Origin of the sequence: Amycolatopsis thailandensis, assembly GCF_002234405.1 — a bacterium.
Lineage (GTDB): Bacteria > Actinomycetota > Actinomycetes > Mycobacteriales > Pseudonocardiaceae > Amycolatopsis > Amycolatopsis thailandensis.
This window is the reverse complement of sequence record NZ_NMQT01000043.1, coordinates 57,672-110,438: the sequence shown is the minus strand read 5'-3', so window position 1 is coordinate 110,438 and position 52,767 is coordinate 57,672. Positions and strand designations below refer to the sequence as shown.

Below are 52,767 nucleotides of genomic sequence, written 5' to 3'. Positions count from 1 at the left end.
CGGCCGGGGTGTCGTGCTCGGCCGTCCGGGTGGGATCGCGCGGTAGCGCGACCGAGCGCAGCGAGGCCCTGTCTCACCCGGACGGCCGGGCGAACGGCACTTCGGGCGCAGCCACGACCGTCGATCAGCGTCGGTGAGCCCTCAACACGGGAGCGGCAGCCGCAGCGTGCTCGTGACGACGCCTCGACACGGGCATCTCACGATTCAGGACCGGAACTGACGTCCGCAGGTGCGCCCGAGGTCGGCGCAGCCCGGCAGTGAAGTGGCGTCTGCGGCAACTCTGGAGCGGATCAGGGTCACAGCCTCACCAGGTTGATCTGGTTCAACCGCACGGCACGTTCACGCGTGCTGACGCCAGTGGCTGGCGTCTGCTGGCGGTCGCGTCGCGGCCAGGTTGCTGCCGATCGAGGCCGGCGTGCGCATTCATCGTGGCGATCGGCATGCTCGATGCGGGACCGCCAGGCGTCGTAACCGGGCTATTCGACGGGCGTCGACATCGCGACCTGCGGTCCAGTCTGGCCACGGGCCAGAGGGGGCATCATCGCGTGTCGCACGAGCGCGTCGCCGCATCCAGACGTGGCAACTTGCTCGGTCAGTCCGGGTCGATCACCCGCAGAGAGAGTGGTCGGCTCGCTGTAGCGGCGTCTCCCGCTCGGAAGCCGGCGCGAGCGCAGGTGCGAGCTCCTGTCGACGCAGTGCGGAATCGAAGACGCTGCTGCACAGACGATAAAGGCACGACAGGCCGGCCGAGACATACGAACGGGCGATCTTGTCCAGGTAGTCCCTGGCTATCAGAGATTTCCACGGTGTCTGACGACGTCAACCTCCGGGCGGCTGGCTGAGTATCGCGTTCGGGTGCTGTCTTCGGTTTTTCTCAGTCCCGATGAGACGGCGATACGTCTCCGCCCGAACTACGTGTAGCGCTCGCAGGGCTCGCGTCGCGTCGATCTGCCGGTCGAGGTTGTCGATGTGCTGGAGCTCGACGTCGAGTTGGAGCGGGGCACGACAGCGAGCGTTGACTTCCAGAGCCGCATCAAGTCGGCCGGGCACGCCAGTATTGGAGACCTGTCCGTGTGACGGCAGGTAGCAGCCCTTGGGCTGGCTCCGGCAGCCGTTCCAGGTCGGGAGCGCGATGTGGGTCGGCGCGGAACGTGTCAGTGTCGAGCTGTGCCTGGGATGCGGTCACGGCGGTCATCACGGTGGTGTTGTCGACGATGAGTGGACGTCAGTGCACAGCAGTCCATTCGGTGGAGTAGCCGTCGTGGATAGGATCGCGGCGGAGCACGTCGTCGAACTTGACAACGATCAAACGCTCGATGCGAGCCGGGTCAGCATAGACGTACGGATGGAGCGTGATGGTCTCCGCGACGTGCGGAGCCACGATCTCGTACGGCGTGCGCGCGAAGTCCCAGCTGGTGACTAACGCCGTGCCGAACGACTCTCCCAGAGGGAGCGTGTCGCTTCTGTCGACGCGATTGTCTGCCTCGCGGCTGGCAGAAGTGGACTCCTCAGAATTGTGGACGGGCTGTGCCTGGGGCGCGTCTCGATTGCGGGCCGCCCAGCGTTGTGTGCTTGGCGGCCCGCAATCGAGGTCGCAGCCACGTGACACTCCCGTCCGCTGCCGCCTCCGCGGGACTGGCATGGAGACATGGGTCGTCTGGGTCAGCCAGACATGCTCGCCGCCCAGGCGCGAATCTGGTCGAGATGGCTGTCCAGCAGGCCGGTCCGCGGGTCACAGTGGCAGAGCAGCGTCGGTGTGTCCGCTCGGTCGTGGTCGAAGGACGTTCGCGGCCGCAGGTAGTGGCTCGCACCGTGTTCGTCATCGAGCCACGCCAGCGGACGTCCAGCGGCGAATCGACTCGCCGCCGCCCACTTCCAGCTGCCGTCTCGCCGCCAGTGGTGCCCACCGGCGCCGTCGGGTTCAAGATCCTGGTGCGGGAACTCGATCACCGGCAGCTCCGGCAGGCCGATGGCCGGGCCGATGCGGGTGTTGGCTTCGTGTAGCCACGTGGTGCACCAGATCAGCTGGAGACCGGTGTCCGCGGCGAGGTCGAGCAGCGCCCGTCCGTGTGCGGGGTTGAGCCACACGCGGAGTCCTTTGCGTTTTCTGGCCTGGCGTCCGGAAAGCCAGGAGCCGCCGGGGGTGCGCCGGAAGGTCTCGTAGCCCGGAGGCCGGCGATGCGGCTTGGCCGCGTAGGGGTTGAGTGGTCCGTCGACGTCGATCAGTAGCAGTCCATTGTGGCTCATGGGTTTCTCCGGTTTGGTGAGGTGATGAGCTCGAAGTGGCTGGCGGGAGGCCATGACGTCATGTGGCGTCATGGCCTCCCGCCAGGACCGCTGCTGGTGGCTACGCGCCTTTGCGGCACTTCAGGACGGCCGTGTAGCAGTTGCTTTTGTGCTTGTGCCGGTACTTCGGGCAGTCCTGGGGTACGCACCGCGAGGTGTGCGTGTGCGACGACAACGTGCAGGTCAGGCTCGGCTGATAACACTTCTCGACGTGCGTGTGGCTCACTGTCTCTGTCCACTTCGGTCGCGCTGGAGATGGAACGAGCGCGCCGGAGCACGGTGGGCGGGGACCGCAGGGCGGGCAAGCGCCGCCCGCTCGGCCGTCCGGGTGGGATCGCCGCAGGCGACCGAGCGCAGCGAGGCCTGTCTCACCTGGACGGCGCGGGTTGGCGGCGCTTGCCGCGAATCCCCGTCCTCTGTGCTGGTGTCACCCGTTCCGCCTCTGCGCTGAAGTGAGCGGGGTGGGGCCGCGGTACCTGCGAAGTAGGTAAGCCGCGCCGGGAGGCCGAAGGGCTGCGATCGATCGATCAACTCGGGTACGAGACCAGCACGCGACCTAAGGTCAGGCGGGGGCTACGGGAGGTCGTAGATGGTGGTGGTGATCGCGCGAGTGGTGAGCTGTCGGTCGAGAAGTGCGGCGATCTGGTCCCAGCTGCCGCCGGCAAGACCGGTCCCGATCCGCGGAAGGTGCACCGTCGCGTCGAGTTCGACGGCGTGGTCGGCGAGAGTGGCCAGGCAGGTGTCGAGAGCGTCGTAGCGCAGCGGAACCGGGTTCGCTCGGGTGCGGTAGCCGTGCTGGGCGACGAGGTTCGCGACCCAGGTGTCCGTCTCGACCTGCACCAGCTGCACCGCGCCGAGCGCGAAGCCGGGCGTGTGGCTCCACTTGCGGTAGCTGTGTTCGGGCTGCGGCCATCGTCGTGACACCGCGAGGACGAAGCCCCGTCCCCATCCGCCGCGGTCGTTGCAGACGTGCCCGATCACCTTGTTACCCGGTGTGCCAGGGCGGGTCGCGTCGCCGGTCGCGTACTGCAAGGGCATGAGCCGATCCTTTCAGAATTCAGGGGTCCCGCGCTTCTGCGGGCGGGTGCCACGGGTGTCCTGCCTGGTAAATCCCGCTCGGCGCGGAATAGGAGATGCGAGGGTGGTGGCCGCTCCCGTCTAGAGGGCAGAGGCCAACCCAGCAGCCGGCAGGAGAGCGTCCGAGTCGAGGTCGAACGGCTTCCCGTCCATCGTGAAGGGCATCACGCCTTGGCGGGCGAGCCGGCGGGCCTCCTCGTCGTCGTCGGCGTAGTCCCAGCGTTCGCGGTGGCGAACTTCGGCGTAGATGTGGGAGTGACCGAACTCGCAGGTAGTACCGCGGCCATCGGCCAGGTGCCAGGACAAACCGCCGCATTCCACGGTGTAGGTCTCAGCGTCTTCGGGATGGGTGCGGGCCAGGAGCCAGTCGCAGGCCCAGGTAAGTCCGGCGGTGCAGCAGGCACGGACGGCATCGATCGTGGCGTGGATGGCGGGTTGCCCATCGCTGTGGCCGGCGCGGTTTCCGCAGGTGATCGACACGGGTTCTCCTGTTCGGGTTGATGCTCGGGGACGAGCGTGGCCCGAGCGGAGCCACGGGTGGCGCGGAAAGGGTGGGCCGGAGGCCCATCGCGTGCGACGCCGAAGGCGCCCTTGAAGCACCACCCGTGGCTCCGCTGGCATCGGCTTGTCCTCCGGCTCAGCACCGCCGCAGCAGGGACCGGGCCACCGCCCGACCGCCGGCTCCAGCTCGGCTGCCGCGCGCACCACGAGACGACATCCCCAAGTGGATCCGTCCCCTGACGCCCCGCGGCCGTGGCCGAGATGACGCCTCACGCCGGGTGGGAGGACGGTGTGCCCGCGACGCGTCCCGGCTGTCGTAGAGTGGTCAACGCTCGTTCCCCGCGGTGGCGGGGTTGGTTCGACGCCACCAGTACGCGTGAGGAACGAGATGAATTCCGAGAATCGACAGTCATTCGACGCCTTCATGGCGTCCGTGGGCGCCCAGGCACAGACCTACCTCGAGGCCTTCGCCACAGCCCAGCGCGAAGGTCATCCCCGGTTCGGCGACTACCTGACACCGGGCGCCGGAGCGGCTGAAACGCCCGCCACCTACCGCACTAGTCATCTGACGACGTTCTGGGACGATCAGAGCTGCGGGCGTCTCGGCGAGTTCCTCGCCGGCTGGCTGGAGTCTCCAGTCTCCTCCGACGACGCCGCAAGTAGGTGGGGCATGCTGCACCGCAGGTTGAACGATCCACTCCATCTGGCGGCTTTCGTGGAACGGATCCACCGGTCTCCCCCGCACCGGGGAGCGAGCTTCGATGCGGCACTGGACAACGCCCTGGCACAGCTGCGCAGCAGTCGCGCCCAGGAGGGCGCCGAGTTCCTGGCGCCAGTGATCACGAGGCTCTACGCGAGGGCAGGCACTCTCGGTCTGCTGGGGTGAGCCGAATGGTCGTTGCGGAAGGACGGCAGCTGCCACAGCGGAGCAGACATCGGGGGCGAGGCCCGTCCGGGAGTCGAACCCGGTAGAACGACGGTTTGCAGGCCGCCTCACGACCGTCGCGGCACGCGCCGAGCTAGTGCGGGGCTGCCAGACAACGCCTGGCAGCCCCTATCCACACGAGACCGCGGCCTTCGTTGATCGAACCGGGTTGCGGGAGGGGGGTACCGCGCACCGGTCCGTCTCCGCCGGCCTTCCTTGTCGGTGGTCTGGCGTGTGGACGGGCGCAGCCCAGCAGGCCGAGGGTCAGGTCCGCGCTTGCGCGGATCGGCGGGGGTTCCGGCTCGGCCACCTGGTGTGTGATCGCCGGAGGCGACCCCGCAGGGGCGTGTCTCACCCAGGTGGCCGGGCCGGGTTCATCGTCGACGTGCCTGGCCCCGGTCTGCTGCCGTCCGGCGTCCACATCCCAGATCGCCGCGAGGAGAGCCGCGCGACGGGCCGGTGCGCAGTACCAGCCTCCTACCGGTCATCGACGGCAGGAGGACTGATGTCGGCTCCCCTGCCAGGGCTCGAACCTGGTCCAACCCGGTAACAGCGGGCCGTGCAGCCAGTCACACCTCAGGGGAATGCACTGCGTGCCCTCGGCAGGAGTCGAACCCGCTTCTCCGGCTTCGGACGCCGGTGTCGTGTCCGGTGGACCACGAGGACGTGATCGTGTGAGTGGGCCGCCAGGGACTCGAACCCTGAACCCGCCGGGTAAAAGCCGGCTGCTCTGCCCGATTGAGCTAACGGCCCTTCAGCATCGGAGGATGCTGGTGGAGTAGGTCGCCGGGGACTCGAACCCCGTACCCGCCGAGTAAGAGTCGGCTGCTCTGGCCTGGTGAGCTAGCGACCTGCAGCACCCGCGTTGCGGGTGCTGGTGCGGAGGATGCAGGATTTGAACCCGCGCGGCGCTCATCACGCCGACCACCGTTTTCGAGACGGCTGCCTTACCAGACTCGGCCAATCCTCCCCTTCACAGCAACGACTCTCCGGGCTGCTGTGGTAGTCGAGGTGCCTGGAGTCGAACCTGAGCCAAGCGCTTCATCAGAGCGCCGGACGAACCATCGTCACCTCGGTGGTGCTGTGCGGAGGGCGCGCGACTCGAACGCGCGCCGGAACGCGATGTTCCGGACCTCGGATTAGCAATCCGGTGCCTTGCCCGGCTCGGCCAGCCCTCCAAGCTTTCGTGTGCCCCTGGCAGGAGTCGAACCTGCATGCCCTCTCGGGCGCGCGGGTTTGAGCCGCGTGCGTCTGCCGTTCCGCCACAGGGGCCGCGGATTGCCCGCCGAAGCCTCGAACCGCCGGCGTCGCGGACAGAACGCGATGCCCTCCGTTCCAGCCTGGCTGAATGGCATCGCCGCGAGTTCCTGCTCCCGGTCCAGGGATCGAACCTGAGCCTGCGGATCCAAAGTCCGCTGTGCTGCCGATTACACCAACCGGGATCGTGTGTGGTGCCCCTGCCAGGATTCGAACCTGGACTGAACGCGACCTGAGCGCGTTGCCTCTTCCGTTGGGCTACAGGGGCGTCGGCCGCCGCGACATATCACGGCGCCGGGGGTGAGCCTCTCCTGGGAATCGAACCCAGTCCTCCCGTTTACGAAACGGGTGCTCGGGCCGATCGAGCTAAGAGGATGCCTTAGCCGCTCGGCCACGTGAGCTTGCGCAGTCGGCATCGGTGAGGACGCCGACCAGTGCCCCTACCAGGATTCGAACCTGGGACATCCGCATCCGTAGTGCGGCGCTCTGGGTCCGGCTGAGCTACAGGGACATGATGACGAACAACGGCGCACTGACCGAGTGCTCGTCTGGTAGCGCGCACGGGACTCGAACCCGTACCAGCCGGAGTGAAAGTCCGGTGTCCTGCCATTAGACCAGCGCGCCGCAGACAAATAGGAGCGGTTGGCGGGAGTCCATTACGACCGCATGTCGCCGTCGGCCTTGTGGCCGGATGACGAGCGTGCCCCCAGCAGGATTCGAACCTGCGACCGTCGGCTTAGAAGGCCGCTGCTCTTCGTTCCGCTGAGCTATAGGGGCGAGGTGGTGGAGGTGGGAGTCGAACCCACTGCGCCGCAAGGACGTCCGGTTTACAGCCAGCTGGGGCTCCGCAGCCCCGTCTCCACCCGGAGGGTCCGGCCGCTGTCGAGGACGGCCGGACCCCGTTGCTCAACTTTCACCCCGCGGCAGGCGGGGTGAAAGTTGAGCATGGGAAATGTCTGCTCCGCTGTGTAGATATCAATGAGCCACGCCACCGCAAATGGGCGGTGTTACGCACCGGCGGAGGGAGTCGAGCCCCCGGCAAACGGTTTTGGAGACCGCAGCGCTACCCAAGCTCGCCGGCAAGAATTAAGGGATTCAGGGTGTACGAAATAGAGAAAGCCGCCCGGATCGGTTTCCCGATGGGCGGCTCCCTGGTGTCACGCGGTACACGTCACAGTAGGGAGCTCAGCTTGCTCAGCAGGCGCTTTTCCTGCGAGGAGGCCGGTTTGAGGCAATCGCGCAACGAGGACAGGGCGACGATCGCGACGACCGGATACCGGCGCAGCGTCCCTTGCTCCCACTCGTTCCTCACGACAACTCCCTTAATTGGTTCCTGTGTGAGTATCTTCGCTGATCTTCCCCTTTGCCGTCAATCGTATTTCGCACAAGGTTGGGCGATTTCAGAGTTCGCGGTGCTGTTGTCACCCGGGAGCCGGGTCGTCCTGGCTTCGCCACGTTAGGTGTCAGGACGACCCGGCTGGTGTCAGTACCCGGCTCCGGGTTCGTAGTTCGGGTCGTCGGTGCTGCCCGCGGCGACGTAGCCCCAGAAGGCTGAAATCGGGAAGGCTGTGCGTAGCGGCGCGACGAGGGCTTGTTCAGTGGGGTTCGCGCCGGGATACGCGGTCGCCCAGGCGTGGTAGGCGCTCAGCGGGAAGCGGCGGCGGAGTTCATCCCAGGTGTGGTCGCTGGCGAGGATGCCGTCCTGGTTGATGCCGTTCTCGGGGTCCTCGGCATCGTCGGGGGCCAGAAATCCGGAGACAACGGCGTGTGCGGCCGCGGAAAGGGTGACCGTCGTGACGGGGTCTCCTGCCGGCCCCGCGTTCTCGGGGATCACTGCCTGCCGTTGTTTGGTGGAGGCGACAAGGTAGGCGATGACGGCGGCCTGGTCGCGTGTGAGGGTCAGGTCCAGTGGCTGTGAGGACCGGTTGGAGACCGCGAGTGCGGTTCGGTAGGCCTGGGCGATCGACCAGGGTGGTGCGTTGAAGCAGCGGCGGCACAGCTTGCTGGGTGCGATGTTGAGGCGCAGGAGTTCGGTGACGATGTCGACGTTGGCGGTGACCTCGACACGCGCGACGATGGAGTCGACCGTCTTGGCGAAGGAGGTGGTGCAGTGCAGCATCCGTGCCAGTTCGAGATCTTTGGAGGGGTAGCTGCGATGCAAGGTCTTGTTGTGCTGCAGCCTGCCCTTCTTCTGTGGGCCGCTGGTGTATCCGAGCTGAATCGGGATGGCTGGCGGATGGGCGATGAGGTCAGGTGTCATTGCGGTGTCCTTGGCTGTGGGCGGGCAGGGACCCGGCACCTGTCGAGTGCGCCCGACAGCGGAATCTGTCGTCGGCGCGGGGGCCGGGTTCGCGTCCTTGCGCGGCCCCAGCGCGGTGTCCCCCTGTGCCGCTCGCCGCAGGCCCTGATCGTGGTGTGCGCGGGACACCGCATTGGGCCGCGAGGCTGGCGCGTGCCCGGCCCCGCGTCGCGCCAGACGCGGCCACAGGCGTGACGGCTCTGTGTTCCGCGACCGGGCGTGGTGTGTCAGGCGGCGTGAGTGGTGTGACGTTCCGACACTCGTTCGTGCCACTCCTCCGCGTAGATAAGGCAGCTGTTGCAGACGCGATGCCACGCCGTGCAGTTCGGGTGTTTGGCGCGCCGGACCCGTGCAGCCTTGCTCCAGCTCATCGAGTCGACATGATCGAAGAGCGGGACAGCGTCAGCATGGACGCCGAATCCGTGTAGCTGGGTCTGCGTGCGCTCGCGCAGTGCGGCGACGATGTCGACGACCTTCGGCAGGTCGGTCTTCTCGAGCTTGCAGATGGATCCGACTCCGACGAGGTCAGCTGCCGCGAGGTCGACGCCTTGTTCACCGAACATTTCCCAGCACCGCAGGTACGCCTCGACGGTGTCGCCCTGCACGACCGGCCGGAACGGAGAGGGGCGGTTCGGTGCGAGTCGCTGCCACCAGGCGGTGACGTCCATGTAGGACTGGACGGAAAGGACCTGGTGATCCGGTACGGTCAGTCCCGTCTTCGCGAGCGCTTCGGGTTCACAGGGATAGTCCTGTGTGGACGCCCAGGCAAGGTTGCGGATCTGCATGTCGTAGGTCCGGACCGCGCGAACGTAGGTCTGCGCGTCATCGGGGAAGCCGCCGTGGCGGGTGACGACGTCATAAGCTCCGGAGTCGAGAATCCACGCTGCACGGTCAGCGATGGGCAGGTTGTAGGCGTTCTTGATGCGGCGCAACCTGTTGTGCGACACCATCAGCGGCCGGTCTGTGATGCCGATCCATTGCGGTTCAGGGGTGCTTAAGTGAGCGCGCGACATGTTCAGCGGGTTCGTGTCGCTGCGAACCTGCGCGCTGGCCTGCAGAGGGCTCTACTGGTGTTCGGCGCCGGGTGTCGCGAATGAAACGTCCCAATTGTGATGGAGGTCGCAGAGTCCTCGTGGTCATCAAGGCGAGGACTTTGGTGCGGCCGGCAGCGCAGCGAGTGGGTTTGTCGGTCGGATGCGACCACGTTTCTCGGCGACAACCGACCGCACCCGGTTCGGTACGGAGGCTTTTGCTCGTGGGGTCTGACCGCACTCGATCTCAGACTTTGCTAGGCCAGCACACTCCACCCTTCCTTGATCCGCACCGCCACCCTTGGCCGTAGCGAAGGCGCAGATCCATGTGGTGCCGTTGCCACCTGTTGCGAGATCACCACGTTGCCAGTCGGTGGACCACCAATGGCAGCTGATCCACCGAGAGAACGTGTTCCAGGGTCTGCCGTGGAGGCCGATCACGACGACGGCTATCGAACGCGCGCCTCATGCCGACGAGCGGTCATGGACTGTTCGCATCGGAAATGATTCGTAGAGCGGTTCTCTACTTCCTCACTTCGTGGTTAGAACAATCACGTCCCATCCTGCCCGGAAGGCGAGCGTGGATCCTGGTCCTAGGCACAGGTCGCTGGTCGGGTATCCGGAGTAGTCGATGACTTCAATTTCAGCGTTGCTGAGCAAGTCCCACACCCGCACCGTCTCATCGTCGCTGGTGGTGAGGGCGACCGGCTGGCCGTCGACCTCGGCTACCGCCACCGCGGTCACTGAGTTGGTGTGGCCGGTGAGGGTGGCGCGGAGCGACCCGTCACGCAGGTCCCACACCCGCACTGTGTTGTCGTAGCTGGTGGTGACGGCGACCGGCCGGCCGTCGACCTCGGCTACCGCCACCGCATTTACCCAGCTGGTGTGGCCGGTGAGGGTGGCGCGTTCCGTGCCGTCGCCCAGATTCCACACCCGCACTGTGTTGTCGTGGCTGGTGGTGACGGCGACCGGCCGGCCGTCGACCTCGGCTACCGCCACCGCATTTACCCAGCTGGTGTGGCCGATGAGGGTGGCGCGTTCCGTGCCGTCGCCCACGTTCCACACCCGCACTGTGATGTCGTGGCCGGTGGTGACGGCGACCGGCTGGCCGTCGACCTCGGCTACCGCCACCGCATTTATCCAGTTGGTGTGGCCGGTGAGGGTGGCGCGTTCCGTGCCGTCACGCAGGTCCCACACCCGCGCCGTCTCATCGTCGCTGGTGGTGACGGCGACCGGCCGGCCGTCGACCTCGGCTACCGCCACCGCATTCACTGAGTTGGTGTGGCCGGTGAGGGTGGCGCGGAGCGACCCGTCGCCCAGGTTCCACACCCGAGCCGTCTCATCGTCGCTGGTGGTGACGGCGACCGGCTGGCCGTCGACCTCGGCTACCGCCACCGCGGTCACTGAGTTGGTGTGGCCGATGAGGGTGGCGCGGAGCGACCCGTCACGCAGGTCCCACACCCGAGCCGTATGATCCTCGCTAGCAGTAATTAGAACTGCCAGGTTTGGCTTCGATATAGCGATGATCTGCTTAATGTCGGCTGTATGACCTTTCCGCTCGCGTTCTTCGGCCAAAATAGCTAAGTCCCACACCCGCACTGTGTTGTCGTGGCTGGTGGTGAGGGCGACCGGCTGGCCGTCGACCTCGGCTACCGCCACCGCGGTCACTGAGTTGGTGTGGCCGGTGAGGGTGGCGCGGAGCGACCCGTCACGCAGGTCCCACACCCGCACCGTCTTATCGTCGTTGGTGGTGACGGCGACCGGCTGGCCGTCGACCTCGGCTACCGCCACCGCATTTATCCAGCTGGTGTGGCCGGTGAGGGTGGCGCGTTCCGTGCCGTCACGCAGGTCCCACACCCGCACTGTGTTGTCGTAGCTGATGGTGACGGCGACCGGCTGGCCGTCGACCTCGGCTACCGCCACCGCGGTCACTGAGTTGGTGTGGCCGGTGAGGGTGGCGCGGAGCGACCCGTCGCCCAGGTTCCACACCCGAGCCGTATGATCCTCGCTGGTGGTGACGGCGACCGGCTGGCCGTCGACCTCGGCTACCGCCACCGCGGTCACTGAGTTGGTGTGGCCGGTGAGGGTGGCGCGTTCCGTGCCGTCGCCCAGGTTCCACACCCGAGCCGTCTCATCGTCGCTGGTGGTGACGGCGACCGGCTGGCCGTCGACCTCGGCTACCGCCACCGCGGTCACTGAGTTGGTGTGGCCGATGAGAGTGGCGCGGAGCGACCCGTCACGCAGGTCCCACACCCGCACCGTCTCATCGCGGCTGGTGGTGAGGGCGACCAGCTGGCCGTCGACCTCGGCTACCGCCACCGCATTTACCCAGCTGGTGTGGCCGGTGAGGGTGGCGCGGAGTGCGATAGCGGTTTGTTGGCCAGTTGCCCAGCGGGGGACCCAGGTGAGGCCCTGGCTGAGCACGGTCTGGTGGTGGGGTGCGTTGAATCGGGCGGCGTCGATGGCGAGCAGTCGTTGTCGGCGACGGGTGGTGAGGTGGCGGTGGGTGGTGGCGGAATGCCGGTAGATCGCTGCGGTGATCCTGCCCTGGTTGGTGGTCACCGTGTGGAGGGCGACGAGGAGCTGGTCGGGGTTGGCGTGGACGAGGTAGAGAAGGTCGGTGATGAGGTCGTCGAGTTGTGATGCTGCGGCGGCGTGGGTGGCGAGGTGGTCGCGGATGTAGGGGTGGGCGTTGGCCCAGTCGCGGCGGCTGGTGACCGGGTCGATGGGGACTTGGCCGAGGAGCGCTGTGGTGATGGAGTGATGCGCTTGGCGGTCGTGGCCGGAGGAGCGGAGGTGTTCGGCCATGGTTTCGTGGAAGAGCCGGAACACCGAGTCGTGGTGTGCGGTGTTTTCCAGCAGATAGGCGCCAGCGTGTTCCTGTAGCCAGCGTAGGTCGTCGCGGGGGCAGGGGATGCCGGAGAGGGCTTCAGCGAGCGGGCCCCATAGTGTCGACCAAGGTAAGCCCGCGCCTTGGGCGTAGGCGAGAGGGCGAAGCAGCCGTTCAACTTTCGGGCGGTTGGGGCCGAACCGGGCGAGGTAGGCGGCGAAGGCTTCCGTGGCGTCTCTGGGGAGCGTGTTACGCCAGCCTGGTGTGGTGGTGTCGATGGTGATCTGGCCGTGGACCAGGGCGGTCGCGGTCATGCGGGCGACCAGGAACGATGTTCCGGCTCGGTCGGCGATCGCGTGCCCGATGGTGGCGGCCAGCGAAGCGTTGCCGCGGTAAGGGGAACGACTGTCGGGGTCGTGGACGTCCAGCAGGACGTCGCGGGCGTAGGCCGCTACATCACCCCTGTCGATGTAGGTAGGGTCGTCGAGGTCCAGAACCTCGATGGCGCGGCCAAAGGTGCGGATAAGGGGGGCCCGGGTGCCGATGATCAACCGCACTGTGGGCATGGAGGTCATCGGGCGCAGTAGTTCACGACCGATCCGCATGCCCTCGTTCGGGTCGCCGGCGGTGCCGGCTTCGTCGAGGGCGTCCACAACGATCACGAGCGGCGCCGGACGTTCGGCGAGGATCTGCAGGAGCTCGTCCAGGTCAGCCTCGGGAGCGCCGAGCGTGGTGGCTAGGTCTCGGGTGAGCGAATCACGGGTAGCGCGGCGGGCGTGCAGCGGCACGATCTGCAGCCCTGCCGGGGGCAACGCGTCTGGGTCGGTGCGGGCACGGGCGGGTTCGTCCGGTTCGGTCAGCAGTATCAGCCTCCCTAGCAACGCCGACTTACCCGACCCCGGCTGGCCAGTCACAACCCGGGCCCGGCGATCGTGCCGCTCGGCGTGTAGCCATGCGGCCAGTTCACGCAATGCGGTGGTGCGGGCAGTGAAGTAGTCGCCGACGTCACCGGCGTGCTCGACGCCCCGCGCGCGAGGCACGAAATGCCTATCGACACGCTTGCGCAGCAAGGCCAGCGTCGCGACGTCAAGATCCCCCGCGGGCAGGTCGGGGATGTGGGCAGGGTTGGAGAAGAAGGGAACCTGCCCGTCACTGTCCACTACCGAGTGCGACGCCCGCTGTGGTATTTCCTTGTCTTTGAAGTAGGCGTTGATTCTGGTGGTGACCTCACGCACCGACAGGAACTCCTGGCGAGCACCAGCCTGGGGATGGGCCAGCGTGTCGGCCAGCGCGTCGACGAAAGCGTTGTCGCGGGCCGTCTGCTTACCGCGAGCCGCAGCCAACGTCCATCGCCCCGCTGCCTTGGGCTGGCTGCGGATCAGCTCGCCGGCAAGACGGGCAATATCGTTGGTTCCCGCTCCGGCGTAGCACGTGTCCAATATGACCAGCAAGTGTCCCAACTGCACCTGACCGCCCATGAACGGCCGGGCCAGATCCTCACTCGCCAACGCCGTGGCGGTCAGGGCAGCCTCAGCGTCACTGAGCTGCAGATAGTGACGATCTACCTCCGCCACGCCGTGACCGGCGAAGTACACCACCACCACATCCTGAGCGCCCAGCTTCTCCCTTACCGCCCATCGCTGCACCTCAACCGGTACATCCCGGGCCGACATTGCCGCCAGACCGGGCAGTACAACCTCGTACCCCATCGGCGCCAGCAAGCGCCGCACCCGCTCCGCGTCCTCAACCGCGCCGGGCAGATCCGGGATCTGGTCATCTCGGTACGCACTCACACCGACCGTGATCAAGAACTTGCGCTGGGCACTAGCCGACCTCTGCTCATCAATCACGTCGGTGCCCCGTCTCACCGGCATCGTTCGCCTCAGGTAATCCACGGGCGACCGCAGTGCCCACACTCGGCGCGGTCAGATATCTGAGCAGGTCATGCATCCGTGCACCGTTCGTGATCGGCACATCCACCACCCGATCGCCGAATCGGTCCGCCAGCACCCCGGCCAACGCTACGACGTCGCCCGGATCTGCGATATTCGTCCACCGCCGCACACCCGCAGGCCACACCCCAGCCCCGTCCACCGGTGCAGGGTCGAGACGGTCGAAGATCACCGACCGCAAACCCAGCGGCGACCCCACCGTCACGAAATCCGTCACCGGCCACCGCGGGTTCGCGCACAACGCTTCGTACGCCACCACCGACCCCAGCGAATGTGCCACCACCACCCGTGTCTCCGCACCGACCGCCGCAGCAACACGTTCCCGCGCGGCCACCCGCACACTCGGCTCCGTCATATACCGGCGGACCTGCTTCAACGCGAAGACCAGCATCCGGTCTGACACTTTCTCGAAGAACGGTAACCCGGTCAGCGCGTTCAACGCCGCCCGCACCCGACGAATCAGCAACGGGCGCGACAGCGCATACCCCACTGCCCCGCGAGTCCCCTGCTCATCAGGCCCTGCCACCGCAGGGTCAACCGACGCGGCGTATTCCCACCACGCTTCAAGCAGCTCGGCCTCGAAACCGGTTTCTACATCGAACTCATCCCACGGCGGCACATCTCCCGTTCGAGAACCCGGCTCGAAAAACACGTCACCGTAAAACACGCATGCCACATCGCCGGCACTCAACGCAGGCCCGCCGGACAGGCGAACCCCATCACGCAATGCTGGCCCCACCGACTGACACATCAGCTCTGGTCCGCGAAACTCCTGCCCCACCCCATGGACCACCATCACACGCCCAAACACAGCTCTCCCCAAGTCCAGCACAGGCACCCGACGCCGACGCCCACAAGTCGTCACAGCCAGCATCCGTGTTACCTCAACACACGCTCATGCCGCATGTCGGGTGTTCGAGTACGCAGCCCTCGCCAAACGCCCGCGCGATAACAGGTGCCACTTCTGATGCTGTCTGTGACCCCGCACCTGGCAACGTGGGGTCCAGTAACGGGCAAGCGGCATGTGGAGCGCCCGGTGCTAAGCGGAGGGCGAACGACCTGGAGGCGCGTCGAGTAGCGGCCCGACTTGATCATGGGGAACGCCATGGTGCGGTCGAAACTCAGCGACATTGCTCACGGCAGGTGATCAACATGTGCGTTCAGAATTCACGAACAAGTGCGGTCGAAATTCGCGGACATACTCACGTGACGGAGTCGGAGCAGTTCCTCGTGCTGTGCGGCGAGTTGAGAGATCGCGCTGGTCTGTCCAGCTTTGAGCTCGCCGACCTGCTGTGTCAGCTCGCTGAGACGGGCCTTGAGGCGGACGTTCTCGTCTTTGAGCCGGGTGATCTGGGCTTCGCGCGGGTCTGGTTGGTGGTTGTTGTCGCGCAGCCGGTTCATGCGCTGGTCGAACTCGACCTTGAGGTGGAGGTAGGTGCGGTAGAGCGCGGCGCGGGAGACCCGTGCTTCGCGGGCGAGCGTCTTGATGTCGCATCGGCCGCCTGGAGGGATGTCGCCGCTGAGCAGCCGGTCTATGGCTGCTCGGATGCGTGCTTCGGTCTGCGTGCGTTGGGCGTCGTTGATCGTCATGGGCGGTTGTCCCTGGTTGCGTTCGCGTCGATCGCGTCGACGACCTGTCGTGCGCGCTCGTGTTCAGCGGTAAGCCGGAGCTTCTCCCCGTTGGGGATGCGCGGATTGCCGAGGAAGGTCTTGGTGGTGCGGGCGTTGCTGGCCCAGACGTCGCGGTGGTGCTGGTGGAAGGTCGCTTGTGGGCATCGAGCGGCATCGCAGAGGCCGGCGAGTGGCTGTGTGGCGTCGGGTGTGCCTGCGAGCCGGAGGCAGAGCGCTTTTCGTGGATCGGTGAACCAGCAGTAGTTCGCGGCCTGAATGTGCAGGGCGTTGGCGAGCTTCTTCAGTAGCATTTCGACGTGCCGGTCGGAGGCGACCACGGTGGGTTGGGCGGCCTGATCCTTGCGCAGCTGCGCGTCGACGTGGTCGAACGCCGAGATCAGGGAACGCGCGCCGGGCCCGGTGGGCATGGCGCCGGCCTGGTAGTCGCGGAAAGCCGCGACGGTGAGGTTCTCCCGATGCTTGCGCTCCTCGATGACCGTCTCCGCCCGGAACCGTGCCTGGGACCCACCTGGGCGTGCGGCGTATCCCTCCGTTGTGGCGACGGAGATGTGCTTGAGGTGCAGTTTCGCCGCGAAGAGGCCATTGGGTCGGTGCGCGAGCTCCAAGGACAGGGTCCGGCGCAGCATGGGGGCCGTGACGCGACCGTCTGGGATGGCGGCGAAGCCGAGTCTGGCGCCCTCGGAGCTGTTGACCCAGTTGCGGAAGGTGTTGAACCGGGAAGTGAAGGTGAAGCGTCCGAAGACGGACTCGCCGGGTTCGGTGCCGGCGAGGCGGGCTGCCAGCTTGACGGCTCGATGGGCGGCTTCGATGACGACCCATTCGTCGTCAACCCCGCCGAACTGTTCGCCCTTGATTCGCGTGCTACCCAGGGCGAAGCGGAATAGGTCCGCGGCGAGCTCGCGCGGTGGCAGCGGGGATGCTGCGGTGATCTCCATCAGTTCGCCGGACCGCATGCCGCTGACCGCGGTGGTGACCATCAGGCAGGCGTTGAACACGTGGTTTCGCAGGTAGTGCAGGCGCATCGGTGTCAGCGGGAGCGTCCATGGCACGCGTCCTTGTCCGTCGGCGCGTTCGATCAGTATGGCGTCACGTGCGATGGCCGGTGCGATGCCGAGCTGGGCGACGGCGTCTTCGAGCAGGTTCCGGTGGCGTTCGACTGCTGGTCGACTGAACTCGACGCCGAGGTCGTGGGCCATGTCCCCGAACGCCAGCCAGAGCAGTGGATCGGTGTGGCGCCAGCCGTTCTTCAGCCTGGCCGCGACCCTGTGTTCGTCGGCCTGAGGAAGTGCCTTCGCCCCTGCGATGCGCCGAGCGAGATAGGTCGCGACCTCGTCCGGCCGGGAGCTCGCCGCGGTCTGCGGTTGCTGTTTGCCGGAGCGTCGTTGCTCAATGAGGACGGCCAGGTGAGGAGCGACCGTCTCGACGACGTGCAGTGCGGCCTGGAGTGCCGGGTGCAGGATCTCCGGCGGAACCGGCTGAGTGACGTTCTCGCCGCTGCGCTGATAGCCGCTCACCTCGGCCAGCGACTTGCCATTCCAAGGGACCAACGCGTCTGGATATCGGTCCGTGGTGAACAGGGCGCCGTATCGGGCGACGTCCTTGATCACCACCGCGGCGGCCAGAATGGTCGAGTCGGCGAGCCCGCGTTCCCGTTCGTGCTGGAGGAAACGGTCGCAGTGCAGTTGGGTGACGTCGCCGAGGTCGGTCACGTCCTGTTCGGACAACCAGTTGAACCACCGGGTCAGGAAGTCGAGCCGGTTGCCGCAGGTGATCGGGTGCAGCGCGCGGCGGTGGGCCAGCGGCAGCGCCGCGACCTGGTCGTGGCCAGGGGCAAGCAGCGCCAGGAGGAGTTCGCGCGCGACCCATTGCCAGCGCGGGTGGGTGATCGAGGTGAAGTCCCAGATCAGGACGGTGCCTGACAGCTGCACCGGCTTGCCTGCCAAGTCGTTGAGGTCCCAGATCGTGTCCTCGAAGCAGGGCCCCGTGGACCCGGAAGAAAGGGCGAGCCCTGCGATCTCGCAGACCCTCTGGCCCGCGAACGGCGACTGCGCCGGATCGCCCGGCAGGTGCGTGACCGGGGTGGTCATGAGGTCGTCTCCTCGGGTCGTAGCGGTAGTTCGTGGTCGCGGTCGCTGACTTCGGTCCGTGCCGCGGCCAAGATCGCTGGGGAGAAACGCGGCAGGATCTCGTCCAGGCGCTGGGCGTAGGGGCCGAACACGGCCATAAAGTGCGCTGCGGGCATCTGTCGGAAGCTGCGTGCGAAGAACGCCTTGAGCCGAAGCAGGTTGGGCGCGTGACGCGGGGCGAACACCGCGAGCGGGCACAACAGGCAAACCCAGGGGCGGGCCGGACATGGTTTGCCCGCGGGGCCGTGCAGTCCGGCGAGTTGGTCTGCGCAGGCGGCGGTGAACACGTCGCGCTGCCCGCCCACCAGCTCGACGATGACCCGGTCGGTGACCTGCAGGCCGGCCAGCTCGGTGGGCAATCGAGCAGCTGCGTGCTCGACGTCGTCTTTGGTCAGGACCGACGGTGTTGTCGCCTTGCGGATCAGGTCGGTCTGTGCCTGCTCGATCACTGCTTCGAGGGAGTCCTTCTGGGCGGGTGTCGGGGCCGACAGGTAGTGGTCGCCCTCGACTCGTGCGCTGTGGTTCGGGTCGATCGTGACGCGCCCGGTCCAGCGGCTCTTGTCGCGACGCTGGTGGAACGTGGTGCGAATCCGCGCCTTGTGCAGGTGCAGGGGCTGGCCGTCGTCGCCGAGCAGGTTGTAGCGGGCGACCCAGGACTGGACGGTGACGTATTGGAAGACCGGAGCGAGCACGCGCTTGTGTCCGGGTCCGGCCGGGTAGTAGCTCAGCCAGAGGTTCGCCCGGATGTCCTCGCGGGCGAAGCTGCGAATCGGAGCCGAATGTCGCAGCCACTGCCGCAGGATGCGGACCGCCGGTGCCGGCAGGTTCAGGCTCTCGGGTCCCGTGCGCTGTTTGAGGTAGCTCAGCACGACCGTCTCGTTGCCTGCCCAGTCCACGTCGGACAGTTCCAGGTCGTCGAGGCCGTCCGGGACGATCCCGCTGGCCGTGCCCAGCAGCAGCCGGTAGGCCAGCGCGACGTCGGTGGTGACGAAGAGTTTCGAGCCCGCGGTGGCGACGCCGCCGCGCTTCACGACGCCGCCGCGGTCCTGGTATCCCATGTGCGCCGCGACATCGAGCTGCCCGAGCGGTCCTCGATTGTGCAGTAACCACAGCAGGTTCTGTTCAGACCAGCCGGCCGCGGCCGGGTCCCGCCCCGCTGTCGCCGTCTTGATCGCCTCGTTGTGCTCGGACCACGATGTCGAGATGATGTCGGTGCAGCAGCGCACCAGACGCTGCCATTCGCCGTCGCTGTAGGGCCGATAGGCCTGGCGGTCGCGGTTGTGTGTCACCCGGAACGGTGGCCCGTCCAAGTGCTTCCGGACGTCCTCGCGCAGGGGCTCGACGTGGGCGTCCACCGAGCGCAGGAGCCGCCGGGACATTCCTTCGATGACGGCGTCCGTGCTGCGCCAGAACCCGACTAAGTGTGCCGCCGTCACGTCCGCCGCGGTCCCGGAGAAACCTGCCAGGTCGAGCCACCGGACGATGTGGCCGATGCATCGGGTGTAGTCCTTGGCGGTTCCCTTCGCGTTCACGTCACCGTGCGGGTGCGTCAGGTTCTTCAGTCCCAGCGCGAGCTGCCGGACCAGCGATGGGTTGGGATAGCGATCAAGTCGGGAGACGTGAGTGCGGCCGCTGCTGAAGGCGAACGTCAGCCGCAGTGGCGAGTCCGTGAGGTCTGCGGGCATCAGCCAGCCACCTCCGCCACTCCGACGTCGTCGTTGAACTCGTCGTCAACCTCGTCCAGGACCGTGCGCGTCAGCCCAGCCCGCGTGCCGACGGCCTCGTAGGCATCCCGGAAGACTCGGGTGGTGTCCAGCCGCCGCAGGTAGAGCTCTGTCGTGGCGACCGAGGAGTGCCCCAGCAGGTCCCGCAGGATCATCAGCGGGTCTGACATCGTCAGAAACAGCGCGAGTGCCGGGTCTGTGCCGGTGTCGGTCACGAGCGCGGCAGCTTGCTGGTAGTAGCCCGTCACGAGTTGCTCCAATGTGGACTTCGCGAACGAGTGCCGGAGTCGGTGCGGGTTGACGTGCGGGAACCGCGGATCGAAGTCGGTACGGATCCGGTCTGAGGCTCGCCGGAAGACAGTGGCCCAGTCCAGGAACGGACTGCCGTCCCGCTGCAACGCGAGCAGCGGTGATCCCCCGGCTGCGTCGACCAGCCGCAGCCGCTCAGCCGGTCCCAAACGGGACCAGCTCATCCTGCGCCCGTTGATCGTGCCGCCCCTTCCGTCAGCATCGGTCACCACCAGCGGCGGCCCCAGCTTCTGGTCCGGGTGCCATGAGGAGCCTGCTTCCGCCAGGGGTCGCTCGAGCGCGATGTAGCGGTGCAGCGCGGACAACGCCTCGTAGGACACCCATGTTGTCCGCTGCTTGCGGCCCTTGGCGATCGCCGCTGCAACCGGCAACGGAATCGGCACCGTCGTCGGATCCGGCGGCAACGGAGGCACCTCATGGACGAGCAGATACGTGAACTCCTGACGCCTCAAGCCGCTGCTGAGCACCAACTGCGCCACGCCTGTGTTGCGGCCTGGCTCGAGCCCCCGGAACCGGGGGTCCGCTGTCCCGTCGGGCCGTAAACCTTCCAGCGCCCGGACGAACAGCTCAGCGAAGTCCGATTCGAGGTGCTTGACCGTCACGTGCGCCTTCGGCGCACGGACCTTGGCCAGATTTCGTTCGACCCGCCGGGTCATGTCCCGGACCACACGCAGCGCGGTCGCGTAGCTGAACGGCTCGGCCGATGTCAGTCCTTCGACGACTGCCCACCGATAGAAGGCCGCCACCACGCCGACATGCAGGTTCCAGGTCGCCGGCGCAAACCGCGCCGCCAGCTCCCCGGTAAACCTGTGTTCCGCATAGGAACTCAACGCAGCACGCAGACGCGGCCGGCCTTCGAACACACCCACCCCGCGGTCAGCAAGGAATTCCATCCATGCGCGCAACGCCCGCGCATAGACCTCCCAGCTGTTCGGCGAATGCACCCCGGCCGACGGTAGTTCCCGTAGCCACCGATTCACCGTCACAGTCGGACGCTGATCGACGCCGTCCTCGAACTGAAGGTCCTCATCGATCAGGATTGGCACGCCCTCGGGCACGACAGGACGATGCTCCAGGCACCACGTCTCCCAACCCGAGGACGAATAAAAGATCAACTTCATAGGCGGAGAAGCTAGAACCGCGACACGCCCTGCCGCAAACGACAAGCACTGGCCGAAGCCCAGCTCCAGCCTCCATGCGAGACACGCAGATTGTGCAGACACAAGGGCTCCAAGGTAGAAGGTCATCGATGGGGTCCTCGGTTGAAGTCTGAAGGGATCGACGAACTGGGGGGTCACGGTCCGGAGGAGCAGAGCGCACGTGATCGGCGCTCAGCGACGGCCGACGCGCAGCGAGGCCGTGATGCAGAGCGCCGAGCGAGCGGCGACGACAATGCGATCGCGCTGCCGCGGCTTCGCTCCAGCGCAGCGGAAGGCGGTGGATGGCCCGCCTCGGGAGGGCGGGCCGGCGCACCGGGTCAGAACGGCGGGTCCTCGCTGCACCCCTCGTGCCGCTTGCCGGACATCGCGTCGCGTGCTCGTGCCTGGCGGACCTCATCCTGACGGTTCGCTGAGATGCGCGCGGCGTCCGCGATCCTCACGAGCTGGCCCGCCAGCCGCGCCGCGCAGAGAGAGGCCGCCGCGAACTCGCCGTGCTGGAGGTAGGACGCCAGCATGTCGAGATCGGTCTTGGCTGCGCGCGGTTCGTCGGCGTCGAGTTTCAGCCAGCGAACGTCGACGGCTTGGTCGTGAGCAGCGGCGACCTGGCGCATGACCTCAGGCGAAGAGACGTCGATGTGGCGGTCGAGGATCGAGTTCAGCATCTCGCGGAGCTGTTTGATATCGGATGCACTGGGGGTCATGCGTGCTCCAGAACGTCGGTGGTGTGCGTGGACGAGCGCGCAGCGTGCAGTGCCAGCAGGACAGGTCAGGGTCCGGCGCAGCCGGCCGCGAAGCGGGTGCCTTGACCTGTCCTGCTGGCACTGCTGGGCTTTCGCGGATTCACGCACGCCGACGTTCTGGAGCGCGCAGACCGGGAGAGCGCCTGATTCGGCACGGGGACGCAGGTTGTCCACCGTGGAGCGAGCGCGTCTCGTCATCGCACTATCCGCCTCGCCGTCACCATGGATGACTTCACGGTCTCCGCAGTCCTGGCGTCGGCGTGCTTCCAGGCACGAAGAACTTGGCTCCGCGAGCCTGCCGACACCGTTGTTGCTGGGCACGGCCGTGGCGCCGGAGGGCTTCGACGCACACGTCGACCGCGGCACCAGGAATCCCAGGATGGGCGGATCCAGCTGAACGACCTGCCTCAGAACGAGTCTCGAGCGGAACCGGTCGAATCAGCCTGCCGCCTTCACCACGGTCGAGGGCTGGTTCATGCGCTGCTGCACTGTGGTTGCGCCGCGCCTGTCGGCACGCATGGTCAGCCGGTTCCGCGCGGTGATGTCCTTGGCCGTCAAACGCCTTGATGAAGCCTGCCTCCTACAGGCCGGGAAGATGTCGTCGACCTTGGAGTCGAACGTGCCCAGTGTTCGGAGCCCCGCGATGTGTCCCGTCGAGGAAGTGTGGTGACTTCCTCGACGGGCCACTGTGGCTTGTCTAGAAGTCGAGTGACCTCGCGCGGGCACGGCTCAGGGTTACCGAGACGGCGGTCTGCTCGCTGGTGGTCGTTCCCTTCTCGTCGAAAGGGCCACCGACATCGGTCAGTTCGTAGGCCCCGTCAGGGAAGTCGAAGCCTGTCGCGGTCGGTACCGCATCGCACATACGGAATCGCAGGGCGAGTTCGAGATTGTGGTCGGTGACCGTTTGCCAGCTGTCGAGGTCGAACAGGTCCGCGGTGCCCGAGATGACGTCGGACCCACCGTCGTGCCAGGTGATGCGGGCTTCGACCTTGGTTTCGGAGCGCCGGGGACGCTTGATGTTGAGGTCGCCGACCACGTCCTTGAATTTCTCTCCTCCGTCCAGTTCGAACGCGATGGCCCTCAGGTGGTCGAAATTCGTGTCGTATTTGCGGGAGAATTCGACGACTTCGTCGACCTGAGTCTGGGTGATTCCCGGAACCTGGTCCCGCAGGTAGGTCGCGACGGTGTCCGGATCGGGATAGGTGAACCTGAGGTGGTAGTGGAATCGCCCGGGCCTGTTGAGCATGAATTCGTTGACCCGGTTGAGGTTGTTGACCGAGACGATGTAGAGGCGCTTGGTGGTGCTCACACCGTCGAACAGACTCAGGAACTGTGTCTGGGATGACTCGTCGTCCGCGCTGAGCGGAAAGATCTTCTCGAACTCATCGAAGATGACTGCGACCTCGCCGAGTTCATCCAAAAAGGACGCCAGACCTGGTGTCGAATCCTGGACGAGAATTGTGGGAAGATCCAGTTGGTGACGGGCCTTTTCGGCGAGCATCCTGAGCATGAGTGATTTGCCCATTCCTTTGTCGCCAGACAGGATCGCTCCCACGGACCGGTTCATCCGTTCGTAGCCGCGGAGGATGCGGTCCACGCGCCGAGCGTGGGATCCGTAGACGGTTTCATCGCCGGGAGCGAGCGGATCGGTTTGCCGGAGGCTGTGGCCGCTCAGCTTGTCGAAAACGACGGAGTAGGTCGCCACCGGCAGTCGCGTGTAGGTCTGTACGGAGTCGTCGAAGAACCTGTACAGGCCGCCGGAGGAGACGATGGTGGAAGCAGGCATGAGGGCTCGCTTTCGCAGATAGGAGTTGATGAGGCGCGGCGGTGTCACCGCCGCCCGGCCTGCCGCCGTCGTCGGGCGAGCGCGGCGCGGGCGCTGGGTGATCTGCGTGCCGAACATCAGGCCGTCGACGGGCCCGCAGGGGCGCGATGGCCCGGGCCATGGGTTTCGGGCCGGGCCATCGCGCGAACCCGGCGATGGTCTGATCGGCTCTACGCAGATCACCCGGGTCCGGTCGCTGCCGCTGGGCGTTGGAGTGGTCGGCCGCGGTCGCGAGATGACGGGCGTCTGGGCGGGTGACCGGGCCCAGCTGTGTCGATTTCGTGTCCGAGGCGGACATGCAGGGCATCGGAGACTCGTGTGGATCCGACCGTGCTCGCCGGCCTCGATCTTCTGGTCGGATGTGTCGGAGGCCAGGGCTGTCGTTGTGGCATGACGGCGTGGCTCGCTCGTGTCGCTCGCGGTCGGCGGAGGTGCCCGGATATGCCCTGTCCGAACGTCGGCTGCCCGACTGGGATCCCGCGCTGCGCCGGTTAGTCGGGCCAGCCCTGCCGCGTTGTTCGACGAGGATGAGCCGATGGCAGCGGCAGGGATCCGACTCGTCGGTCTACGGCTGGGGCGATGCGGTGCTGGTGGGTGTGCCGGAGGGGCGGAGAGTCGACGAGCAGTGGGCGCGGCCGCGCGTTCCTCGGGCGGGGATACCGCTGAGCATCGACATCAGTGAGACCGGCAGCGAGCCAACCGCACGCGCCTGACTTGCTGGGGTGCGCCGATAGGGCGGCCCCCCACGACACCGAAGCAGGTCTTCCGGAAGACTGGCGGTGCCAGGCCGGGGCGAACACAGTTCGGCGAACAGGGTTACTGCGTCGAGCCCACCTCTGTGAGAGAGGGGCGAACACCCGGGCGAGTGCAGAGCCCGGCCATGACCCGCCCCGCCTGGCGCTCACCAAGCCTTCGAACGGCGCACCAAGGAACATCACGGTCGAGCGCTCGAAGCCTTCTCCTCGATCGCTTGGCAACTCACAGGACCGGTGGCATTCGGCCGCTCGCCTTATCGGTCACGTCGTCCACGGGAAAGCCTGCCTTCCCCGCTCCCGAGACCACAGAACATGAACGAGCGAGAGCACGATCCACAGGCGATGCCACGAATGCCTTCCGGTTGCACAGCCGGTCAGACTGCTGAACGTTCGCCTGCCGAACCTGAGGCAACTACTCCCAGCGCCGCGATCGGCAGGTCACACAGCCTGCTACGACTGCTCCGCCGGGCACGGATGCCCTCGCTCGCGAGCGATACAAGCACGCGAGCGAGGAAGCACTCCAGGGCTTAGGACTCTGACTCGTACTCGAGCGAGACTGGGATCGTGCCGTGCCGGGCTTCGTAGTCCGACAGGCGCTCAAACACCACGGCCCAGTCCCGTTCATCGTCGCCGCGACGTACCTGGACGTACACATAGGAGAGGTCTGTGCTCAGAACAGGGCATACCTTTCGTGCGAGGGCAAGGCATCGACGGTGCATGGCGCCGCCCGCGGCGACGTCACCGGCGGAGACCGCGACCCAGGCATCGGCGTTGGTGAGCGGCTCTCCGCAGACCTGGCACAGCCACGATCGTTGAGCTTCGAGCACGCGCTGGTCGTTGAGAGCCGTCCATGCGACCCGGTCGCCGATGACGGGCGCCAGCCACGGGACGGGGCGGCCCTCCAGGACCGGCCGCGGCAAACCGCGCCCCGGCTGGTCCTGGAGAGCGACTTCCCCGGCTGGAACTCCGTCGCACGAGCAGTCGGTGTTGAGGCAGTAGACGTACCGGGTGTCGTCGTCCAGCAGCGTCACCGGCTCCCGGCATCCCGGACACGGGGGAAGCCGGAAGCCGGGGACCTTCACAGATTCGCCCGGCACCGCTCCCGCCAGCGCAATGCCTTCTGGTTCGTGGTGTCGCTCAGCGCGTTCAAAATAAAGGCGGGCGCCTTGAACTCGCCGGGGCCATCGACCTCCTCGATGTCGCGGTACTCGATCGTCTTGCCGCCCGACCGGCGCAGGAGAACCACCAGCGCCCATACCTTCTTGGTGCCCCTCGTGCGCACGGCGGCGTAGAAGACGTTGTCGACGACGGCGGACTCGACGATCGTGTGGTTCGTGTACTCGAACAGCTGACGTTCGAAGTGGTCGCGGAGGCCTTCGTTCGGCAGACGGTCGGATTTGGCCCAGCCCATAGCTTTCTCCTGTTCGGCGTGTTGTGCGTGGACCAGGAGGTCAAGGGCGGAGCTCGGCCGGGCCGTCCAGGCTCGGCGAAGCCGACCGCGTAGCGGCGTGGCTTGGACGGCCCGGCCGGGGTCTGCTGACATCGCGGGTCCCTGCACACCGCGCGGAACGGGGTGCGGCCTGGCCACTCGATTCCGCCGGGTTTCGACGGATCAGGAGAGCCTGCGAGTTCGCGGCCTCGTCACCGCCAGGAAGCGGCGCGCTCTCCGAGCGCTGCGGCACGCGGACCGCATGCGCGTGAGGACGTCGCCGTAGGGGTCTCGCGGGGCACTCCAGCACCACAACGTGTTCCTGCTCGGCTCAGGGCGCTGCCGGGAGCCGCGGCCGCGGAAGCAGCGCTGTCCGCAGCGGGCGATCAGCGTGCTCCTTTCCCTGCGGGCTCGTGATCGCGCGGCCGGGCGAGGCCTTCGGCGGCGAGATCAGCCGAGCGGCTGTCGGCCTGCGAGCAGCGAATCCGGCCAGGGAGCGGGCAGGCGCGGGGTTCCGGCCCTGTGTTGTGCGGGCCCGGGTTCATCGCTGCGGATTCGGTCCCTGCCTGATCGGTGCGCCAGCGGGGTCGACGCCCTCGGACGCCATCGACGAGACGGATCGGCCCCGGGTGGTCTGCGCCGTCGCGATGTCCGAACTGGGCTGCGACTGGCGGCAGCGGCGAAGCCGCGCGGGCACGGGGCAGGAAGGCCGGCCCAGATGCCCAGGGCCCCTGCTCAACGCATCGCCGCCCTCGACGCCCTGACCGCTCAAGAAGCGGCGACACGCGTTGCCAACGAGGGGGCTCCCCCGGTCGGTCGGCTCCGGGAAGGGACCTCGCAGCCGACGACGGAGCCGCGCCGCGGCTTAGGAGCCGCCGCTGCCGGACTTGCCGGCAACGCCGAAGCCCCCGCGAGTAATAGGTCCGCCTTCGCGCGGAGCGCCGCCCCGCTGAACGGAAGGCGCAGCACCGACTGAGGACTCCGGGGTCGCGTAGCTGCCCGCACCGCTAACGACGCGCTGGCCAACGGGCGGGGCCGTGTGGTTGGCACCGGCGGGCATGTAGAACCACAGCAACGTCGTCGCCCCGGAACCGTCAGGCGCTCCGTCGAAGTCATCGGGCGCACTGGCGCACTGGTCGTCCTCGACGCGCTCGCCAGTGCGCGGATCCGTGCAGACCGCGACGTAGTCGTAGTCACCGCTGGGCTCGGCCGGTGTGTCCAGACCGCACGCGGACGCGAAGTAGAAGGCGCCGAGCGCGGGAACCAGCACGAGGCGAGGAACGCGCAGCGAGCTGTGACGCCGACGAGCGGCAGCCTGATCCCGTTCGACCGCAGAGGATGTTTCGGGGTGACGCATCGGGTTCTCCTGCGCTGGTGTTGGTGTCGTGGACGGACACATGCCCAGCGGGACAGTCCAGACAGGACAAGGGTTTCCGCGTCAGCGGCGCGTAGCGCCCTTGTCCTGTCTGGACTGGTGTGCTGTCGTCGTCAGTCCGCGCGAAACCCGCGCTGGAACCGGCCGATCGGCTGCCTGGCTCCGATGGTTATGCGGTGATGTCGGCGCGATGTGCGTGAAGCAGCACGGTGCGCGCGCCGGTGCCGGACTCGGCGAAGGCACCCTCCGGCAGGTCTTCGTAGCCGCCGTAGGTCGTGATCAGCTGCCGGATGCTTTCGTGGTTCTTGTCGCGGCGAAAGGTGAATCCGCTTGGGACGACCGCGATGAGCTGCGCCTGAGCGGCGAGCATGTTCCAGACGGCCAGGACGTGACTGATCCAGATCGTGGGCTGTCCCGGCAGCGCGAACGGCGGGTTCATCACGGCCGCCGCGTAGTGCTGGCGCGGCGCGGTTTCTGCGAAGTCCTCCAGAGTGCTGGTGACGACCGTCAGGCGGGGGTCGTCGCCCAGCTGGGCCGCGCGAACGGGATTGGGTTCGATCGCCGTGACCCGAACGCCAGGGTTGGCGTCGAGGATCGCCCGCACAAGCGCACCGTCACCGGCTGAGGGTTCCAGTACTTCGGCTCCGGCCTCGAGGTCGGGGATGTCGGACTCGGTGACGATCTTCTCGGCGAGCCATGCCGGGGTGGCGAAGTAGCCTTCGGTCACCGTCGCCGGCGGAGCGACCGTACCTCCCGCGACGACGTTCGCGATGGCCGTGCTGGGATCACTGGTGAACAGGTGTGCCTTGGCCCTGCGGTTCCAGGTTCCGCCCAGCGCTTCGAGAACCGTGTTGACTCCTTTGTAGAGCTTGCGGTCGAGCTGACGATCTGGCAGGTAGAGCCGGTTATCGTCGATGCGGCATTCGGCGAGGATCCGGCGGACGGTGTCATCAACGGGAATGGTGGTGCGCACTGTGTTTCCTCCTGGTCGGCGCGATGCGTGGACCAGGGCGGAGCAGCGGGGCGGCGAGACGGGCGGTCCAGGCTCGGCGGAGCCGGACCGAGTAGCGGCGCGGGCCTGGACCGCCCTCGCCGGTCTGCTGGCGTGGCCGGTCCACGCGCGCCGGGCGCAGGAGGAGCTGGTTCTCAGTGCTGAGACACCAGTCCGGCTGTTCCCGTGCGGGAACAGCCGGACTGGTGTCGCTCAGGGCCGGGTGTCGTTCAGTTCTGGACTTCGGTGACGGCGATCTGGATGGCGAAGCGTTGTGTCGGCCGTTCCCAACCGTCGGGCGGGTAGGGCGTCGGCTCGAAGATCCAGGTGTCGTCTGCCTGCGGCTGCATCCGGTACTGGAGAGGTACGTCGTCCCCTGCCATGGTCCAGCCCTCCAACCCGTCCTCGAGGGTTCCCCGTGCCCAGTCGGCGACGTGGGCGGCAGTGAGTTTGTCGAAGTGGATGCTCATCGGGCTGGGTCCTTCGGGCAGAGGAGGTGTGTGGCGCGGACGAGCGGGGCGTAGCGCGGCGGCGGTGAGGTCCGCAGGACGGCGGGGGTTCCGGCTCCACCCGGGGACGTCGCGGCCGTGACCAGGTCGCGGTCCGTCCGGGTGGAGCCGGGTTCATCGCCGCGTGCCTCGCCGCCGTTGTGCTCGGGTTCGCCGGTTTCCGCGTCACAGCGACGACCGCTCGGTGAGGGCCCGAGCGGGGCGGCCGCGACACTGCGCGGCCGCCCCGCGGCGGGAGTCAGCGCTGGAATGCCGCGGCGTGCCGCATCGCCGGGAGCCCCTGCCGTTCCAGGGCGTAGGCCTCGTCCGCGTCGTCGATGGTCTGCGCGGCGCTGGTGACCGCGTGCAGCACACCGCCGGAGGTCCGGTCGCCGGCGTCGAAAAAGTGGCTGAGGATCGTCTTGCGCTCGGCTTCGGTGAACCGCAGCTGCTTGCCGACGTAGGTGATCGTCTCCTCGAGGTCCTCCACCCGCACGCCGGCGTCGGCCTCCACCTCGGCGATCTTGGCCTGCACGTAGGCCGGGTTGAGGAAGGTGTTCACCGCGTCGCGTGCCTGCTTGACCAGCACGTCCAGCGCAGCGGCCTGGGTGTCGGCGCTCCAGCGGACGACGCCGTCGGCGAGCTTGCCGCCCAGGTGTACTTCGCGCATGACGTCCTGGGTGACGGTCATGCCGTTGTCGCAGACCTGGACGACGATCCGCGGGGTGATGGAGAAGGATCCGTGCCCGACCTCGGAGTTGCTGAAGACGAACCCGGCGAACACGATCGGGTTGTCCGCGCCGCGGTTGCCGGTGAACGGGCTGGTGTAGTTGCGCAGCAGAGCGGGAGCGTAGGCGAAGACCTCCGGGCATCGGATCTGGACATACATCCGGGTTTCGGTCAGGTCGCATTGGGACACGTCGACGTGCACGCCGGCCATCCGGATCCCCTCAAGAACCGCCATCAGCACATCGAGGTTGTCGACGAACCGGTACTGTTCGGACAGCAGTGCGCGGGAAATGCCCGGGGTGCCGCCGACTCCTCGGAAGTTGCGGGTGAGGAACCGCTTGGCTGGATCCTCGGCGAGCCACTCGTTGATGTTGTGGTCGAGCAGGTCCAGGTGCCCGGTCTCGCGCATCCGCCGCAGGTACCTCACGGGGATGCCGAGCTTGTCGGCGAAGCCCCCGTCGCACGTCGCTGTCGGCACGAAAATGCCGGTGGTCGACGTGACGCCATCGAGAGTGATCGTCGGCTCGCCGATCCCGTCGATCGCCAAGCGCCCTCCGACCATGCGCAGATCGCGGGCGGGCACGACAACGTCGAGTTTGCTGTCATGCTGGCGTTGCAACAATTCGACCATGTCGGGCAGGCGCGCGTCGCGCCGAGTGAGTACGGACTCCATAGTGGTCATCGCGTGGTGCTCCTTCGAAATTTGTGAGGAAATGGCATTGGCGATCGCCGAGAGGAAGAGCTGAGTTGCTTCTGTGGCCGTGCCCACTGGTTTTCGGCGCGGGGGCGGACATCAAGCGCGGCCGGGCACCGGTGGCGTGCGGCAACGACCCGCACAGGCGCGCCCGGCGAGACCCGCAGCAAGGCACGGCCGGGAGGGGTACCGCGCTTTTCACAGACGTTTGGCAGTCGCGGTGCCCTGCGTAGTCAGCTACGCAGGGGCACCGCGAACATCTAGATCGGGGTCGCTACACAGGAGGCACCGCTATCAGCGGTTGCAGCGAGGGCACGCACCGGACTCCGAATCGAAGGCTCCGTGGTAGATGCACGTTCCCGACGCGGACGGCACACCCATGTCCATCACGAGAGCCAGGTCCTGGATGCACTTCGACTTGGCCAGCGTCGTCAGCTTCATTTCTCTCCTACGGATTAGTGGCTGCCAGGGACTCACTGGAGTTCCGCCCCGATCGATGACCGACGCGGGAACTCGGGCAGCCGCTGTGGGTTGAGGGCGACGGCCGCAGAGCAGGCTCCGGCGGACCGGCCGGGACCCCGCGGCTCGCCCGACCGGGGTGGGATCGCGCGTCAGCGCGACCGAGCGCAGCGAGGCTCGTCTCCCCCGGTCGGTGCGGGCTGGCAGGGGTTCGGGCGCAGCCGCCGGAGCCTGCCAGCGTCGGCAAGCCCTCGGGCCGCGGTGGGTGTCCAGATCGCCGAGCGATATCGTCGTAGCCGGAGAACGGTGGACAGGTCATCGCTGAACGCTCAGGCCACAGCTTGAGGGGCGCAGCCGGGCCGCGTCGACGACGTCCGCGTCATACGCCGACAGGCGCTCCTAGCGGAGGACATGGTGTCGGGTACACCTTCGGACGCGATCGACCAGCAGAACTTGTGAGGACCAGGCGATGCGCAGGACCACGGCGCCGATCTACAGCAAGAGTGGTGACGTCCTCGGTCACCTCGACCTGAGCAACGCGCATTGGCAGGGCGGCGAAGATGTCGAGGCCGGCGTCGAAGTCGTCGAGGTGGCGTTTGTGCGCCATACGGATGGTGTCATCTACACCGCGGTCCGGCGGACTCCGCCCCGCACGGATGAGGACCTGGTCATCACTTACACCCCGACAGAGTGGGAACTCTTCGCTGCTCGGGCGTCCACCGGGTACTTCGATCCCGAAGCCGTGCTGGAACGACGCCGCAGCCGTGAGGAGCGCGGCGGCTCAGCACCTGGATGACTGATTGCCCGGTCGACGGCGTGGATCGGTCTGCGCTTCGGTCTGACCGGCGGCCTGCGGGGCCGATCTGGAGCAGCCGGGCCTGGAGTTGCGCTCGCTCAACGGGTGGCGCCGGGGCAGTTCCGGGACAGCCTGCTGCGCGTAGATCGGGACCCCGACTGTCGCGGCTACCGTCGTGACAGATCGGCCCTCCGCAGAGCACTCGCGGGAAGACACTTTTCGTTGGGTAGTTGTCCTTATGGACAGTTTTTCGCCATTAGCTCGATATCGCTGGCCTCAATAGGCAGGCTCCTGTCAGCGTGTAGGGAGTCAGTCGCCGCCGCGGAAGGATCAGAGTGTCCATCGCGGAGGTCACTCCGAGTACGAAGCCCTCAGATTCCTTGAACTTGCTGCCTCGATTACGTGGAGCTTTGCGGCGCTCTTTTCTTCAGAACTCCCCTATGCGAGTGACAGGGCAATCGCCAGCGCCTTCGATAGATGTTGCCGATCGCGAATCCCATTGCAGCGAAAGAGAACCCATGCGTGTCGTTCAAATCATCCCTGGCCTGGCCGTGGATGAAGAGATCTTCGGTGCAGCTGTCGATTGCCTGGCTTCTCATGCACCCGCCCACTGCGCGCTCGCCTGGGAAGCGTTCGCCGACCCGGCACGCTGGTGGCTCATCCCGAGTCCGGATGACGATGACGCTGGCGACCCGCTGGCCTATAAGGCCGAGTTCGTCGTGGTTCAGACCCTTGAGCTGACCATCAAAATCAATATCTGGTATCGCCCCGATCTGCGAGCTGGCGAGACTTCCAAGCCACACACTCATCCGTGGGTGGTCATGGAAGCCCATCCAGCCCTGAGCGCTTACGAAGATGAACATTGGTATCGCTCGGCCACCGGATTGTTGGTGTATAGAGGAAGCGTGCTCAACGTCCCTGGCTCGGTGAACCGGATCGTCGACCGCGACTACCACCAAGTGAAGCACGTTGAATCGCCAGGCCGCACCGTCTCGGTCATCATCTGCGGCCGCTGGCTCCATGACGAGGCCAACCAGGGGATCTGGGGGCACCTGGATCTCGACACCGGCTGCCACGTTCCTGTGCAGCGCGACCCCGTCGAGCAGGAACGATTCCGATCGCGGATGTACCGGATCAATCCACAGCACGCTCTTCACAGGCGGGTAGCGCGACTTCCGCAGTAGGCCCGGCCAACGCCGAGCCAGACACCCTGCCTCGGCCTGGCCTTCAGCGACCGGCTGCGTCGGTGATTCTCGCCCTGGTCTGGCGAGCCAGGAATGTCCATGCTCGAGGTGGTGCTGCGTGACCGGCGCCGGGTCTGGCCCGCCGCGTGCTGTTAGACGGCGACGAGGCGGCGCTCATCGCCAGGCTGGCTGTCTTTACCGGCCTCGCGGGCCGGTGCCCCGACGGGGGACCGGCCCGCGAACCGCGGCGGGATCAGAACGGGGGCTGGTCGTCCGGCCCCGCAGAGGCGCCGTTGCCCCACGGGTCGCCGGCGGGCGGGGTGCCCTGGTCACCGCCACCTCCACCGAAGCCGCCGCCACCGCCACCGGTGCCACGGCTGACCTTGTTCACCTTGGCGGTGGCGTAGCGCAGCGACGGGCCGATCTCATCGACCTCGAGCTCGACGACAGTGCGCTTCTCGCCTTCCTTGGTCTCGAAAGACCGCTGCTTCAGCCTGCCGTACGCTATGACACGGGCTCCCCGGGTCACCGACTCGGCGACGTTCTCGGCCGCCTGACGCCAGAGGCTGCAACGCAGGAACAGGGCCTCGCCGTCCTTCCACTCACCGGACTGACGGTCCAGCGTGCGCGGGGTGGACGCGATCGTGAAGTTCGCGACCGCCGCACCCGACGGGGTGAAGCGAAGCTCCGGGTCGGACGTGACGTTGCCGATCACCGTGATGTAGGTGTCTCCAGCCATGGGATCTCTCCTGGTTCTGCGGGACACGTGTCGTGTCCTGTGTGGTCGGTGGGTGTGGTGCGTGAACACGCGTCTCGCAGCGGGCCGGGACGGGCGAGGTGCAAGGCTCGGCGCTTGCGACGACCGCGAAGCGGTTTGCCTTGACCCGCCCAGCCAGGTCTGCTGACGTGCTGCGAGTTCTCGTTCCACCACCGGCCAGCAACAACGACAGTAGCTGCGGAACAGGGAGATGTCCGGGAGGACACCGAGGCGTTTCGTCGGGAGCGGCGCCGCGCCCGGGCGGCCGGGCGTCGTGCCGGACGGGTGTTCGTTGGCTGGTCACTGTCTCGACCGTCGAGCGCTACTGGTCCGGGCCTGCGGGGCCGAGGACCGCGGCTACGACGGCCGCGCTGTCGAACGGTGGCACGGCCCAGCTCGAGTCGACGAGCTGATCAGCTGCTCGATGCAGGTCGCTGCCCGGTTCATGACCGAGCGATTCGGCGATCGCGCGCAGTCGTTGTGCCGCAGCGGCTTCGAGACTCAGCACGTTCCACTTCCTCGCCAGGTCAAGCCCGGCGATGGTGAGCTGGACGTAGCGACGCGGCGTTCCGTGGGCGCCCGGTTCTTGGCGTGTCCTCCGGGCGAACCCTCGTTCGATGAGACTTTCCAGTGCTCTGTAGACAGAGCTGGAGGTTATCCCCGCTTCGCGGGCGATCTTCTCACCGTAGGACTCGTTGTCCGGAGCGTGCGCGAGGGAGCGGACGATGAACTGCAATGAGATCGAGCGGTTGATCCTGGGCATGCTGGGCTGCCTCCGATGATTGCGGGGATAGGTCTGAACCGCGGCACGGCCCGGGAGATTCGGGCCGTGCCGGTGCCGAAAGCAGGCTGGCTACGAGGTGGCAGCCTGGGCATGCAGGGCCAGGAAGTCCTCGGCGGACATCGTGGGGACACCGAGTTTGTTCGCTTTGGCGAGCTTGCTGCGGGCGGAGGAGCCCGCACCGACGACGAGCAGGTCCGTCCTGGCGGTGACCGAGCCGGACACGGTGGCATCGAGTCGTTCGGCGGCTTCCTGTGCCTGTGTCCGGGACATGGTCGGGATCGCGCCGGTGATGACGACGCGCTTCCCTGCCAGCGCACCCTGCGCCGCCGCCGGCGTGGTCTCGTGGACGGTCGTGATGCCTACAGCTGTCAGCCGGTCGAGGATGCCGGCGAGGTCGCGCAGGCCGGTGTGGATCGAGAAGGCTTTCGTCGCCCCGATGCCGTCGACGACGGCGAGCTCCTCGACGGTGGCGGCTCGCAGCGCGTCGAGGGTTCCGAAGTGCTGGGCCAGCGTGCGGCCCATGCGGCGTCCGGTCATGCGGATCCCGAGCGAGGTGATGTGCCGGGCCAGCGGTCGTTCCTTCGCCGCGGCGATGCCCGCGACCAGGTTGAGAGCGGTTGCCGCGCCGATGCGGCGCCCGCCCGTGGTACCGGCGCGCACGTACGATGCCTGGGCGATCCGGTCGGATGTCAGCGTGTACAGGTCGGCCAGGTCCCGGACCAGTTCAGCCTCCACGAGCGCGGCCGCGACCTCCTCCCCCAGTCCGTCGATGTCGAGGACGTCGCGGCTGGCCGCGTAGGTCAGCAAGGACACCAGCGAACAGGCCGGGGTGGTGCAGCGCCAGAGCTGCCCCGTGCGTTCCCAGGGCTGATCACATTGCGGGCACCTGGCGGGCGGGATCCACGGCACCACATCCGCGGGCTGCTCCCCGACGGCGGCGGTGACGCGAGGAATCACGTCATTGGCCCGAACCACCGACACGCGGGATCCGATGCCGAGGCCCTGCTGGGCGATCCAGTCTACGTTGTGCAGGCTCGCGTAGCGGATCGTGGTCCCGGCCACCGTCACCGGATCGATGACCGCGCGGAAGCCCGCGCGGCCGGTCCTGCCGACAGAGACCTCGATGCCGCGCAGGATCGAGTAAACGGTGTCCGGCGGGTACTTGTAGGCCACGGCCCAGCGTGGCGCGCTGCTGTGGCTGCCCAGCCGTGTCCGCACGGCGCGTGAATCGGCCTTGATCACGGCGCCGTCGATCGGAAACCCGAGACTCGGCCGCAGGTCGCCGAGAGCGTCGACGGCACGCTGCAGATCCTCGGCCCGGTGGCCGTAGCCCAGTGTGCCGACCGGTAGTGCTCCGGCGGTGAGCATGGTCGCGGTGGTGATCCCGGACAGGCGGGCGTGGGCCATGCGTTCCAGGTGGCTGTCGACGTCCTCGAGTCCGTCACCGCTGATGGCGTAGGCGGCGAAGCTCATCGGCACGCTGTGGATGCGTTCGATCTTGCGGATCGAGCCGGCGACCGCGTTGCGCGGGTTGACGAACGGCGGCTTCCCGGCGGCGACACGAGCGGCGTTGGCGGTCTCGAAGTCGGTGTTGGTCATGAAGATCTCGCCGCGGACCGACCCGCTCCACGGGTGCGGGAGGCTCTTGGGCAGCCCGGCGACGCCGGGCTCGCGGGTGACCTGGTGTGTGATGTCGTCGCCGGCCATGCCGTCGCCGCGGCTTACGGCGCGGACCAGGCGGCCGTCGTGATAGTCGACGTGGCAGGCCATGCCGTCGAACTTGGCCTCGACCACCGCTGTGCCGGCGTTCAGCGTGTTCGTGAACTGCTCAAGTTCGGCGGCGGTGGTGATTTTGTCGAGGCTGAGCATCGGCGTCTCGTGCCGCACCTCTCCGGCGGAGATTCCGGCGGCCACCGCGGTGGTGACACCGCGATCGTCCCACTGCGGATTCGCGGCCATGCTCGTGGCGATGCGTGCGACCAGGTGGTCGTAGTCGCCGTCCGGCATGGTTGGTGTTTCGCCGCCGAAGTAGGCCTGTGCGGCGGTGTGTGCTCGCTCGACGGCCTGTTCGAAGGAGGCCAGATCGTCGAACGGGGTCGCTGGTGCGGGGATGGAGTCCATGAGTACGTGCTCCTCGCTGGTGGTGACGTGGACCCCGTGCGGGGCAGCACGACGCGCCCGGCCCCGGCGAGGGCGCTCGGTGCTGAGCCGAGCGCCCGTACCCCCGGACCGGGGGCCGGGCGCGTCGTGCTTCAGTCGCCGGGGTGCGTCACCAGCCGGGAGTCACGCTGTCTCGGGTGTCACCGGGAGGTAGGGCCAGGAATCGGAGAGGCCCAGCTTCTGCAAAGCCGCCGGGAACACCGGATACAGCAGCGGGCTGTTGGCTGCGCACGGAACAGGAGTCCAGCCGGCCGCGGAGATCCCCCAGCCAGATTCGGCGCCAAGGCCGCGGGCCAGGCGGGAGAGCGCGCCGGCCAGCAGCGAGGTCCCGCCCAGCCCTGGACCGGCGGTCACCTCGAGCCCGACCTGGAACCCACCTTGCGGCAGAGAGGTGACCTGCATGATGGGCACCAGTGCACGGTAGGTGTCCTGGTCCAGCCGAAGACGTTCCCGCAGCTCATTGCGAAGCGACCGCACCTCGTCCTGGTAACGCAGCGCGGGGTGTCCTGTGTCGATGGGCTCCTCACTCCAGCCGATCGCCGACGTCATTTCCGGGTGCTCAGGTGCTGCGCCCGCGAACGAGAGCGCATTGGCCGCGGGCAGAACAGCTGTCCGAACTGAAGGTCCGGTCGCGGCGTTGCCGGCTGCGTAGTCGACGATGTGCAGTTCGTCGGCGTTCCGCTCGTCCCGTCGCACCCACGTTCGTGCGGTGGTGACCTCGATGTAGCCGGGTCCAGGCGACCAGGTGTTGATTCGGCGAGTCGCTGACTCCGGCAGCCGCAGAACCGCGTGCGCGGTCGGTCGCGGCAGTTCAGGGTCGAGCTGGTCGTTCAAGCGCGAGGCCAGGGCCCCGGGGAGATATACAGGCAATCCTCGCCGCTGCGCGTACTTCCGTAGCCGATACGCCAACCTGGCGGGCGACTCCGGCCACCCGAAGGATCGGCCACAGTGGCGGTACAAGAACTCGTCAACCGAGTCCAAGGTGTTGAGCGCGGCATCGATCGAGCGGGCAGTCACATCCGCGACGTAAAAGGAACAACACGCGGCGACGTTCGCGAGGATCACGAGGTTCTCCCCCTGGTGGCAAGTTATGTGGGACGCAAGTCCAACCAGCGGGCGCGCAGGGGTAAGGCAAGCGCTCTTTGCCTTACCCCTGCGCGTCTGCTGTGGTCGCCGAGTACCGCCATCGCACTCAGAGGCAGAACGCACGAGGCCCTAGTGGAGGTCACAGGCCGTTCACGAACCGCCGGCTCGACGGTGCGCCTGCGAGTGAGTCGAGGTCGATCGCATCGCTGGCAACTCGATCCGAAAGCAGCCTGAAACCGCCACCGTCTTCACACGCGCCGAGCTGGAACGCGCACGGCAGAGTTGACGCCTAACGGTCCATGGAGGCTGGGGTTCGCCGGAACCAGTGAACGCCAGCCCGGTGCAGCCGCTTGCTCGGTATCCTCGCTGAGGTCGGGAGATCGCTACCTGTTTTCCCGCCGTCGTGCGGCTCGCCGGACGAGGTCGCCCACGTGCGGATCGGCCAGCTCGGCCACGACCTCAGTGGCTGCTGCCCGGCAGGTGCGCCGAGTGCCGAGGAACCGGCGTCGTCGGTGGAACTGGTTGAGTTGGCGATGGAATTGGCTGCAAGCGCGGAACGTTCGCCCCATAAGTCATCCTCCGGATCGGGACAGCTCGGCTGGATGCCGTGCAGTCGATAACCGGAGATCCGATGTTCTGGCCGAACCCTGTCCTTTCGCGAGTACGAGGTCCAGAGCCGGAGCCACAGCGCCTACGATTGCGCAGGCGTGATGCTGGGCCACCATGCTTTGTCAGTGAAGCGTGGCAGCCCAGCGGGCACGGTTCCGGGCCTCAACATGGACCCCATTTCAGCCCGTGCGTTGCACACCGGTGCTGGTGGTCGGGCCACCACAGAGAGCGGTCCGACCACCAGGAGGCCCGTAAACCGACGCGTGTAGGGCCTACCTGGGGTCGCTGAGTAGTCCGAGACGCGTGGCGAGCACGATCGCGTGCGCGTTGCTGCTCGCGTTCAGCTTCTTGCGCGCTCGGCGCGCCAGGGTCTGGACAGTGTTGACGGTGCGGTTGGTCAAGAACCCGATCTCTGGCTCGGTGAGTCCCTTGGCGACCAACGACAGGACGTCAGCTTCGGCTTCGGTCAGCTTTGCCGGCTTCGGCTTGCGGCCCTTGAGCAAACCCAGCTCCAGAGCCTTACTCACCGCTTCCGAACGGGTCGCTGCGCCCAACCTCAGCAGCAGGCTTTTCACCTGCTTGTCAACGGTGTGCTTGGATAGCGCGAGCGCACTGGCGGCCTCCTGGTTGGTGCATCCCTCGGCGATCTTCTCAAGGACCTTGTACTCCGCAGGAGTGATAGCGGTCTGATTCATCGGTGTGCGCTCCCTCGTCGGCTGTGTACGCGTCGGCAGGAGCGGGCCACCGGTTCGGGCGGGCCACGCGCTGACCGTGACGTGATCGGGAAAGCCCCGCCCGAACCGGTGGTCTGCTGTGCTGGGAGCGCCGCACGCGGCGAGAGGAACGAGGCACCGAAAGGACGGCACCCTGCTGGGGAGGAGCCGGGCCGCTGAGGCGTGGCAAACTGTGGCCCAGCAACCCAGCTGGCCCCCGCGGAAGGAAGGTGCTCGGATGTGGCCGTTCAGGCGTAGGCCGACCACCCCCTGCGGGGGCACCGGTCAACGGTTCGTTCGGTCTCCGGGCCTTGCTCGCTATGACGACAGCGGACGTCCGCTGGCTGAGTGGGCGACTGCGACGTGGATCGCGTGGGAAGCGGGAAGCAGGACATTCCGAGACAACCTGGAGGACCCTCGCGACCTGTGCCCGGCCTGCTACTCCGTCCTGCAGGCGGAGTCCCAGCGCTTCGTGGCCGATAGGCAGTCGAAAGCCGCTGCCCGCAGACGGTGGATGCGCCGTGTGACCGGCGCCGAACAGAGGCTTGCCCATCTGGGCCCCTGCCGATGCGAGTACCGACTCACTCCCGGACAAGCCGCTGCGGATGCGGCCAAGACCCTGGCGAAGTACTCGCTCTAGCGAACCAGTAGCGCATGCGCAGTCGGCTGCGATGCCGTCGCAATCCGCACGAGCCAGCGATTCGCTGGACTCCACGGACGACGAACGTGCCGGTTCTCCCGGTCGCCCGCAGCAGCGCCCACGGTAAAAATTCAATCGATATCGATAGAATTGCCGTCTCGCTATGGCGGCGCGCTGCCAGAAGCATGCCTATCCGGTGGTCTGGCGCGCGTCCTCGGGCTGGGGTCCGGGGCGTTCCGGGTCGAGGTTCTGCCGGGGCAGCTGGTTGAGGATTGCGCCGTCGGTGCGCTGCATGAGGATCGCGATGACCGAGATGAGCCTCGCGGGATCCCTGGTCGACTCGGGTCCTTCGAACCGGGACTTCACATGTTCGACTGGGACATCGAGGGCCGCCGCTACGCCCTCCACGACCTGTAGCGCCGGAACGCTGGGGTCGGCCGCGGTCCACGCGGCGTGCAGCGCGGCCCTGAGTTCATCGGTCCAGGGGTGGTAGGACTGCGTGGGTTTGCCGTAGCCACGTCGGCGTGGCTTGCGGGTCGTCGATCGCTGTCCGCTGGAAAGGGCTTCGCTCAGAAGTGGCCCTAGGTGTTCCAACGCGGTTCGGCTTGCAGTCAGGTGGCCCTCGAGGGTGACTTCGGCATCGGCGCCTGCCCCGAGTAGGTCGATGACGACCGTGTCGGGCCGGGCGGGATCGGCACTGGTCGTCAGGACATAGCGGCTTCCGTCGATCTCGACTTCGCGGATGGACTCGAGGTGGCCGCTGTCATTGGTCGGCGTGCTGGACATTGGGCGGGTCTCCTACTTGGGGATTGGATGATGTTGGCGTGTGACGGTTCAGGGCGGGCAGCCCCGGAAGCCTGGCGATGGCAGGCGCAGGTGGCCGGCGGCAAATACGACCGCAGGACGAGGTTGCTCCGGGGCTCTTGCCGCCGGCCACCGAGTCTGCTGCGCTCGGCTTCCGGGCTCCTCGCCCGATAGCCGGACATTCCGTTCCCAGTGTCGCCCGTGCCTGGCCGCGCTGGCACCCCGCGGACAGTTGAGGTCGTCACCGTTCCGCTACAGCCGGGACCGTGGCGCAATACTCGTCCGAGCAGCGATTACATGCTAAAAGACACGTGTACTTTAGACTGTTTTCATGCGAGGGCAGGCGAGTTTCGATCGCGTGGCGATGAAGTCCACGCGCACGGCCTTTCCCCGTCCCGACCGCGGTCGGGACGGACTGTCTCTGGACGAGCTCGCTGACCGTGTCGGGACCTCCCGTCGTCAGCTCGTGAGGTACGAGATGGGCGAGGCGACACCCGAGCCGGCGCGTATCGCTGCGTTGGCCGCTGCCTTGGAGTGCGATGTTCGCGAGCTGAGTGGCGTGGCGCCGGATGCCGACACGCTAAGGACGCTCCGGCGGAATGCCGGGTTGACTCTGCGTGTCGCCGCCACCCGGGTACGTCCCCATCTGGTCCGGCCGAGGTTGCGATCGTCGGTCTGGCTCCTCGGTGAGGTCGAAGCCGGACGGCTTCCGGCCGCCTGGTGCTCGCCGCAGAATCACGCCCGGGTCATCGCTGCCATGGCTGCGGTCTATAAGCAATCCGCATCCAGGGTTGAGGCTGCCATGCCCGCTTGCCTGCCGACGAATGTGGTGCAGCAGGCACCGCGTGCGGAAGTGGTCCCGTCCTGTCCGCTCGTCACCCCCGCTCCGGACACCTGGTACGCGCGGAGCCCGTCCTGCGAGCTGGTTGCCTCGCCGAGTTCGATCTCCCATCAAGTGCACGCCGACGACAGTGTGGACTGGAGCGTGCCGGCCGTCCTGGGCTGTTCCCAGTGCGGCACAACGCACGAGGTGACGCCGTTCGACTTGTTGCCACATGACAGTGTCATCACCTGCCCGAGGTCGACCTGCGGAAAGGTGACGCAGGTGCCAGCAGAAGCTGTCGAGGTTGTCTGCGTGCACTGCGGCCTGCACCCGCCCGGGCCAGCTGCGTTACTCGACCCCGCACGGAGCAACGTCGCCAAGGCTGTTCGTTATGGCCATACCCTAAAATGCAGGCGGCGCTCTCGGCGGAAAAGGCCCGGAAAGCCTCTCTCGGCAACTTTGCGCCGTTCATGCTCGATTCCGGAGACTGACTGATATGACGGCCGCTTCCGCACTCGACAAGTTGCCTGCCGCACGCCGCGCTAATCTGCTGCGCCGCTACGCGGTCAAGTGGGGTTTCTCGCCGGATCAGGTCGAGCAAGTTGTTCAGGCCAGTGGCGATCAACCGTGCCCGCTCGACGATCGCGCGCTCCCTGATGTTTCGGCGATCTTGGCAGACGATGGACGCTATCATCTGGCCACGAACGGCAAACCTGCCTGCGCTGGCACGAAGGTCCGCAGATCGCAGCGAAGCTACCGTCACACCATGACCTGCCACTGGTGGCTACAGGACGGGGTCCGTCGATTTGGCAACTCCATGCCGATGGACGCCGAGAGATTCGAGATTCACACGGCGTGGGTGGTTGAACTCGGCACCGAGCGGATTCCTGCTGGCTCAGTGGCTCCGCATCTGAGATGCCCGCTTCCTGTCTCGTTGATGTGGCCGCGATACTTAGGCGGAGATACGCCGATATCGCGGATCCGAGGTCAGCTCATCGCCGTTTTCGGTGAAGCTTGCGCAATTTGTGGCCGTGCCGCGCAATATGTTGATCACGATCACGACTCCGGGCTTGTCCGCGGAATGTTATGTGAGTATTGCAATGTTTCCGTCGAATGGTGTCCACACCTTACTGGGTGCGCCTTCGGCGACTACCTCGCCTCTCCGCCTGCTCACTCGCTGGCTATCCGCTACCCGAACCGTGGCCGTCGGCGTCTGGCGCCGTTGCCCAGCCCTGCACAACGCATGGCCCGTCGTGCCGAGATCGAAGAGGCTGCAAAGCGCGCTCGACAACCGCTGTAGCGGGCTTACCCTGTGCGTGCCCGTCGCGATGGTCTCTCGCGACACCAGTGCCTGGCCCACTGATCCACGCCATCCGAAGCTCGCCGTGGGCGTTTTCAGATCCGTCGTGCGAGCAGAACTGCGGCTGCCGTGGTCCCGACCGGCGGCGATGTGCGGCGCCAGCCGGGACCTCAAGCAGGTCGAGCTGATGGCGACGTGCTCGAACCATCGCTCAGGTGGTCACGGGCGGCCGGGAAGAGCAAGCAGCCCAATGTGCTGCGGGCAGTAATTGTGGATCGCGGCCACGATGATCACGCTGGCCTCATCGGGGTAGAAGGTGCCAGCCAGTGACCTCGTCGCCGATGGCACGCTCTTGCTCTTGTCCAGGGCGGCGCAGGCGGCCCTGCCGGGACGCGTGTAGTCGACGGACGCTGCGGGCGTCCTTAGCTCGATGTCGGCGTTGCGCAGCTCGGTGAGGTACAGGACGTCGGGGACGGTGAGGTCCGGGCCTGGTTCCGGCTTGGGAGACAGCAGCGAACAGCCGGACAGGACGATGCTGGACACCGCGGCCACGGCCGCGACGGTGAGAGCTCGGGAACGAGAGGGCACTGGCTGCCTCCTGGGTGCTGGCGGTGCGTGGACGGGCGCACGCCCAGCGGGACCGTTCAGGACTGGTCAGAGGCTCGGCGGAGCCGACCGCGTAGCGGCCCGGCCTTGACCCGCCCTGGAACGGTTCTGCTGCCCTTCGGGCGTCCACGCGGTCGGCACCCAGGTAGCCCCAACGGCGGTCAGGACACTTGCCGTGCCGTGCCCGCGGACTCACTGCGCAGTCGTTGAATGACGGCAGCAGGACTGCGCAGGGCATCGCGGAAGAATTGAACGTCGGTGGTCCAGACGTCTCGGCAAACCTCGCAATCGACTCGGGTCCGCGATCCGAGGTCGACGTAGCTGCGGTGGCCCTGACACCGGTCACAGAAGGCGCGCCAGAATCTGCACACCGGCGAGGACGCGTACCAGCCCTCGCTAGCGCAGCCCGGGCAACGGCACCGATTGCCCGCAGGCGGTGGTGTAGCCGGCAGCGGTCCGCAGTAGTTGGTGGCGCGTGGGTCGAAGAACTGGGCGTGGGTCCAGCCTCCGAAACTGACCTGCCGCTCGAAGTGGTCCTTGGCCAGCTCGGCGGCCGGTGGGGTGAACATGGTCTCGCTCCCTTCGGGCGGAAACGGGGACGGCCGGACCGTGGTGTCCGGCCGATGCGACGGGCGGTGGACGACGAGGTGCTCAAGTTCATGGGTCACCGCGGCGCGAGCAGGGACGTGGTACCCGAGCCCCAGAGAGCGCCGGGTCCGGGGTGCCCAGGCGCTCAGTCCCACCAGATGCGGATCCGGTAGGGGTGCTCGCCGGGCTGGCCGACCACCGGGTACTCGGTGACGGGGTTCTGCTGCACCGTGATCTCGTCGGCGCGCATCCGGCGGGCCCAGTCGATGACACGACGGGCGTAGTCCTGCCGCTGGTCGGCGGTGTACTTCTCCCCCGAGTCGACGGAGGTGCTGTCGAGACGCTGACTGCTGAAGTAGGGCACCTCGATGTAGAGCACCGCAGAACCCTCGGCCCCGAAGAGGACCTCCATCGATTCGTCGTACAGCGTGCCGATCGTGCTGGCGACCAGGTCAGGATCGAAGTTGTTGCCGCCTTGGGCTGTGGCCATGACCCGGTCGAAGGTCGGGCGGTTGCGCAGGGGCACGGTGAAGTTCAATGAGACGCGGTGGCCGAGGCGAACGAACTCGACGACGTCCGTGTCGACGACATGCCGGTTGCGGGTCACGTGGCTTCCTTCTGGTCGCGGTGTGCGTGGACACCGCGACCAGAAGCAGTGCACCGGGCGACGGTCAGAGGCTCGGCGGAGCCGACCGCGCAGCGGCTCGGGCTTGACCGGCGGGCCTGGTGCCCTGCTGCGGTGCGCGGGTTCACGGCCCACGCGACGAGGAGCTAACGCCGTAGGGGCAAGACTGAAGGCTCTCTACACAGGCCCTTCCGCTTCGCGGCGATTCAGCCGTCTGACCGCGCAGTGGGTGTTGCGGGTACGTTCATCTCGGGTGGTCGGCGGTCGCGGTTCCCATCGTGCGGGCGGGGCGCGCAAGATCGCGAAAGTGTTCTTGCAGGTGAGGATGTGGCCTGTCGGTGCGGCTGGCTCACTGTGGTGAGACGTCGACGTAATTGGCGCTGCGGTGGTGCAGGGTGAGGAACTGGTGTTGGTCGTAGGTCTCCCGTGGCCATCAGGTTGCGGGATGCCGCGCCCTTGCCAACCCACGCCGCTCTGCTGCCCAGCGGGAGTCCACGGGGCACACCCGACAGGAGGTGGGCTAAGTACGTCATGGCAGGCCGTAACGACTGCCCAGACCGCGTAAGGCAGCTTGCGTAGCGGCGCCGCTCGGTCGATGGCATCGGCCGCAGCACGCGGCCGCGCTGGTTCTTGAGGATCGCGCCATCACCAAGCTCGGCGCAGGAACACAGCGCGTTCTGTCAAATACTGGCTGCTCCACGGTGGACCGACGGTTTCAGAAAGGGCGCGCCCGGGCGTCGCAAGGGGATCCGACGTAAGTGCCATGGCGGCGTCTGTTTGGTCTCTTCTCGCGACGCCCGGGGTTGTTGCCGATATCGCTGCGCCCGCAACCGGATCTGGCGTGAGGTGGCGTGAAAGCCACAGTGGTACTGCCCTGGCTTCACAGCTAAGGGCAGTAAGTGTGGCTCGTCGTCCGAGCTACGGGCGTTGCTGGTCAGCCGCGGCTGGCTATCGCTTCCGCAGCCAGGGTGTCCGCGAGGCGTTTGAGTGTGACGATCCCGGGATCGGGGTGGGTGTCGGTGCCTTTGCTGCTGTGGGGAGACGTGGTGCTGTGCCATTTCGACGCGTCTTTGCTGACGATGCGCGTCCACCTTTCGTCCGGGTTCTGGACATCTACGTGCGCTGAGGAGCGATCCGTGCGCAATGTGCGCTCGATTGTGACCCGGTAGGTGTCGGTGACGGCAGAGTCGCCGGTGTCGCGCCGGTATCGGTAGAACCGGATCACGCCATAGCGGTCGTCGGCTTCTTCTGAGACCTCGTAGTAGCAGTGGGCTCCGTAGGGCAACGGAGTGCTCGGTTTGGGCATTGGTACCTCCTGGCCGGTGCAGGTGAGCAGGACCGGAAGACATCCGCGGTCTTCACCGGACCGGTCCGGACTCGGCGAAGCCGACCGCGTAGCGGCTGGGTCTGGACGGGTCCGGTGAAGACCGCGGGAATCACCGGCCCCAGTTCGGCACACCGGCGACTAGCCGAATCACGATCGGCATCACAGGCGAGGATCGCCGGTGGAGCCTGTCCAGTCCACCCGCGATTCCCGACGATCGGCAGCACACACGTGCGCGTCGACATTCGCGTTCCCGTGTGCCGGACAGGTAGGGACGCTGGGGAAAGTCCGTGGCCGCGGTCGCTGGCTGGATTCGCTGGAACAGTCGAGGCCGCACCGGAGCGTGGATTCCCTGCCAGCCAGGTGGTGTCGCGGAACTGCTGGGGAAGCCCACTGTCGTCAAGATGCAACGAATCCGCGGACCGCGCACCGGATCGCAATGACCGAGGCGTCGCCTCCCAGAACTGGTGAAGCCCAGATTCTACAGGGCTTCGCTGCACGACGTGGTCAACGTCAACGAACGGTTCCCGAGCCCGGCTGCGTGAGCTGACGCATGCCCAGCTGCACCTGCCCGTCGGCTTCATCAGTAGTGACGCTGGGTCCGGGGCTCGCTTGTGCTTGGGGTCTCCCGCAGTTCGTCTGATGCCAGCACTGTGTGGCGTCAGTACACGATCTCGATCAACCACACCTCAGGATTGCTGGTCTTGACGAAGACAACCTCGACGACGCCCAGAGTTTCAGCTGCCCAGGTTGCAATGTCAGGTCCGGGTTCTGTCGACGTTGCAGCTATCGTCGCCTCAGCGGTGTAGCCGATCCCGTCGTGTTCGGCCCCTACCACCCATTCGCTGGGCTGTCCCGCGTGCGTGCGGTTGACTCGCAGGTCCCATCCCGATGGGATGGTCTCGGGTTTTTGTTCGCTCATGGGTGTCGTTCTTCCCCTGGATGGTCGCTGTCCCGTGCCCGGGCAGCCGTCGTGATGCTACGGCGCCTCGTCCAGCTGCGTGGCCGAGCCCGTGTAGTGCCCATACCCGCCCTGCCGGACCGCTGCGCATGCCTGTCCAGTACCTCCTGGTGCCGCGGAAGACTCAGAGATGGGCTGTCCAGGCTTTGGTGTCCCGCCTTCGGTCATCGTGCTCCCGGTGGGCCGGGGTTGTCGGTCGGCGCGCGGGTTGCTTCTTGCTCGATCGCGGCGATTGCGTGGTCCAGGTCTTCCAGGTAGAAGCCCTTGGGGTTCTTACCTGGGGCAAGGTTGGTATCCCGGCTTCGGTCGATCAGGCCGCGGGAGGCACTGCGGAGCTCGCCAAGCAGGTTCTTCTTGTCGACGGCGAATCCTCGTTGCCGCAGGCGAGGGAGTAGCTCCTCCCCCGATGCCCGTTCCGGGCGGCGTCCCTCCGAGCTGGAGATCGCGAGGATGGCCGAGCGGACCGCCAGCAGAAGCGCGGCCGTCCCGTCATGCTCATCCGCATCGAGGATCTCGGTGCGCGCAGCATCGAGGTGTGGGCGATACGGCGCCCTTTCGCTGGCACGTCGTACGGCTGCCAGGCGCCCGAGTCGGTAGAACCGCACGAGGATCGGGATGGTTTCGACGTCGACGACGAACGCCTTGCCCGCGTCATGAGGTGAGGTTTGCGTGGCCTGCCGGAACAGGTGCGGTCGGACGCCGAGCTCGCGGAGGTGTTTGGGCAAGCCTTGCGCGTCTTCGGCGGACATGCCCAGGAACACCTTGATGTGGACCTGACTCGCAAGGCGCGAGGTGCCCATCATGTCGTTGACGGCGCGCTGGTTGGCCAGGACGACCCACACTCCTGCTTTGGCCCCGTAGGTCACGATGAACTCGACGAGGACTCTCAAGGTGTCGATCGCCGCGACCATCCCGTATTCGTCGATGACGACAACGTGACCGGGGCCGTCGACGGCGGGGGCGAAGTTGCGGGAGCCGAGGTTAGCGGTGTTGTGCCGGACCAGCCTGACCGCGGCGGCGAGAATCTTCTCGGCTTTGTCGATGTTCGGCCCGAACGCGTGGTCGCGCATCGAGGCTTTCCAGGATTTGAGGTCTGGGCCATCGCTGAGATCGATCCCGACGATGTCGACGTCTTGGTCTGCGGTCAAGGCGTCGAGGAAGCCGTGAAGTACTCCGGACTTACCGGAGCCGGTGCGTCCGATGATCAGGACGTGCCGCGCGAACAGCTCGAGGCTCAGGCGACCGCCATCGAAGCGGGTAGCGATCGCGACGTGGTCGCGTACCGAGCCGAACGCGCGCTCCGGTGCGTCGATGGGGTCGGTGAGGAGATCCTTCATGACGATGCGCAGCACCATGACCCGAGCGGCTTGCGGAACGCGGGAGAAGACGAGGCCTCCTGCCGGCGTGTTGAGATGCCGCTCGAGTGCCTCGAGTTTCGGCTCGGTGATCCCGTCGAGAAGTTGCAGCGTGACTGTCCATCCCCAACCGCCGGGCTCGGCGCGGATACCGCCTTCGCTGACCTCGGCACGGATCTTGCTGTTGACGAACGCCTCGCTGAGTGTGCGGGCAACTCCCCGCGCCGAGTCGCTGAGTGCGAGTCCCCGAGGCATGCCGTGCGGGGCCTCGGTCTCGTCCCGGTCCTCGCGCTGAGGGCGACCGACGAAGGTCAGCAGCGGCACCGTGATCGCCACGATGGTGACGAGCACCCACGACGGGGTCGCGAGCCACAGCTCGGCCCCCCAGTATTTGACGGCGAAGTACGCGGCGGCGACGACGATGAGACAGAAGGCGATCGCGTTGCGGCGGTCCCGCCGCAACTTCATCCTGGCGCGATGGGCCTTGTCCGGCACATTGGCGTCGACCATGGCGTTGATGTCGTCGACGGTGTCTGGTTGCCACAGTGCTCGCCAGAGTCCGCGCACGGTGATGCCAACGCCGCGCAAGGTCCACCACGTGGTCGTGCTCGCGTTCCTCACCGCCGCACGCGCGAGGCGGCGCCGACGAGCGCGACGTTCTTCTTTTCGCGCGACCTCAACGCCTGGCTGCGCGCGCCGGGTGCGCACGATGGCGGCGACACGACGCGCAATGTGGTGACGCAGGCCCGGCTCGGTCTGCGCGGCGGCAGGAGGCCGAGTGGCACTTCGCGAGCCGTCCTCATCCCCGGCGGCGATAGTCGTGGACGGCACTGACTTGTCGTCTGAGGACATCTCCTGCCCCGGCGTGTGATGCGGGTTCTGCTCAACGTAGGCACCATCGCCGCCGGCGGGAACGATAATCCGCCGGGAGGTGTCTCGCTGGGGCGTTGTCGGGTGGCCTGCGTTGTCGTTCATCGTGCCTCGGTTCGGCGTGGCGGGTCTGGGCGGCCGGGGTGGAGCGCGGCCACCGGGACACGGTGTGGCGGGACCCGGCCTGTTGCTGTCGGCAGCAGTGACGGCTATCTGGGGCGGCCAGGTCCCGCCGCATCGTGTGTCGCTGGATGTGCTTGCCTCCGCGACCTCAGACCCGCGGAGCAGCAGCCCAGGGATCCCGTCCGTCGCGCATCGGTCCATGGCAGCCGGTCGGCCTGTCGAGCGGCAGGTCATCCCTCGCTGTCCACGTCCCGGGTTTGATCGGGTAAGGCGTTGATCTCGTTTCGCAGGATCCGGGCTCGGTTCGGGCTGCATCGGAGGCGTTTCTGGAGCCAGATGGCCTTGACGTCTCGAGGTAGCCATCCTTCGCGTTCGACTAGGGCGTGCGCTTCGACGCGGAGTTGCTCCAAGGTGCGGTACGACGATCTGGTGTCAGGTGTTCGATCGTGCGACTGATCCGGTGATCGGCTACTGCGCACGCTCGACTCCTTGCCCTCATCGCTGTTGCCCTGGAGGTCGCCGTCGCCGAGCGTCTTGCCCACTACGTCTAGTCCCGATTTCCCTGCTGGGAAACGACCTGGCTTACGTTGGCTCGCCGGCCGATCGGTCGCCCGTCCCGTGGCGATGCCAGTCGCGGCTTGGTGATCGTTCGAATCGATCTCATCCACGATCAGGGGCCCCAACCGCAGTTCACGCGGGCGACCGGTCCGCGTGAACACCCTGCGAAGCCGCCTCGGCTTCGCAGGCGTCTTGACTACCTGGCAGTCACTGGATCCGGGTTCTCGCTCCGCCAGCCGATCATTGGTGATCCGGCGGATGTCGATCGGCACGACTTCGATCGACATACTGCCGGGCTCCGATCGGTCCGCCAGTGGCAGGCGGACCAGCCGATCGCTCCTGTGTTCGATCGACGCCTCGTGCCGATCGATCGACCGCCGAACCGACTTCGCCCACGATCGCCTCGTCGATCGGTTCAGCCATCGCTGCGCCGCGCGTTCCCGAGCAGCGATCGCCAGCGCCTGGCCGACGTCCTCGATCCGATCCCGCACCGCGATCCGGTACGCGCTGTAGGTCCACAGCGGGAACAGCACGACCTGATCGATCGGGAACCGCGGCCGAACCGGTCGCACGGGCAACTTGCCGTCGTCGTGCAGTACCACCCGCTGCTGCCACCATTCATGGATCTCCCACGCGACCGGCCCGGCAACGGACAGCGCGGCGAGAAGCACACCGTTGTGCACCCAGTTACTGAACGCCGAGAAGCCGATCACAGCCCAGCCGACCAGCCGAGCGCGGATCGCTCGATCGCGGTAGCGGCGTGCGCTCCTGGCGATGCTGAACATCCCGAGCCCCAGCAGCTCAAGAGCTGTGGCCCCAGCTGCGGGAAACGGATGCGCCAGGTTCATGACCTCGTGCAGGTATCGGTACTGGCCGTACCATGCAGTTGCGGCGGCCATCGCGACGAGCAGTAAAATCAGCCGGCCGGCGAGAGCCTGTTCGAACTGCAGCCGCAGGGACGCCCGCAGTTCCCGCCAGGCACGCCACTTGAGAGCCCTCTGCCGCTTTCGCGTCGTCCTCCGGAGACGAGCAGCCCTTTGCTCACGCCGAACTCGCCGATCATGGGCGAGTTCGCGAGAGAGGCGTTCCTTCTCCTTCAGCTCGAGATCGGCGTTCTTGGCCGCGATCGTGCGCTGCAGGTCAGCGTCGGCGGCGCGGATCTCGGCATCGACACGGCCTTCGATCACCGAAGCCGGCGCCGGAGGCTCGTCGACGCCGACGGCACGGTGTACTGCCCGCTTGGCCCGCTTCACTCGTCGGTCCGATCGCGCACGAGGTCAACGGCGGGATTCTCCGAGACCCACCACACGCACCACTTCATGAGCTCTTCCGGTTCGTTGGGTGCTGCATACCCCTGGCGTTGGTGTTGTGAGAACGCGGCCGCAAGCTGGGCGGCGGCATCCTGATTGCGGCAGACGACCGGGAGTGTGACCCCGATCGGATCGTCCTCCTCCGCGTAGGTAACGTGCCAGGCACGCACATCAAGCCGGACTGCCTCGAGCACGTTGGCGCCGTCGATCTGCACTGTGGGGCGGGGCCAGACGGTCATGCGATCGTCGCCGGTGCACAACGCAGGCACTGAGATCTTGAACCGATCGACGATCGGCTCGATCAGGACATTCGATCGGTAGCCGATCGGGCCCGATTCCTCCCGTGCCTCGGCACGCCCACGGAGATCGGTGGTGTTGTCGTCGGGATCGGCGATCGGTGCTGAACCTGCGGCGATCCGATCGGTGTGCTGGACGCCCATCAGATGCACACCCCCGCGTAGCGATCCGCCGCACGCTTGGCCGACTCGTCGCGCTGCCTAGCGATCTCGTCGGCGACGGACGCGGTGATTCTGTTTGCTGCCTGCCCGAGGCGATCGGCACCGTCGTCGAGGAGACTCGCGATGTGTGTGAGGGTGGGGCCTGTGTGAGTTGCCTGACCGATCAGCAGGCCTACCACGGCGCCTATGGGGCCGGCGACCGCATAACCGATCGCTGTTCCGATCATCGGACCGCTTGCTTTGGCAGTGAGGCGCAGCAGGCTGGTGGTCAGATAGGCGAGGACATAGAAGCCCGCCCATCGCCAGGACGGCAGTACCGCCAGCGCTTCACGGACACCGGTGGCCGTCACTGGATCTCACCACCGCGGGGAATCTGGACGCGCTGCCGAGATGCGTCGACGACGCGACCGGTCAGGCGTGTCCGTCCCCTCAGGTGTATCCCTGTTCGGTACAGGTCCGCACCCACCGGCACCTCGCAGTGCACAGGCCGCTTGCCTACTGAGAACATGTCAAACACGGGGACCGTCCTCCTCATCGTGTGTCGGTCTCCTATGCCTCTGGCCTGGGGTTGCGCCCCCAGGCCAGAGGTGCTCGAACGTCAACAGGAGTGATTGTCAACGTCTATGTGCAGCATATACTGTCCGAAAGTGTCTCGCTTAGTCAATATGCTGCACATAGCGTGTGCGGAGGGCCACTGTCACGTCCATGGCGGGCACCTAAGGAGTAGTCGAGATGGGAAGTGACCTCCGGCGAGCGGTTGCCGATGAGCTGCGGCGGGCGATCGGGGTCGGCGAGCTTCCTCCCGGAGCCACCTTGCCTACAGCTGAGGACCTGGCGGCGACATGGAACACAAGCCGATGGCTGATCACGAATGTCTACAACGATCTCCAGGACGAAGGCCTTGTGCGCGTCGTGAAGCGCGTGGGCACGATCGTGATCGATCAGCGACGCGAGAATCTGCCCAGGTCATCGATGGTTTCACGCGACGTTTCCGGCTACGTCTTCGAGTCGACCCCCTGGAAACAGTTGGGGGAGATTGAGCTCAGAAGGGCGCCCGTCCGCACAACCATGGCAGACCTGCTCGACCTCAAACTCGGCGACGAGGTTGTGAGCAGGAAACAGGTCCTCGGATTGGCAGCAGATCGCTCAGCCGGCCGCACACAACCCGATCCGATGCAGATTGTGACGAGCACGCTCCCCAACTGGATCGTCGCGCAACTACCAGTTCTGGCCGAGTCCACTACCGCACCCGGCAGTGTGCTCGATCGGATCGAGGAGTCTTTTGGCGGCCCGCTGACGTGGACCAATCTTGTTGGCGCGGAACGCGCGAATCGAGTCGAGGCTCACTGTCTGAACGTGCGGGCGGGATCCCCTGTCCTCCACGTTCACACGACCACCAGGCTGCGCGACGGCAGACCAGTCGAGGTGACGACCCGCACCGTCAGCGGCGACCGCCTACGGCTTGGCCCAACTCCTCTCCCCCGCGGCGAATCCGCTGTCTGGCCACCACCCTCTGCGCCGTAACCCCAGCTCAGAGGTTCGACTCGCTGCAGCCTCCCAACGGCGAAGGCAACTCGGCGATCCACCAGCTGTGAAGGACTGACGAGTTTCCTGCCCGGCGGACCAGCATGTTGAAAGAGCGACCCGGAGCAAGCTGAGACCGACGTTCAAAAGCACGCACGCGAGACTAAACGCCCACTGAGAGGCACAAACCGGCACGTTTCGCATCGATGCCACTG

The 52,767-nt window shown here is 66.8% G+C and carries 41 protein-coding genes and 14 tRNA genes; 6 read left to right on the top strand and 49 right to left on the bottom strand.

Going from position 1 to position 52,767, the window contains the following annotated elements; genetic code table 11:
• Window positions 1-1,662 precede the first annotated feature (1,662 nt).
• The 3 genes from CFP71_RS13585 to CFP71_RS13575 form a co-directional block, all read right to left on the bottom strand.
• A complete protein-coding gene (locus tag CFP71_RS13585; RefSeq protein WP_093934201.1) occupies window positions 1,663-2,247 on the bottom strand; it encodes an HAD domain-containing protein in 585 nt (194 codons plus the stop codon).
• Window positions 2,248-2,859: 612 nt separating this feature from the next.
• Complete coding sequence (locus CFP71_RS13580) at window positions 2,860-3,324, bottom strand: macro domain-containing protein (RefSeq protein WP_093934200.1); 465 nt, start codon at window positions 3,322-3,324, stop codon at window positions 2,860-2,862.
• A gap of 120 nt (window positions 3,325-3,444) precedes the next feature.
• On the bottom strand, window positions 3,445-3,843 hold the full coding sequence (locus CFP71_RS13575) for a hypothetical protein (protein ID WP_093934199.1): 399 nt from the start codon (window positions 3,841-3,843) through the stop codon (window positions 3,445-3,447).
• A gap of 409 nt (window positions 3,844-4,252) precedes the next feature.
• Between CFP71_RS13575 and CFP71_RS13570 the strand changes: the two genes are divergently transcribed.
• Window positions 4,253-4,750, top strand: coding sequence for a hypothetical protein (locus CFP71_RS13570; protein WP_093934198.1), 498 nt, complete (start codon window positions 4,253-4,255; stop codon window positions 4,748-4,750).
• 633 nt (window positions 4,751-5,383) lie between these two features.
• On the opposite strand, the gene CFP71_RS13565 is transcribed toward CFP71_RS13570, so the two are convergent.
• From CFP71_RS13565 to CFP71_RS44140, 32 genes are all read right to left on the bottom strand, one after another.
• A tRNA-Arg gene (locus CFP71_RS13565) sits at window positions 5,384-5,455 on the bottom strand.
• A 13-nt stretch (window positions 5,456-5,468) separates the two neighbouring features.
• Window positions 5,469-5,542, bottom strand: a tRNA-Lys gene (locus CFP71_RS13560).
• A 26-nt stretch (window positions 5,543-5,568) separates the two neighbouring features.
• Window positions 5,569-5,642: transfer RNA gene (locus CFP71_RS13555), tRNA-Lys, on the bottom strand.
• A gap of 27 nt (window positions 5,643-5,669) precedes the next feature.
• Window positions 5,670-5,759: transfer RNA gene (locus CFP71_RS13550), tRNA-Ser, on the bottom strand.
• A gap of 116 nt (window positions 5,760-5,875) precedes the next feature.
• Window positions 5,876-5,967 (bottom strand) — tRNA-Ser (locus CFP71_RS13545).
• 11 nt (window positions 5,968-5,978) lie between these two features.
• Window positions 5,979-6,061, bottom strand: a tRNA-Leu gene (locus CFP71_RS13540).
• A 98-nt stretch (window positions 6,062-6,159) separates the two neighbouring features.
• A tRNA-Gln gene (locus tag CFP71_RS13535) sits at window positions 6,160-6,231 on the bottom strand.
• Window positions 6,232-6,238: 7 nt separating this feature from the next.
• A tRNA-Leu gene (locus tag CFP71_RS13530) sits at window positions 6,239-6,314 on the bottom strand.
• 34 nt (window positions 6,315-6,348) lie between these two features.
• A tRNA-Thr gene (locus CFP71_RS44155) sits at window positions 6,349-6,422 on the bottom strand.
• Window positions 6,423-6,481: 59 nt separating this feature from the next.
• Window positions 6,482-6,557 (bottom strand) — tRNA-Arg (locus CFP71_RS13525).
• 38 nt (window positions 6,558-6,595) lie between these two features.
• Window positions 6,596-6,670: transfer RNA gene (locus tag CFP71_RS13520), tRNA-Glu, on the bottom strand.
• 77 nt (window positions 6,671-6,747) lie between these two features.
• Window positions 6,748-6,823, bottom strand: a tRNA-Arg gene (locus tag CFP71_RS13515).
• A gap of 4 nt (window positions 6,824-6,827) precedes the next feature.
• Window positions 6,828-6,910, bottom strand: a tRNA-Tyr gene (locus CFP71_RS44150).
• Window positions 6,911-7,058: 148 nt separating this feature from the next.
• Window positions 7,059-7,127: transfer RNA gene (locus CFP71_RS13510), tRNA-Trp, on the bottom strand.
• 90 nt (window positions 7,128-7,217) lie between these two features.
• A complete protein-coding gene (locus tag CFP71_RS44145; RefSeq protein ID WP_167406111.1) occupies window positions 7,218-7,358 on the bottom strand; it encodes a hypothetical protein in 141 nt (46 codons plus the stop codon).
• 171 nt (window positions 7,359-7,529) lie between these two features.
• Window positions 7,530-8,306 carry a hypothetical protein gene (locus CFP71_RS13505; RefSeq protein ID WP_093934197.1) on the bottom strand — a complete coding sequence of 259 codons (777 nt, stop codon included), beginning with the start codon at window positions 8,304-8,306 and terminating at the stop codon, window positions 7,530-7,532.
• Between the two features lie 266 nt (window positions 8,307-8,572).
• Window positions 8,573-9,358 carry a deazapurine DNA modification protein DpdA family protein gene (locus CFP71_RS13500; protein WP_425266614.1) on the bottom strand — a complete coding sequence of 262 codons (786 nt, stop codon included), beginning with the start codon at window positions 9,356-9,358 and terminating at the stop codon, window positions 8,573-8,575.
• 549 nt (window positions 9,359-9,907) lie between these two features.
• Window positions 9,908-14,056, bottom strand: a complete 4,149-nt coding sequence (locus tag CFP71_RS13495) for a caspase family protein (RefSeq protein WP_167406110.1) — start codon at window positions 14,054-14,056, stop codon at window positions 9,908-9,910.
• Window positions 14,049-14,957, bottom strand: coding sequence for a hypothetical protein (locus CFP71_RS13490; RefSeq protein ID WP_208635949.1), 909 nt, complete (start codon window positions 14,955-14,957; stop codon window positions 14,049-14,051). The genes CFP71_RS13495 and CFP71_RS13490 overlap by 8 nt, the downstream gene beginning before the upstream one ends.
• A gap of 368 nt (window positions 14,958-15,325) precedes the next feature.
• Entirely contained in the window at window positions 15,326-15,748 is a 423-nt protein-coding gene (locus CFP71_RS13485; RefSeq protein ID WP_093934194.1) for a hypothetical protein, read from the bottom strand.
• Window positions 15,745-17,877 (bottom strand): hypothetical protein, encoded by a 2,133-nt coding sequence (locus CFP71_RS13480; protein ID WP_093934193.1) that lies wholly within the window; start codon window positions 17,875-17,877, stop codon window positions 15,745-15,747. The genes CFP71_RS13485 and CFP71_RS13480 overlap by 4 nt, the downstream gene beginning before the upstream one ends.
• A complete protein-coding gene (locus CFP71_RS13475; protein ID WP_093934192.1) occupies window positions 17,874-19,601 on the bottom strand; it encodes a hypothetical protein in 1,728 nt (575 codons plus the stop codon). Before CFP71_RS13475 ends, CFP71_RS13480 begins: the two co-directional genes overlap by 4 nt.
• Entirely contained in the window at window positions 19,601-21,007 is a 1,407-nt protein-coding gene (locus CFP71_RS13470; RefSeq protein ID WP_208635948.1) for a tyrosine-type recombinase/integrase, read from the bottom strand. The genes CFP71_RS13475 and CFP71_RS13470 overlap by 1 nt, the downstream gene beginning before the upstream one ends.
• A 419-nt stretch (window positions 21,008-21,426) precedes the next feature.
• Window positions 21,427-21,810, bottom strand: coding sequence for a hypothetical protein (locus tag CFP71_RS13465; RefSeq protein WP_093934191.1), 384 nt, complete (start codon window positions 21,808-21,810; stop codon window positions 21,427-21,429).
• A gap of 736 nt (window positions 21,811-22,546) precedes the next feature.
• The gene (locus CFP71_RS13455) at window positions 22,547-23,752 is read right to left on the bottom strand and encodes an AAA family ATPase (protein ID WP_093934189.1); all 1,206 of its coding nucleotides are present in this window, start codon (window positions 23,750-23,752) and stop codon (window positions 22,547-22,549) included.
• Window positions 23,753-24,956: 1,204 nt separating this feature from the next.
• Window positions 24,957-25,460, bottom strand: coding sequence for a hypothetical protein (locus tag CFP71_RS13450; RefSeq protein WP_093934188.1), 504 nt, complete (start codon window positions 25,458-25,460; stop codon window positions 24,957-24,959).
• A gap of 47 nt (window positions 25,461-25,507) precedes the next feature.
• Window positions 25,508-25,840: a hypothetical protein gene (locus CFP71_RS13445; RefSeq protein ID WP_093934187.1), complete on the bottom strand. Its 333-nt coding sequence runs from the start codon at window positions 25,838-25,840 to the stop codon at window positions 25,508-25,510.
• Window positions 25,841-26,723: 883 nt separating this feature from the next.
• Window positions 26,724-27,215, bottom strand: coding sequence for a hypothetical protein (locus tag CFP71_RS13440; RefSeq protein ID WP_143267080.1), 492 nt, complete (start codon window positions 27,213-27,215; stop codon window positions 26,724-26,726).
• Between the two features lie 187 nt (window positions 27,216-27,402).
• Entirely contained in the window at window positions 27,403-28,206 is an 804-nt protein-coding gene (locus CFP71_RS13435; protein ID WP_093934185.1) for a class I SAM-dependent methyltransferase, read from the bottom strand.
• 248 nt (window positions 28,207-28,454) lie between these two features.
• Window positions 28,455-28,694 (bottom strand): hypothetical protein, encoded by a 240-nt coding sequence (locus CFP71_RS13430; RefSeq protein WP_093934184.1) that lies wholly within the window; start codon window positions 28,692-28,694, stop codon window positions 28,455-28,457.
• A gap of 277 nt (window positions 28,695-28,971) precedes the next feature.
• Complete coding sequence (locus tag CFP71_RS13425) at window positions 28,972-30,123, bottom strand: DUF932 domain-containing protein (protein ID WP_093934183.1); 1,152 nt, start codon at window positions 30,121-30,123, stop codon at window positions 28,972-28,974.
• Window positions 30,124-30,429: 306 nt separating this feature from the next.
• A complete protein-coding gene (locus tag CFP71_RS44140; RefSeq protein ID WP_167406109.1) occupies window positions 30,430-30,576 on the bottom strand; it encodes a hypothetical protein in 147 nt (48 codons plus the stop codon).
• A gap of 487 nt (window positions 30,577-31,063) precedes the next feature.
• Here CFP71_RS44140 and CFP71_RS13420 point away from each other — a divergent pair, with 487 nt between their 5' ends.
• Complete coding sequence (locus CFP71_RS13420; protein WP_208635947.1) at window positions 31,064-31,390, top strand: DUF397 domain-containing protein; 327 nt, start codon at window positions 31,064-31,066, stop codon at window positions 31,388-31,390.
• A gap of 518 nt (window positions 31,391-31,908) precedes the next feature.
• On the top strand, window positions 31,909-32,574 hold the full coding sequence (locus CFP71_RS13415) for a hypothetical protein (protein WP_093934182.1): 666 nt from the start codon (window positions 31,909-31,911) through the stop codon (window positions 32,572-32,574).
• 253 nt (window positions 32,575-32,827) lie between these two features.
• Here CFP71_RS13415 and CFP71_RS13410 read toward each other — a convergent pair whose 3' ends face one another.
• The 6 genes from CFP71_RS13410 to CFP71_RS13385 form a co-directional block, all read right to left on the bottom strand.
• Window positions 32,828-33,313 (bottom strand): single-stranded DNA-binding protein, encoded by a 486-nt coding sequence (locus CFP71_RS13410; RefSeq protein ID WP_093934181.1) that lies wholly within the window; start codon window positions 33,311-33,313, stop codon window positions 32,828-32,830.
• Window positions 33,314-33,653: 340 nt separating this feature from the next.
• On the bottom strand, window positions 33,654-34,094 hold the full coding sequence (locus CFP71_RS13405; RefSeq protein ID WP_093934180.1) for a helix-turn-helix domain-containing protein: 441 nt from the start codon (window positions 34,092-34,094) through the stop codon (window positions 33,654-33,656).
• Window positions 34,095-34,184: 90 nt separating this feature from the next.
• Complete coding sequence (gene ligA, locus CFP71_RS13400) at window positions 34,185-36,236, bottom strand: NAD-dependent DNA ligase LigA (RefSeq protein WP_093934179.1); 2,052 nt, start codon at window positions 36,234-36,236, stop codon at window positions 34,185-34,187.
• 162 nt (window positions 36,237-36,398) lie between these two features.
• Window positions 36,399-37,340 carry a hypothetical protein gene (locus CFP71_RS13395; protein WP_143267079.1) on the bottom strand — a complete coding sequence of 314 codons (942 nt, stop codon included), beginning with the start codon at window positions 37,338-37,340 and terminating at the stop codon, window positions 36,399-36,401.
• A gap of 902 nt (window positions 37,341-38,242) precedes the next feature.
• Window positions 38,243-38,665: a response regulator transcription factor gene (locus CFP71_RS13390; protein WP_093934177.1), complete on the bottom strand. Its 423-nt coding sequence runs from the start codon at window positions 38,663-38,665 to the stop codon at window positions 38,243-38,245.
• Between the two features lie 847 nt (window positions 38,666-39,512).
• Window positions 39,513-40,109 carry a hypothetical protein gene (locus CFP71_RS13385; RefSeq protein ID WP_093934176.1) on the bottom strand — a complete coding sequence of 199 codons (597 nt, stop codon included), beginning with the start codon at window positions 40,107-40,109 and terminating at the stop codon, window positions 39,513-39,515.
• A 349-nt stretch (window positions 40,110-40,458) separates the two neighbouring features.
• On the opposite strand from CFP71_RS13385, the gene CFP71_RS45580 reads away from it, so the two are divergent.
• Together CFP71_RS45580 and CFP71_RS13375 are read left to right on the top strand one after the other, a co-directional pair.
• On the top strand, window positions 40,459-41,445 hold the full coding sequence (locus tag CFP71_RS45580; RefSeq protein WP_093934175.1) for a helix-turn-helix domain-containing protein: 987 nt from the start codon (window positions 40,459-40,461) through the stop codon (window positions 41,443-41,445).
• A 1-nt stretch (window position 41,446) separates the two neighbouring features.
• Window positions 41,447-42,250: an endonuclease domain-containing protein gene (locus tag CFP71_RS13375; protein WP_093934174.1), complete on the top strand. Its 804-nt coding sequence runs from the start codon at window positions 41,447-41,449 to the stop codon at window positions 42,248-42,250.
• Between the two features lie 219 nt (window positions 42,251-42,469).
• Here the strand turns inward: CFP71_RS13375 and CFP71_RS13370 are convergent, their stop codons facing one another.
• The 8 genes from CFP71_RS13370 to CFP71_RS13335 form a co-directional block, all read right to left on the bottom strand.
• Window positions 42,470-42,838: a DUF732 domain-containing protein gene (locus CFP71_RS13370; RefSeq protein WP_167406108.1), complete on the bottom strand. Its 369-nt coding sequence runs from the start codon at window positions 42,836-42,838 to the stop codon at window positions 42,470-42,472.
• Window positions 42,839-43,589: 751 nt separating this feature from the next.
• On the bottom strand, window positions 43,590-44,051 hold the full coding sequence (locus tag CFP71_RS13365) for a hypothetical protein (protein ID WP_093934172.1): 462 nt from the start codon (window positions 44,049-44,051) through the stop codon (window positions 43,590-43,592).
• A 952-nt stretch (window positions 44,052-45,003) separates the two neighbouring features.
• Complete coding sequence (locus tag CFP71_RS13360; RefSeq protein WP_093934171.1) at window positions 45,004-45,375, bottom strand: hypothetical protein; 372 nt, start codon at window positions 45,373-45,375, stop codon at window positions 45,004-45,006.
• Window positions 45,376-46,054: 679 nt separating this feature from the next.
• Entirely contained in the window at window positions 46,055-46,315 is a 261-nt protein-coding gene (locus CFP71_RS13355) for a hypothetical protein (RefSeq protein ID WP_093934170.1), read from the bottom strand.
• A gap of 203 nt (window positions 46,316-46,518) precedes the next feature.
• Window positions 46,519-48,684 carry a hypothetical protein gene (locus CFP71_RS13350; protein WP_143267078.1) on the bottom strand — a complete coding sequence of 722 codons (2,166 nt, stop codon included), beginning with the start codon at window positions 48,682-48,684 and terminating at the stop codon, window positions 46,519-46,521.
• 248 nt (window positions 48,685-48,932) lie between these two features.
• Window positions 48,933-50,513 carry a DUF2637 domain-containing protein gene (locus CFP71_RS13345; protein ID WP_093934168.1) on the bottom strand — a complete coding sequence of 527 codons (1,581 nt, stop codon included), beginning with the start codon at window positions 50,511-50,513 and terminating at the stop codon, window positions 48,933-48,935.
• Complete coding sequence (locus CFP71_RS13340; protein ID WP_093934167.1) at window positions 50,510-51,010, bottom strand: hypothetical protein; 501 nt, start codon at window positions 51,008-51,010, stop codon at window positions 50,510-50,512. Before CFP71_RS13340 ends, CFP71_RS13345 begins: the two co-directional genes overlap by 4 nt.
• Window positions 51,010-51,378: a hypothetical protein gene (locus tag CFP71_RS13335; RefSeq protein WP_093934166.1), complete on the bottom strand. Its 369-nt coding sequence runs from the start codon at window positions 51,376-51,378 to the stop codon at window positions 51,010-51,012. The genes CFP71_RS13340 and CFP71_RS13335 overlap by 1 nt, the downstream gene beginning before the upstream one ends.
• A 382-nt stretch (window positions 51,379-51,760) precedes the next feature.
• On the opposite strand from CFP71_RS13335, the gene CFP71_RS13330 reads away from it, so the two are divergent.
• Window positions 51,761-52,552 (top strand): GntR family transcriptional regulator, encoded by a 792-nt coding sequence (locus CFP71_RS13330; RefSeq protein WP_093934165.1) that lies wholly within the window; start codon window positions 51,761-51,763, stop codon window positions 52,550-52,552.
• Window positions 52,553-52,767 lie beyond the last annotated feature (215 nt).

Coding starts and splice junctions, on each gene's coding strand:
- CFP71_RS13585 (WP_093934201.1), bottom strand. CDS start 2,247: ATGAGCCACAATGGACTGCTACTGATCGACGTCGACGGACCACTCAAC.
- CFP71_RS13580 (WP_093934200.1), bottom strand. CDS start 3,324: ATGCCCTTGCAGTACGCGACCGGCGACGCGACCCGCCCTGGCACACCG.
- CFP71_RS13570 (WP_093934198.1), top strand. CDS start 4,253: ATGAATTCCGAGAATCGACAGTCATTCGACGCCTTCATGGCGTCCGTG.
- CFP71_RS13505 (WP_093934197.1), bottom strand. CDS start 8,306: ATGACACCTGACCTCATCGCCCATCCGCCAGCCATCCCGATTCAGCTC.
- CFP71_RS13500 (WP_425266614.1), bottom strand. CDS start 9,358: ATGTCGCGCGCTCACTTAAGCACCCCTGAACCGCAATGGATCGGCATC.
- CFP71_RS13485 (WP_093934194.1), bottom strand. CDS start 15,748: ATGACGATCAACGACGCCCAACGCACGCAGACCGAAGCACGCATCCGA.
- CFP71_RS13480 (WP_093934193.1), bottom strand. CDS start 17,877: ATGACCACCCCGGTCACGCACCTGCCGGGCGATCCGGCGCAGTCGCCG.
- CFP71_RS13475 (WP_093934192.1), bottom strand. CDS start 19,601: ATGCCCGCAGACCTCACGGACTCGCCACTGCGGCTGACGTTCGCCTTC.
- CFP71_RS13465 (WP_093934191.1), bottom strand. CDS start 21,810: ATGACCCCCAGTGCATCCGATATCAAACAGCTCCGCGAGATGCTGAAC.
- CFP71_RS13455 (WP_093934189.1), bottom strand. CDS start 23,752: ATGTTCGGCACGCAGATCACCCAGCGCCCGCGCCGCGCTCGCCCGACG.
- CFP71_RS13445 (WP_093934187.1), bottom strand. CDS start 25,840: ATGGGCTGGGCCAAATCCGACCGTCTGCCGAACGAAGGCCTCCGCGAC.
- CFP71_RS13440 (WP_143267080.1), bottom strand. CDS start 27,215: ATGCGTCACCCCGAAACATCCTCTGCGGTCGAACGGGATCAGGCTGCC.
- CFP71_RS13430 (WP_093934184.1), bottom strand. CDS start 28,694: ATGAGCATCCACTTCGACAAACTCACTGCCGCCCACGTCGCCGACTGG.
- CFP71_RS13425 (WP_093934183.1), bottom strand. CDS start 30,123: ATGACCACTATGGAGTCCGTACTCACTCGGCGCGACGCGCGCCTGCCC.
- CFP71_RS44140 (WP_167406109.1), bottom strand. CDS start 30,576: ATGAAGCTGACGACGCTGGCCAAGTCGAAGTGCATCCAGGACCTGGCT.
- CFP71_RS13420 (WP_208635947.1), top strand. CDS start 31,064: ATGCGCAGGACCACGGCGCCGATCTACAGCAAGAGTGGTGACGTCCTC.
- CFP71_RS13415 (WP_093934182.1), top strand. CDS start 31,909: ATGCGTGTCGTTCAAATCATCCCTGGCCTGGCCGTGGATGAAGAGATC.
- CFP71_RS13410 (WP_093934181.1), bottom strand. CDS start 33,313: ATGGCTGGAGACACCTACATCACGGTGATCGGCAACGTCACGTCCGAC.
- CFP71_RS13405 (WP_093934180.1), bottom strand. CDS start 34,094: ATGCCCAGGATCAACCGCTCGATCTCATTGCAGTTCATCGTCCGCTCC.
- ligA (WP_093934179.1), bottom strand. CDS start 36,236: ATGGACTCCATCCCCGCACCAGCGACCCCGTTCGACGATCTGGCCTCC.
- CFP71_RS13390 (WP_093934177.1), bottom strand. CDS start 38,665: ATGAATCAGACCGCTATCACTCCTGCGGAGTACAAGGTCCTTGAGAAG.
- CFP71_RS13385 (WP_093934176.1), bottom strand. CDS start 40,109: ATGTCCAGCACGCCGACCAATGACAGCGGCCACCTCGAGTCCATCCGC.
- CFP71_RS45580 (WP_093934175.1), top strand. CDS start 40,459: ATGCGAGGGCAGGCGAGTTTCGATCGCGTGGCGATGAAGTCCACGCGC.
- CFP71_RS13375 (WP_093934174.1), top strand. CDS start 41,447: ATGACGGCCGCTTCCGCACTCGACAAGTTGCCTGCCGCACGCCGCGCT.
- CFP71_RS13360 (WP_093934171.1), bottom strand. CDS start 45,375: ATGCCCAAACCGAGCACTCCGTTGCCCTACGGAGCCCACTGCTACTAC.
- CFP71_RS13355 (WP_093934170.1), bottom strand. CDS start 46,315: ATGAGCGAACAAAAACCCGAGACCATCCCATCGGGATGGGACCTGCGA.
- CFP71_RS13350 (WP_143267078.1), bottom strand. CDS start 48,684: ATGAACGACAACGCAGGCCACCCGACAACGCCCCAGCGAGACACCTCC.
- CFP71_RS13340 (WP_093934167.1), bottom strand. CDS start 51,010: ATGGGCGTCCAGCACACCGATCGGATCGCCGCAGGTTCAGCACCGATC.
- CFP71_RS13330 (WP_093934165.1), top strand. CDS start 51,761: ATGGGAAGTGACCTCCGGCGAGCGGTTGCCGATGAGCTGCGGCGGGCG.